The sequence below is a fragment of the Pseudomonas sp. WOUb67 genome (genome assembly GCF_050058005.1).
GTDB classification, from domain to species: domain Bacteria; phylum Pseudomonadota; class Gammaproteobacteria; order Pseudomonadales; family Pseudomonadaceae; genus Aquipseudomonas; species Aquipseudomonas putida_R.
The window spans coordinates 1,660,909-1,715,405 of record NZ_CP170112.1 but is presented as its reverse complement, the minus strand read 5'-3'; the positions used below and the strand labels follow the sequence as shown (position 1 = coordinate 1,715,405).

At 64.3% G+C, this 54,497-nt stretch carries 58 protein-coding genes (2 of these 58 only partly in view); 30 read left to right on the top strand and 28 right to left on the bottom strand.

What is annotated here, in order from left to right:
* The 4 genes in view from ABOC32_RS07695 to ABOC32_RS07680 are tightly spaced (at most 10 nt apart) and all read right to left on the bottom strand, a layout consistent with a single transcriptional unit that may run on beyond the window.
* On the bottom strand, positions 1-340 hold the 5' end (the start) of the coding sequence (locus ABOC32_RS07695; protein WP_234227734.1) for an efflux RND transporter periplasmic adaptor subunit. It extends 521 nt beyond the left edge of the window; the window shows 340 of its 861 coding nt (coding positions 1-340); its start codon is at positions 338-340; its stop codon lies off the left edge, out of view.
* Between the two features lie 10 nt (positions 341-350).
* Positions 351-551 (bottom strand): DUF1656 domain-containing protein, encoded by a 201-nt coding sequence (locus ABOC32_RS07690; protein WP_009685040.1) that lies wholly within the window; start codon positions 549-551, stop codon positions 351-353.
* Positions 541-2,718: an FUSC family protein gene (locus ABOC32_RS07685; RefSeq protein ID WP_426810625.1), complete on the bottom strand. Its 2,178-nt coding sequence runs from the start codon at positions 2,716-2,718 to the stop codon at positions 541-543. Before ABOC32_RS07685 ends, ABOC32_RS07690 begins: the two co-directional genes overlap by 11 nt.
* On the bottom strand, positions 2,715-4,244 hold the full coding sequence (locus ABOC32_RS07680) for an efflux transporter outer membrane subunit (RefSeq protein ID WP_426810624.1): 1,530 nt from the start codon (positions 4,242-4,244) through the stop codon (positions 2,715-2,717). Before ABOC32_RS07680 ends, ABOC32_RS07685 begins: the two co-directional genes overlap by 4 nt.
* Positions 4,245-4,435: 191 nt before the next feature.
* Between ABOC32_RS07680 and ABOC32_RS07675 the strand changes: the two genes are divergently transcribed.
* The gene (locus tag ABOC32_RS07675) at positions 4,436-5,383 is read left to right on the top strand and encodes a LysR family transcriptional regulator (RefSeq protein WP_043197939.1); all 948 of its coding nucleotides are present in this window, start codon (positions 4,436-4,438) and stop codon (positions 5,381-5,383) included.
* 79 nt (positions 5,384-5,462) lie between these two features.
* Positions 5,463-6,437 (top strand): 2-hydroxyacid dehydrogenase, encoded by a 975-nt coding sequence (locus tag ABOC32_RS07670; RefSeq protein ID WP_426810623.1) that lies wholly within the window; start codon positions 5,463-5,465, stop codon positions 6,435-6,437.
* A 134-nt stretch (positions 6,438-6,571) separates the two neighbouring features.
* Here ABOC32_RS07670 and ABOC32_RS07665 read toward each other — a convergent pair whose 3' ends face one another.
* The gene (locus ABOC32_RS07665) at positions 6,572-7,474 is read right to left on the bottom strand and encodes a DMT family transporter (protein ID WP_426810622.1); all 903 of its coding nucleotides are present in this window, start codon (positions 7,472-7,474) and stop codon (positions 6,572-6,574) included.
* Positions 7,475-7,659: 185 nt separating this feature from the next.
* Between ABOC32_RS07665 and ABOC32_RS07660 the strand changes: the two genes are divergently transcribed.
* Positions 7,660-8,535, top strand: coding sequence for a helix-turn-helix domain-containing protein (locus ABOC32_RS07660; RefSeq protein WP_426810621.1), 876 nt, complete (start codon positions 7,660-7,662; stop codon positions 8,533-8,535).
* Between the two features lie 195 nt (positions 8,536-8,730).
* Here ABOC32_RS07660 and ABOC32_RS07655 read toward each other — a convergent pair whose 3' ends face one another.
* The 6 genes from ABOC32_RS07655 to ABOC32_RS07630 form a co-directional block, all read right to left on the bottom strand.
* The gene (locus ABOC32_RS07655; protein WP_426810620.1) at positions 8,731-11,121 is read right to left on the bottom strand and encodes a TonB-dependent siderophore receptor; all 2,391 of its coding nucleotides are present in this window, start codon (positions 11,119-11,121) and stop codon (positions 8,731-8,733) included.
* Positions 11,122-11,322: 201 nt separating this feature from the next.
* A complete protein-coding gene (locus ABOC32_RS07650; protein ID WP_426810619.1) occupies positions 11,323-12,303 on the bottom strand; it encodes a FecR family protein in 981 nt (326 codons plus the stop codon).
* Positions 12,300-12,875, bottom strand: a complete 576-nt coding sequence (locus ABOC32_RS07645; protein ID WP_426810618.1) for an RNA polymerase sigma factor — start codon at positions 12,873-12,875, stop codon at positions 12,300-12,302. Before ABOC32_RS07645 ends, ABOC32_RS07650 begins: the two co-directional genes overlap by 4 nt.
* Positions 12,876-12,879: 4 nt before the next feature.
* Positions 12,880-13,206 carry a DUF3325 domain-containing protein gene (locus tag ABOC32_RS07640; RefSeq protein ID WP_019473287.1) on the bottom strand — a complete coding sequence of 109 codons (327 nt, stop codon included), beginning with the start codon at positions 13,204-13,206 and terminating at the stop codon, positions 12,880-12,882.
* Positions 13,206-14,780: a PepSY-associated TM helix domain-containing protein gene (locus ABOC32_RS07635; protein WP_426810617.1), complete on the bottom strand. Its 1,575-nt coding sequence runs from the start codon at positions 14,778-14,780 to the stop codon at positions 13,206-13,208. The genes ABOC32_RS07640 and ABOC32_RS07635 overlap by 1 nt, the downstream gene beginning before the upstream one ends.
* The gene (locus tag ABOC32_RS07630; protein ID WP_086975342.1) at positions 14,777-15,082 is read right to left on the bottom strand and encodes a DUF3649 domain-containing protein; all 306 of its coding nucleotides are present in this window, start codon (positions 15,080-15,082) and stop codon (positions 14,777-14,779) included. The genes ABOC32_RS07635 and ABOC32_RS07630 overlap by 4 nt, the downstream gene beginning before the upstream one ends.
* Positions 15,083-15,296: 214 nt before the next feature.
* Here ABOC32_RS07630 and ABOC32_RS07625 point away from each other — a divergent pair, with 214 nt between their 5' ends.
* The 4 genes from ABOC32_RS07625 to ABOC32_RS07610 all read left to right on the top strand — a co-directional run bounded on the left by ABOC32_RS07625 (position 15,297) and on the right by ABOC32_RS07610 (position 19,910).
* Positions 15,297-15,842 (top strand): sigma-70 family RNA polymerase sigma factor, encoded by a 546-nt coding sequence (locus ABOC32_RS07625; RefSeq protein ID WP_426810616.1) that lies wholly within the window; start codon positions 15,297-15,299, stop codon positions 15,840-15,842.
* Complete coding sequence (locus ABOC32_RS07620) at positions 15,839-16,765, top strand: FecR domain-containing protein (RefSeq protein ID WP_426810615.1); 927 nt, start codon at positions 15,839-15,841, stop codon at positions 16,763-16,765. Before ABOC32_RS07625 ends, ABOC32_RS07620 begins: the two co-directional genes overlap by 4 nt.
* 191 nt (positions 16,766-16,956) lie before the next feature.
* Positions 16,957-19,281, top strand: a complete 2,325-nt coding sequence (gene fecA, locus ABOC32_RS07615) for a TonB-dependent Fe(3+) dicitrate receptor FecA (protein ID WP_426810614.1) — start codon at positions 16,957-16,959, stop codon at positions 19,279-19,281.
* Between the two features lie 281 nt (positions 19,282-19,562).
* Entirely contained in the window at positions 19,563-19,910 is a 348-nt protein-coding gene (locus ABOC32_RS07610) for an HPF/RaiA family ribosome-associated protein (RefSeq protein WP_019473941.1), read from the top strand.
* 65 nt (positions 19,911-19,975) lie between these two features.
* Here ABOC32_RS07610 and ABOC32_RS07605 read toward each other — a convergent pair whose 3' ends face one another.
* Together ABOC32_RS07605 and ABOC32_RS07600 are read right to left on the bottom strand one after the other, a co-directional pair.
* On the bottom strand, positions 19,976-20,383 hold the full coding sequence (locus ABOC32_RS07605; protein ID WP_426810613.1) for a response regulator: 408 nt from the start codon (positions 20,381-20,383) through the stop codon (positions 19,976-19,978).
* A gap of 22 nt (positions 20,384-20,405) precedes the next feature.
* Positions 20,406-20,576 (bottom strand): Flp family type IVb pilin, encoded by a 171-nt coding sequence (locus tag ABOC32_RS07600; RefSeq protein ID WP_016497973.1) that lies wholly within the window; start codon positions 20,574-20,576, stop codon positions 20,406-20,408.
* Positions 20,577-20,868: 292 nt separating this feature from the next.
* Between ABOC32_RS07600 and cpaB the strand changes: the two genes are divergently transcribed.
* From cpaB to ABOC32_RS07560, 8 genes are read left to right on the top strand one after another with little or no spacing between them, the layout of a single operon-like run.
* The gene (gene cpaB / locus ABOC32_RS07595; RefSeq protein ID WP_426810612.1) at positions 20,869-21,819 is read left to right on the top strand and encodes a Flp pilus assembly protein CpaB; all 951 of its coding nucleotides are present in this window, start codon (positions 20,869-20,871) and stop codon (positions 21,817-21,819) included.
* A gap of 18 nt (positions 21,820-21,837) precedes the next feature.
* Entirely contained in the window at positions 21,838-23,076 is a 1,239-nt protein-coding gene (locus ABOC32_RS07590) for a type II and III secretion system protein family protein (protein ID WP_426810611.1), read from the top strand.
* Positions 23,073-24,263, top strand: a complete 1,191-nt coding sequence (locus tag ABOC32_RS07585; RefSeq protein WP_426810610.1) for a pilus assembly protein — start codon at positions 23,073-23,075, stop codon at positions 24,261-24,263. Before ABOC32_RS07590 ends, ABOC32_RS07585 begins: the two co-directional genes overlap by 4 nt.
* Positions 24,260-25,516 carry a CpaF family protein gene (locus ABOC32_RS07580; RefSeq protein ID WP_043197908.1) on the top strand — a complete coding sequence of 419 codons (1,257 nt, stop codon included), beginning with the start codon at positions 24,260-24,262 and terminating at the stop codon, positions 25,514-25,516. The genes ABOC32_RS07585 and ABOC32_RS07580 overlap by 4 nt, the downstream gene beginning before the upstream one ends.
* Entirely contained in the window at positions 25,513-26,394 is an 882-nt protein-coding gene (locus tag ABOC32_RS07575; RefSeq protein ID WP_043197906.1) for a type II secretion system F family protein, read from the top strand. Before ABOC32_RS07580 ends, ABOC32_RS07575 begins: the two co-directional genes overlap by 4 nt.
* Before the next feature lie 2 nt (positions 26,395-26,396).
* Positions 26,397-27,284 (top strand): type II secretion system F family protein, encoded by an 888-nt coding sequence (locus tag ABOC32_RS07570; RefSeq protein ID WP_426810609.1) that lies wholly within the window; start codon positions 26,397-26,399, stop codon positions 27,282-27,284.
* A 10-nt stretch (positions 27,285-27,294) separates the two neighbouring features.
* Entirely contained in the window at positions 27,295-27,996 is a 702-nt protein-coding gene (locus ABOC32_RS07565) for a tetratricopeptide repeat protein (protein WP_234227754.1), read from the top strand.
* 15 nt (positions 27,997-28,011) lie between these two features.
* Positions 28,012-28,275 carry a DUF3613 domain-containing protein gene (locus ABOC32_RS07560; RefSeq protein WP_426810608.1) on the top strand — a complete coding sequence of 88 codons (264 nt, stop codon included), beginning with the start codon at positions 28,012-28,014 and terminating at the stop codon, positions 28,273-28,275.
* 250 nt (positions 28,276-28,525) lie between these two features.
* On the opposite strand, the gene ABOC32_RS07555 is transcribed toward ABOC32_RS07560, so the two are convergent.
* Complete coding sequence (locus ABOC32_RS07555) at positions 28,526-28,963, bottom strand: prepilin peptidase (protein WP_426811578.1); 438 nt, start codon at positions 28,961-28,963, stop codon at positions 28,526-28,528.
* 75 nt (positions 28,964-29,038) lie between these two features.
* On the opposite strand from ABOC32_RS07555, the gene ABOC32_RS07550 reads away from it, so the two are divergent.
* Both ABOC32_RS07550 and ABOC32_RS07545 read left to right on the top strand, forming a co-directional pair.
* Positions 29,039-29,482 carry a TadE/TadG family type IV pilus assembly protein gene (locus tag ABOC32_RS07550; RefSeq protein WP_426810607.1) on the top strand — a complete coding sequence of 148 codons (444 nt, stop codon included), beginning with the start codon at positions 29,039-29,041 and terminating at the stop codon, positions 29,480-29,482.
* Positions 29,479-32,124, top strand: a complete 2,646-nt coding sequence (locus tag ABOC32_RS07545) for an ATP-binding protein (protein ID WP_426810606.1) — start codon at positions 29,479-29,481, stop codon at positions 32,122-32,124. The genes ABOC32_RS07550 and ABOC32_RS07545 overlap by 4 nt, the downstream gene beginning before the upstream one ends.
* Here the strand turns inward: ABOC32_RS07545 and ABOC32_RS07540 are convergent.
* Positions 32,109-34,067, bottom strand: coding sequence for a pilus assembly protein TadG-related protein (locus tag ABOC32_RS07540; protein WP_426810605.1), 1,959 nt, complete (start codon positions 34,065-34,067; stop codon positions 32,109-32,111). The two genes, ABOC32_RS07545 and ABOC32_RS07540, sit on opposite strands and share 16 nt — an antisense overlap.
* A gap of 142 nt (positions 34,068-34,209) precedes the next feature.
* Between ABOC32_RS07540 and ABOC32_RS07535 the strand changes: the two genes are divergently transcribed.
* The gene (locus ABOC32_RS07535; protein ID WP_016489056.1) at positions 34,210-34,500 is read left to right on the top strand and encodes a DUF3509 domain-containing protein; all 291 of its coding nucleotides are present in this window, start codon (positions 34,210-34,212) and stop codon (positions 34,498-34,500) included.
* A gap of 3 nt (positions 34,501-34,503) precedes the next feature.
* Here ABOC32_RS07535 and ABOC32_RS07530 read toward each other — a convergent pair whose 3' ends face one another.
* Positions 34,504-34,974, bottom strand: a complete 471-nt coding sequence (locus ABOC32_RS07530) for a phosphate-starvation-inducible protein PsiE (RefSeq protein ID WP_426810604.1) — start codon at positions 34,972-34,974, stop codon at positions 34,504-34,506.
* Between the two features lie 458 nt (positions 34,975-35,432).
* Here ABOC32_RS07530 and ABOC32_RS07525 point away from each other — a divergent pair, with 458 nt between their 5' ends.
* From ABOC32_RS07525 to ABOC32_RS07515, 3 genes are all read left to right on the top strand, one after another.
* Positions 35,433-35,675, top strand: a complete 243-nt coding sequence (locus tag ABOC32_RS07525) for a hypothetical protein (RefSeq protein ID WP_234227760.1) — start codon at positions 35,433-35,435, stop codon at positions 35,673-35,675.
* A gap of 155 nt (positions 35,676-35,830) precedes the next feature.
* Entirely contained in the window at positions 35,831-36,094 is a 264-nt protein-coding gene (locus tag ABOC32_RS07520; RefSeq protein WP_085617830.1) for a DUF3077 domain-containing protein, read from the top strand.
* 391 nt (positions 36,095-36,485) lie between these two features.
* Entirely contained in the window at positions 36,486-36,749 is a 264-nt protein-coding gene (locus ABOC32_RS07515) for a YebG family protein (protein ID WP_016489064.1), read from the top strand.
* A gap of 124 nt (positions 36,750-36,873) precedes the next feature.
* Here the strand turns inward: ABOC32_RS07515 and ABOC32_RS07510 are convergent, their stop codons facing one another.
* Positions 36,874-37,893 carry a Leu/Phe/Val dehydrogenase gene (locus tag ABOC32_RS07510; RefSeq protein WP_426810603.1) on the bottom strand — a complete coding sequence of 340 codons (1,020 nt, stop codon included), beginning with the start codon at positions 37,891-37,893 and terminating at the stop codon, positions 36,874-36,876.
* A 123-nt stretch (positions 37,894-38,016) separates the two neighbouring features.
* Between ABOC32_RS07510 and ABOC32_RS07505 the strand changes: the two genes are divergently transcribed.
* Positions 38,017-38,823, top strand: a complete 807-nt coding sequence (locus ABOC32_RS07505; protein WP_426810602.1) for a SirB1 family protein — start codon at positions 38,017-38,019, stop codon at positions 38,821-38,823.
* On the opposite strand, the gene maiA is transcribed toward ABOC32_RS07505, so the two are convergent.
* From maiA to hmgA, 3 genes are read right to left on the bottom strand one after another with little or no spacing between them, the layout of a single operon-like run.
* Positions 38,817-39,449 (bottom strand): maleylacetoacetate isomerase, encoded by a 633-nt coding sequence (maiA, locus tag ABOC32_RS07500; RefSeq protein WP_426810601.1) that lies wholly within the window; start codon positions 39,447-39,449, stop codon positions 38,817-38,819. The two genes, ABOC32_RS07505 and maiA, sit on opposite strands and share 7 nt — an antisense overlap.
* 12 nt (positions 39,450-39,461) lie before the next feature.
* Positions 39,462-40,754 carry a fumarylacetoacetase gene (gene fahA / locus ABOC32_RS07495; RefSeq protein ID WP_426810600.1) on the bottom strand — a complete coding sequence of 431 codons (1,293 nt, stop codon included), beginning with the start codon at positions 40,752-40,754 and terminating at the stop codon, positions 39,462-39,464.
* 3 nt (positions 40,755-40,757) lie between these two features.
* Entirely contained in the window at positions 40,758-42,059 is a 1,302-nt protein-coding gene (gene hmgA / locus ABOC32_RS07490; RefSeq protein ID WP_426810599.1) for a homogentisate 1,2-dioxygenase, read from the bottom strand.
* Between the two features lie 174 nt (positions 42,060-42,233).
* Here hmgA and ABOC32_RS07485 point away from each other — a divergent pair, with 174 nt between their 5' ends.
* Positions 42,234-43,016: an IclR family transcriptional regulator gene (locus ABOC32_RS07485; RefSeq protein ID WP_426810598.1), complete on the top strand. Its 783-nt coding sequence runs from the start codon at positions 42,234-42,236 to the stop codon at positions 43,014-43,016.
* Positions 43,017-43,461: 445 nt separating this feature from the next.
* On the opposite strand, the gene ABOC32_RS07480 is transcribed toward ABOC32_RS07485, so the two are convergent.
* From ABOC32_RS07480 to ABOC32_RS07465, 4 genes are all read right to left on the bottom strand, one after another.
* The gene (locus ABOC32_RS07480) at positions 43,462-44,373 is read right to left on the bottom strand and encodes an SDR family oxidoreductase (RefSeq protein WP_426810597.1); all 912 of its coding nucleotides are present in this window, start codon (positions 44,371-44,373) and stop codon (positions 43,462-43,464) included.
* Between the two features lie 114 nt (positions 44,374-44,487).
* Positions 44,488-45,393: an alpha/beta fold hydrolase gene (locus ABOC32_RS07475; RefSeq protein WP_426810596.1), complete on the bottom strand. Its 906-nt coding sequence runs from the start codon at positions 45,391-45,393 to the stop codon at positions 44,488-44,490.
* Between the two features lie 176 nt (positions 45,394-45,569).
* Positions 45,570-46,256 (bottom strand): LrgB family protein, encoded by a 687-nt coding sequence (locus tag ABOC32_RS07470; RefSeq protein ID WP_426810595.1) that lies wholly within the window; start codon positions 46,254-46,256, stop codon positions 45,570-45,572.
* Positions 46,246-46,632, bottom strand: a complete 387-nt coding sequence (locus ABOC32_RS07465; protein ID WP_043197873.1) for a CidA/LrgA family protein — start codon at positions 46,630-46,632, stop codon at positions 46,246-46,248. Before ABOC32_RS07465 ends, ABOC32_RS07470 begins: the two co-directional genes overlap by 11 nt.
* Positions 46,633-46,731: 99 nt before the next feature.
* Here ABOC32_RS07465 and ABOC32_RS07460 point away from each other — a divergent pair, with 99 nt between their 5' ends.
* The gene (locus ABOC32_RS07460) at positions 46,732-47,628 is read left to right on the top strand and encodes a LysR family transcriptional regulator (protein ID WP_426810594.1); all 897 of its coding nucleotides are present in this window, start codon (positions 46,732-46,734) and stop codon (positions 47,626-47,628) included.
* 276 nt (positions 47,629-47,904) lie between these two features.
* Here ABOC32_RS07460 and ABOC32_RS07455 read toward each other — a convergent pair whose 3' ends face one another.
* On the bottom strand, positions 47,905-48,360 hold the full coding sequence (locus tag ABOC32_RS07455) for a flavodoxin (protein ID WP_043197869.1): 456 nt from the start codon (positions 48,358-48,360) through the stop codon (positions 47,905-47,907).
* A gap of 116 nt (positions 48,361-48,476) precedes the next feature.
* Between ABOC32_RS07455 and ABOC32_RS07450 the strand changes: the two genes are divergently transcribed.
* Positions 48,477-48,905, top strand: coding sequence for a PAS domain S-box protein (locus ABOC32_RS07450; RefSeq protein WP_426810593.1), 429 nt, complete (start codon positions 48,477-48,479; stop codon positions 48,903-48,905).
* A gap of 59 nt (positions 48,906-48,964) precedes the next feature.
* On the top strand, positions 48,965-49,582 hold the full coding sequence (locus tag ABOC32_RS07445) for a hypothetical protein (RefSeq protein ID WP_426810592.1): 618 nt from the start codon (positions 48,965-48,967) through the stop codon (positions 49,580-49,582).
* Here ABOC32_RS07445 and ABOC32_RS07440 read toward each other — a convergent pair.
* Complete coding sequence (locus ABOC32_RS07440) at positions 49,567-50,502, bottom strand: MerR family transcriptional regulator (protein ID WP_426810591.1); 936 nt, start codon at positions 50,500-50,502, stop codon at positions 49,567-49,569. The genes ABOC32_RS07445 and ABOC32_RS07440 overlap by 16 nt on opposite strands.
* 218 nt (positions 50,503-50,720) lie before the next feature.
* On the opposite strand from ABOC32_RS07440, the gene ABOC32_RS07435 reads away from it, so the two are divergent.
* From ABOC32_RS07435 to ABOC32_RS07420, 4 genes are read left to right on the top strand one after another with little or no spacing between them, the layout of a single operon-like run.
* Entirely contained in the window at positions 50,721-51,281 is a 561-nt protein-coding gene (locus ABOC32_RS07435; RefSeq protein WP_426810590.1) for an antibiotic biosynthesis monooxygenase, read from the top strand.
* Positions 51,282-51,314: 33 nt separating this feature from the next.
* Positions 51,315-52,052 carry a dihydromonapterin reductase gene (gene folM / locus ABOC32_RS07430; protein WP_050491849.1) on the top strand — a complete coding sequence of 246 codons (738 nt, stop codon included), beginning with the start codon at positions 51,315-51,317 and terminating at the stop codon, positions 52,050-52,052.
* 9 nt (positions 52,053-52,061) lie between these two features.
* Positions 52,062-52,358 (top strand): DUF1244 domain-containing protein, encoded by a 297-nt coding sequence (locus ABOC32_RS07425; protein ID WP_012274156.1) that lies wholly within the window; start codon positions 52,062-52,064, stop codon positions 52,356-52,358.
* Entirely contained in the window at positions 52,351-52,692 is a 342-nt protein-coding gene (locus ABOC32_RS07420) for a HopJ type III effector protein (RefSeq protein WP_016497941.1), read from the top strand. The genes ABOC32_RS07425 and ABOC32_RS07420 overlap by 8 nt, the downstream gene beginning before the upstream one ends.
* A gap of 126 nt (positions 52,693-52,818) precedes the next feature.
* On the opposite strand, the gene ABOC32_RS07415 is transcribed toward ABOC32_RS07420, so the two are convergent.
* Both ABOC32_RS07415 and fabV read right to left on the bottom strand, forming a co-directional pair.
* Entirely contained in the window at positions 52,819-53,721 is a 903-nt protein-coding gene (locus ABOC32_RS07415) for an alpha/beta fold hydrolase (protein WP_426810589.1), read from the bottom strand.
* 182 nt (positions 53,722-53,903) lie between these two features.
* Positions 53,904-54,497 carry the 3' portion of an enoyl-ACP reductase FabV gene (gene fabV / locus ABOC32_RS07410; protein ID WP_426810588.1) on the bottom strand. Its footprint extends 618 nt past the window's final position, so 594 of the gene's 1,212 nt are visible here — the last part of the coding sequence; the start codon falls outside the window, past its right edge — the gene reads right to left on this strand; it ends in the stop codon at positions 53,904-53,906.

Here is a 54,497-nt window from a genome sequence, read left to right as displayed (position 1 = left end):
CCAGGTTGTCCATGTCGGCACGGCGCTTGGCGTTGACCTTGCGCATTTCCCAGGTGGCCTTGCGCGAGGCGACCATGGCCTTGGCCTGGTCGACCGCCAGTTGGTAGTGCTCGGGGTCGATCTGGATCAGCAGGTCGCCTTTCTTCACCCGCTGGTTGTCCTTGACCGGCACGTCCACCACGTAGCCGGGCACGTCGGCGGCGACGTTGATGATGTCGGCACGCACGCGGCCGTCGCGGGTCCATGGCGTGGTCATATAGTGCAGCCACAGCTGGCGACCGATGGCCACGGCAGCGACCAACACCAGCAGGGTGGCGATCAGGCTGAAGAACTTTTTCATCGAAGGTTTCTCACCAGTAGACAGTAAGCGCCATGGCGCCGAACAGGCAGACGAACAGGCTCAGGCGCAACAGCGCCGGGTGCCAGAAGAAGCGGTAGCCATCATGGCTGGCGATGAACCGGTCCAGGCCCCAGGCCAGGCCCAGGGCGAACAGGAACATCAAGGTCATGGTGGGCATGTACACGCCATGGAAGGCGATTTCACGGGGCATGGTGCAATCCTTTCGCCGGTGCCAGTGGCGACTGTGGGTCCAGCAAGGAGGAACGGATGAAGTGCAGGTAGCTTTGCGCACGCCGCAGCACCGAGGTGTCGAAATGGCGGGCAAAGGGTTCGTCGGTGGCCTGCACGCGGGCAATCGCATGGTCGACGGCGACCAGGGCGCGTTCGTGGTTACTGGCACTGGGCTGCAGGAACAGGCGTGTCAGGGCACGGCCCATGACGCGGATTGCCTGGCGCCACGGCTGCGACTCTGCGTAGGCCGGGTGCACCGGGGCGCGGGCTTGTTCCTTGCGCAGCTCGATCACGGCGTGGCCGATTTCCAGCACGGTGAACATCCAGCCCATCAGTTGGCTCTGCACCTGCGGCTTGCCGGCCGCCAGGCCATAGGCCTGGTGCAGCAGGTCGCGGGTGCGGCTTTCGAAGGCCGTGCCGATGCCGCGCAGGCGCCCGCTGATGGCGAACAGCACCTGCTCGCGCAGCTCCTGCTCCAGGCGGTTCCACAACCAGCGGCTGTTCGGCGGCAGGATGATCGCCCCGGCGGCGGCGCAGACAAACATGCCGATGACCATGCCGATGTAGTCGTTGATGAAGGTGTACGGGTCATACACGGTGAGGTTGTTCGGCACCGAGCCAATCGCAAAGAACACCAGCAGGCCGATGCCGTAACCGGCGTAGGCCGGGCGCGACGAGAGGAACGCACCCAGCACGAACACCGGCGCCAGCACCATGCACAGCAGCGGGAAACCGTCGATCCAGGGGAACACGAAGAAGGTTTCGAAGAAGCCGATGAAGGCGCCGATGGCCGTGCCGCAGGCCATCTGGAACGACATGCGCTTGGGGTTCGGCGAGGCCGCCGAGAGGCCGACGGTGACGGTGGCGATCAAGGTCATCATGGCGCCGCTGGGCCAGTCGCTGAGCAGCCAGTAGCTGCCCAGCAGCAACAGCACCGCCGAGGCACGCACACCGGCGGCCAGCGACACCAGCCAACTGGTCTGCGCCACGTAGGGCTCGTCCCACTGCTCACGTTCGTGCTTGTGCGCGGCCAGCGAGGCGTGGGTTTCGGCGTAGCTGTACATCTCGTCGACGAAGCGGTACAGCAGTTCGAATGCGGTGTGGAAGTCGAGCAGGTCGGCCTCGCTGGGCTCGGTCGCCAGGTACTCGGCGCGCAGCCCGCGCACCTGGGCTTGCAGGCCCTCCTTGTAGGCCGCCAGCTCCAGGGTCAGGCGCAGGGCATCAGCATCGGTCAGCGCCCGGCCCACATAGGGCTGCAGCAGCTCCACCAGGGTATTCAGGCCCGGCTCGATGGCGCTGACGATCTGCAGCGGGCCACGGGCGCGCAGGCGCTCCAGCAAACGGTGCAGGGCATTGAAGCGCGTGGTAATGGCCATGAACTCGCTGTTCATCCGCACCAGTCGGCCACTGCGGCGGCGCATGTGCGGGTCTTCGAAGGCGGTGACATTGCGCAGGCTTTCAAGGCCCACAGCTTCGGCAACGAAACGCACGTTGCTGCTCTCGAAACGGTCCTTCTGGCTATCGCCACGCAGGGCCTCGACCACCACCCCGGCGAACACGCCAAAGCGCTGGTACAGGGCGTTGCGCATGGCAGCACTGGCCGACTGTGGCAGGATCGCGGCGCTGACGAAGGTCGACACCAGAATGCCCAGGGCAATTTCCAGCACCCGCCATACCGCCGCCATGAACGCCTGGTCGGGGTGCTGAAGCACCGGCAAGCCGATCATCGCAGCGGTGTAGCCGGCCAGCACAAAGCCATAGGCGCGGAAGGTGCGGTAGCGCATGGCGCCGGCCGAACACAGGCCCACCCACAGGGCCAGGCTGGGCAGGAACAGCTCGGTGTTCTGCGGGAAGATGGCGATCAGCGCCACCATCATCGCCGAGCCAGCCAGTGTGCCGAGCACCCGGTAGAAGCTCTTGGCGAACACATGCCCGCTTTGCGGCTGCATGACGATGAACACGGTGATCATCGCCGTGCGCGGTTGCGGCAGCTCCAGGCGCATGGCCAGCCACAGGGTGATGAACGCGGCGGCCAGCACCTTGAAGATGTACACCCAGGTCACGCCGTCGGTGCGGGCCCAGGCAAAGAAGCCCCGGCGCCATTCCAGGCTTTGCAGCCAGCGCACGGGCAAACTGGAAGTGCTCATTCGGCGTTATCCGGCTTCTTGTCGAAAATGGCCAGGGTGGCCGGGGTGGCCGGCGCGGCCTGGCGTTCCTCCTTCGGCGCATCCTGACCGGCCTGCAGGCCACCACCCAGGGCGGTGACCAGCTCGGCATGGGCGATCAGGCGGGCGGCCTGCACCTGCTGCTGCACCTGCTGCTGGCGGAACAGCAAGGTCTGCGCGTTGAGCACGTTGAGGTAGTCGGTAAGGCCGCGCTGGAAAGCGACCATGGCGATGTCATAGGTTTTCTGCGCAGCGGCGACGGATTCGGCAGCGAAGTGCGACTGCTCTTTCATCGACTCGCGGCGGATCAACTGGTCAGAGATGTTCTTCAGTGCGCCAACCACGGTCTGGTTGTAGCGCGCCACGGCCACGTCATACCCCGCCGAGGCAACGCCCAGTTCCGAGCGTAGGCGGCCACCGTCGAAGATCGGCAAGCTGATGGCCGGGCCGACGTTGTAGTTGAACTTGCGCCCGGTCAAAAACTCCAGCGGGCCACCGCCGGTGGCCATGAAGCCCAGGCTGCCAACCAGGTCGACGTTGGGGAAGAAGCCGGCGTGGGCGACGTCGATGCCACGCGCCTGGGCGGCCACCTGCCAGCGGCTGGCGACCACGTCGGGACGCTGGCCGACCAGTTCGGCAGGCAGGTTCGAGGGCAGTTTCAACGGCGCGGCCAAGGCCAGGGCCGGGCGCTGCAATTGCGCGCCTTCCCCCGGGCCCTTGCCGGCCAGTGCGGCCAGCTGGTTGCGGGTCAGGGCAATTTCTTCGTTCAGGCTGTCCAGCTGGCGGTGGGTTTCCGGTAGCGGTGCTTCGGCCTGGCTGACTTCGAAATGGGTGCCGATACCGGCATCCAGGCGGCGCTTGGCCAGGGCCAGGATCTGTTCCTGCTGCTCCAGTTCGGCCTTGACGATATCGCGCTGGGCAAAATGCAGGCTCAGCTGGATATAGGCGCGCACCACGTTGTTCTGCAGCTCCAGCTGCGCCTGGCGGGCTTCGGCCACGCTCATGTGCGCCTGGTCCACGGCCTGCTCGCTGGCATTGCGTTCGCGGCCCCAGAGGTCGAGGGCGTAGCTGAAGCCGATGGCGGCGTTGTTGTCCCAGGTGTTGGCGCCCGACAGCGCGCCCGGGCCGTAGAACTGGTCTTCAGGCCAGTTGTGGCGCTTGAGCGTGGCCTGGCCGTTGGCCTGGAGCTTTTCCGCCGACTCGACCACGCCGGCCATGGCCTTGGCTTCGCGCACCCGCGCTGCGGCCATGGCCAGGCTCGGGCTGCCAGCCACGGCCAGGTTGATCCAGCGGTCCAGCTGCGGGTCGCCATAGGCGTGCCACCACTGCTGGTCGGGCCAATGGGCGTCGGTCGCGGCTTCGCGTATGGCCGCGTCGGTGGTCAAGGTATTGGCTTGCAGCGTCTTGCTTTGCGGGGCGATGCCCCAGGTTCCGATACAGCCACTCAAGGTGAGGGCAAGGGCACAGGCACTGAACGCATTGAGCGTTCTGATGATGCGACGCGGCACAGCTGCGATTTCCCGAGGAAGAGGTGAAGGGGCCGGGCAATTCTAGGGGGCGGCAGCACTGGCGATAAGCGCAGATTCCTGCGAATCTTTGTTACCAAAACAGCGATAATCCGCCTTTGGTCGAAGGCAACTTTTCAGCTTTTCTGCGTTACTTCGTGACACAATTTTGTCCTCTACATCGAGAGTGACCCATGGACACCCTGCAAAACATGCGTGCTTTCAGTTGCGTAGCCCAGCTAGGCAGCTTCACCGCTGCTGCGGCGCAACTGGATACGACCACCGCGAACGTGTCGCGGGCGGTCTCCAACCTGGAAGCCCATCTGCAAACAAGGCTGCTCAACCGTACCACCCGCCGCATTGCGCTGACCGAGGCCGGCAAGCGCTACCTGATGCGTTGCGAACAGATTCTTACCTATGTGGAAGAAGCGGAAGCCGAAGCCAGCGATGCCCACGCCCGCCCGGCCGGGCAGTTGAAGGTGCACTCGATGACCGGGGTGGGCCAGCACTTCGTGGTCGATGCCATTGCCCGCTACCGCGAATCGCACCCGGACGTCACCTTCGACCTGACCATGGCCAACCGCGTGCCCGACCTGCTCGACGAGGGCTATGACGTGTCCATCGTGCTGGCCACCGAACTGCCCGACTCGGGGTTCGTGTCGCAGCGCCTGGGCATCACCTACAGCATCGTCTGCGCCTCGCCCGCCTACATCGCCCGCCACGGCAGTGCGCAAAAGCCCGCCGACCTGCTCAAGCACGCCTGCCTGCGCATGGTCAGCCCGGTGATCCCGCTGGAAAAGTGGCTGTTCGACGGCCCGGAAGGCCAGGAGATGGTCAACATCACCAGCTCGCCGTTCATGGTCAACACGGCCGATGCCATGAAGACCGCGATCCGCAGCGGCATGGGCGTAGGCGTGCTGCCGATCTATTCGGCCATCGATGGCCTGCGCGATGGCAGCCTGGTGCGGGTGCTGCCCGAGTACCGCCTGCAGGAGCTGAACCTGTACGCCATCTACCCGTCGCGGCAGTACCTGGATGCCAAGATCAAGACGTGGGTCGAGTACCTGCGCAACTCGCTGCCAGAGATTCTCGCGGCCCATGAGGCCGACCTGAAAACCCATCAGGTGCTGATCGCCAACTAAAAAGCTGCTGCATTGCGGGGGTGGACAATGGTAGGTTGCTAACCATTGTCCACCACCCGCCTTGCAGAGAAGTTGCCCGATGAAAAAGACCGTCCTGGCCTTCAGCCGTATCACCCCGGCCATGGCCGAGCGCCTGCAGCAAGACTTCAACGTGATTGTGCCCAACCCCAAGCTGGGCGACATCAATGCCCAGTTCAACGAAGCCCTGCCCGAGGCCCACGGCCTGATCGGTGTAGGCCGCAAGCTGGGCCGTGCGCAGCTTGAAGGCGCGGCCAGGCTGGAGGTGGTGTCCAGCGTGTCCGTCGGTTACGACAACTATGACCTGGACTACTTCAACGAGCGCGGCATCGCCCTGACCAATACCCCCGACGTGCTTACCGAAAGCACCGCCGACCTGGGCTTCTCGCTGGTCATGGGCTGCGCCCGCCGCACCGCCGAACTGGATGCCTGGACCAAGGCCGGCAACTGGCAGGCCACCGTGGGCCCGGCCCTGTTCGGCAGCGATGTGCATGGCAAGACGCTGGGTATCGTCGGCATGGGCAACATCGGGGCCGCCATTGCCCGTCGTGGCCACTTCGGCTTCAACATGCCGGTGATCTACGCGGGCAACAGCCGCAAGACCGCGCTGGAGCAAGAGCTGGGCGCACAGTTCCGCAGCCTGGAGCAGTTGCTGGCCGAAGCGGACTTCGTGGTCATTGTGGTGCCATTGTCCGACGCCACCCGCAAGCTGATCAGCGCCCGTGAACTGAAGCTGATGAAGCCGAGTGCGTTCCTGATCAACATCGCCCGCGGGCCGGTGGTGGACGAAGCTGCGCTGATCGAAGCGCTGCAGAACGGCACCATTCGTGGGGCTGGCCTGGATGTGTACGAGAAAGAGCCACTGAGCGATTCGCCGCTGTTCAAGCTGCCCAACGCGCTGACCTTGCCGCACATCGGTTCGGCCACTGCCGAAACCCGTGAGGCCATGGCCAACCGCGCGATGGACAACCTGCGTGCGGCGCTGCTGGGTGAGCGGCCGCGGGACCTGGTGAACCCACAGGTGTGGAAGGGCTGATAATTATTCGCTGCCTGGACCGGCCTCTTCGCGGGTAAACCCGCTCCCACCGGTAATGCACAGTTCCTGAGGGCTGTGGGGTACCTGTGGGAGCGGGTTCACCCGCGAAAGGGCCGGTACAAGCAGCACATTACCTACTTGGCCAGCACAACTTCCTCAGCCACCCGAGCCTCGGGCTTGCGAAACACCAGCACATTCCCCGCCATCACCGCCACCAGCCCCAGCAAGGCCGGCGCCGTCCACTGATACCCCTCGGCCACCGCCGACACATTCAACGCCACCAACGGGAACAGCACCGTGCAATAGGCGGCCCGCTCCGGCCCCATGCGCCCGACCAGGGTCAGGTAGGCAGTGAAGCCGATCACCGAACCCGGAATCACCAGGTACATCAGCGAGCCGATGTAGCGGGTGTTCCACTCCATGGTGAAAGGAATACCGCTGAACAGGCAATAAACCATCAGCATGGCGGCCCCGTAGACCATGCCCCAGGCGTTGGTGGTCATGGGTTTGAGCCCGGCCTTCTGCTGCATGCTCGACAGCATGTTGCCCGCCGAGAAGCACAGCGTGCCGAGCAAGGCCAGGCCAAGGCCGAACAGGGTCTCGCGGCTGGCGGCATGGTGGGACAGCTCTGGCCAGAACAGCAGCCCCAGGCCGAGCAGGCCCAAGGCACCCCCGCCCAGCACATTGGCGGCGATCTTCTGGCCGAAGAAGACCCGCGCGTTAAGTGCGTTCCACAGGGTTGCCGTGGAGAACACCACGGCGATCAGGCCACTGGCAATCCACTGGCTGGCCGTGAGGAAGCACATGAAATTGACGCAGAACAGGCACAAGCCCTGAGCCAGGCAGATGAGGTGGCCGCGGCGGTTCATGGGTTGCAGGCGGCGGGTGAGCAGCAGGATGGCGAACAGGATCAGGCCGGCCAGGGCGAAGCGATAGACGATCGAGACCGGGATGGCGACCACACCCAGCTGGAGCTTCAGGGCGATCCAGGTGGTGCCCCAGATCAGGACGGTGAGCAGGTAGAGTGACATGTTCATGGCGGCAGTTCCTTGGGCCTTTCAAGATCGGTGCCCGGCGCTTCGCGGGTAAACCCGCTCCCACAGGGATTGCCAGTGTTCTTCCGATCAGCGTTCGCCCGCTTGCACAAACTTGCGCTTTTGTCCCACAGGTAGCTGTAAGCCCGCCCAAGTGGCAGTAGGATGGCTGGCAAGAGGAATCGCCCATGACGCCACTCACCCAACTGCAAGTGTTCAACGCCATGCATGCCTCGCCCCACGCCAGGCTGGAGCTGAGCGCGCACCTGGGCGATGGGCTGGCGGCGGCGTTGTGGAGCAACCGCGACGATGCCCGCGACTATCAGGCCCCGACCCATCACACCCTGTCGTGCTACATTGCCGACGGCACCGGCACCTTCCGCCGCCAGCGCCCGGCCGACAAGGGCGCGCCCGGCAAGCTGTGCGTGATGCCGGCCGGGCAGGAATCGAACTGGGTGGTCAATGGGGCAATCCGCCTGGCGCACCTGTATGTCAGCGAGGCGCAGTTCGCCCTGGGTTGCGTGCGCCTGCTCGACCGCGAACCACGTGAACTGCAGTTGCAGGAAGCGACCTTTCTCGACGACCCGCAACAGGCCGTGCGCTTTCGCCAACTGATCACCCTGGACTGGGACGAACCCGGCGAGCGCTTGCTGGCCAGCAGCCTGGCGCACGAGATCGTTGACCATGCGCTGCTCAACCAGGTCGGCCTGCGCCAGGGCCTGCGGCTGAAAGGCGGGCTGGCGCCGAACTTGCGCCGGCAACTGGTCGATTACATCGAGGCGCACCTGGACCAGCCGATTAGCCTGGGTGAACTGGCCTTGCGCTGCAACCTGTCCGAATACCACTTTGCGCGCATGTTCCGCACCAGTTTCGGCCTACCGCCGCACCAGTACCTGCTGGCCCGGCGACTGCACCGGGCCTGCCAGTTGCTGCAACTGGGGGTGATGCCGCTGGGGGAGATTGCCCTGCTGTGCGGGTTTGCCAGTGCCAGCCATTTCAGCAACCGGTTCCGGCAGGCGCTGGGTGCAACACCGGGCGAGTACCGTTCGGCCATTCGCGGCTAAAGCCGCTCATGAGCGGTGTCTATTTCAAGGCAGACGCAAGCCCTGTAGGAGCAGCCTTGTGCTGCGAAGGGGCCATTGCAGCCGAAGATAATCTTTAGCCTTACCGGCCTCTTCGCAGCACAAGGCTGCTCCTACAGGGTAATGGGGTAGCCTGTGGGAGCGGCTTTAGCCGCGAAGAGGCCGGTACAGGCTGGCTCAAAACTCGAAGGTACTGGACAGGCTCACCTGCCGCGCATCCCCGATTGCCACAAAGTACTGGTTCACCGCCGAGCTGTAGTAAACCTTGTCGAACAGGTTCTTCACGTTCAACTGCAAGCGTACCTTGTGCTCATCAAGCTTGGTCTCGTAACTGGCGAACGCATCGGCCACGGTGTACGACGGCAGGTCGAAAGTGTTGGTCGAGTTGCCCGCCCGTTCACCCACATAACGCGCGCCGGCCCCTAAACGCAGCTTGTCGCCACCGAACAGGCTGCCGAAATCGTACACCGCCGACAGCGAACCGCTGTGCTTGGCCACGTTCTGCAGGCGGTTGCCCTCAAGGTCCGGGTCTTTCGTAACCTTGGCATCGGTAAAGGCATAGCTGCCGATCAAGCTCCAGCGGTCGCTGAGTTGGCCGGTCAGGTCGAGCTCCACACCTCTTGAATTGACCTCACCGGCATTGCTGTAGACCGTCTCGCCCGTCCCGCTATCGAAATTGGCGACCAGCACATTACGCTTGGTGATGTCGAACAGCGCCAGCGTACCAGTCAGGCGACCGGGCATGTCCAGCTTGGCCCCCAACTCCCACGACTTGCCCTCCTCGGGTGCAACGGAGGAGTCCAGCACCACACCGCCAGTCAGCGGCGCAATGCTGGAGTTGGGCTTGAACGACTCGGTGTAACTGCCATAGAACGACAGCTGGTCGTCGACCTTGTAGACGATGCCAGCATGCGGCACCCAGGCCTGGCCGCTGTTATCGGTATTGGCCGTGAACGGGCGGCCGCGGCCGGCGTACTGGTCGAACTGCTGGAAGCGCGCGCCGGCCACCAGGATCCAGTGGTCATCCAGGTGCAGTGCATCCTGGACGAACAGGGCATCGGTGCGCAGCTTGTCAGTCTGGTCGCTGTCACTGGCACGTACGTTGGTGCCTTCCACCTCCTGACCGTAAACGGGGTTGAGGTAGCTGAAGGTAGAGCGGGCAGTCTGGCGAATCAGGTCGCCGCGGTACACCTTGCGGTCTTCATGGTCGACGCCGAACAACAGGTCATTTTGCATGCCGGCCACTTGCACATTACCGGCCAGGCTCAGGGTAGCGAACTGGTCCCGACTCATGGCGTTGTGGGTGCCGTCGATGCTGCGGGTCAGCGTGCCTTTGGCTTCGTTGACGCCAGTCACCCGAACCTGGCTGGCATCGTAGGTCTCGCGATTGAAGCTGTAGCCAAAATGCAGCTTCCAGTCATCGGCCAGCTGATGGTCGACCTCCAGGCGATACAGGTCGGAGCGCCCTTCCATGTCGTTGAACGGCTCGTCCAGGCGGCGCGTGGCGGGGATGTTCAGCGGGTGGCCATTGCTGCCGAACGCGGTGCCCCGGTCGAAGGGGTAAAGAAATTCGCGGTGCTCGTAAGCCAGCACCACCTGGGTGTCTTCGCCCAGCCAGGCCAGCGACGGCGCCACCAGCGATTCGCGGTGCACGCCGTAGTTGCGCCAGTAGTCTTCGTCTTCGTGGTCGACGATCAAGCGGTAGGCGAAGTTGCTGTCGCCCAGCGCACCGGTACTGTCGAGCCCGCCGCCACTGCCGTTCTTGCCGCTGCCGTAGGTCGAGCCGCGCACGGTCAGGGCGTTGTACTGCTGCAGTTGCGGGCGCTTGCTGACCACGTTGATCACCCCGCCCGGGTCCTGGATGCCGTACAGCAGCGAGGCCGGGCCCTTGAGCACTTCGACCCGCTCGGTGCTGGCGTTTAGGCTACGCCCCTGCACGATGGGCATGCCATCGCGCATGATCGAGCCGTCGCGGTTGTCGCCAAAGCCGCGCTTCATCACCGTGTCGGACGTGCCGCCAAAGTTGTTGCCCTGGGTAATGCCGCTGACATTGGCCAGGGCATCGTCGAGGTTGCGCGGGGCCTGGTCGCGGATGACCTGGGCCGGTACCACGTTGATGGCCTGGGGGATGTCCTGGTTCGGCCCCTGCCCGCGCATGATCGAAGCGCTGGCCGGGGGCTGGTAGCTGTAGTCGTCCAACTGCGAGGTTACGTTGGTGGCCTGCAGGTTGAGGGCGCCTGAGGTGTCGGCGGGCTCCAGGGTCAGGGTGCGTGCGTCGACGCGGCGCCAGGCCAGCCCGGCGTTGCCCAGCAGCTGTTGCAGCGCCTGCTCGGCGCTGAACCGGCCATTCAACGCGGGCGCTTGCACGCCCGGCAGTTCGAGGGTGTAGACCACGCTCTGGCCGGTGGTGCGGCTGAAAGCGTTGAGGGCCTGGGCCAAGGGTTGGGCCGGCTGGGCGAAGGCATAGGCCTGCAGCTGCTCGGCGGCGCTTGCCAGGGGGGCGACAGCGAAGGCCGGGAGCGCAGCAAGGCCGAGCCAGAGAGGGACGCAACGCGAGGAGAACTTCATGGACGCTGACCTGTGAGAGGGTGACGATTGCGAATGAATCGCACTTTCACTCATTACACGGATGCCACGTCCTGTTACCTCACCCGTTGATTGAAATTATTTTTCCTGTGCCGGCCTCTTCGCAGCACAAGGCTGCTCCTACAGGTACTGCATAGCCCCTGTAGGAGCAGCCTTGTGCTGCGAAGAGGCCAGCACAGGCGGCTACCGAACCAGGGTCAAACGCCCCAAAACGGTCTGCCGCGAAAAGCCCATCACCTTCCCCAGCGAATCCAGCGCCAGCAGTGGCTCGGCCACCGGGAAGCTGCCGCTGACCTTGCGCTGCCCCAGTTCGCCATCCAGCAACAGGATGCGCCCCGGGTAATAGCGCCCAAGGTCTTCGACCACCTGCGCCAGCGGCACCTGGTAATAATTCAGCCACCCCTGGCGCCAGGCCAGGCGGTTTTCACTGTCCACCGCCAGGGTGTCGCCTACCCTGCCTGCGCTGTAGGCCACCTGCTGGTTGGCCGTCAGCTCACGCGCCAGGGTGCCTTGTGCAGGGCTCACCCCCACACGCCCGCTGCGCACCGTCACCTGGGTGCCGTCGCCTTGTTCACGCACCTCGAACTGGGTGCCGAGCACCCGCACTTCGCCACCGCCAGCTCCGACCAGGAACGGCTCGCCGGTATGCGTGACCTCGAAGAACGCCGCGCCATACAGCAACCGCACACGGCGCTCACCCTGGGCAAAATCGACTGCAATGGCGCTACCGGCATCAAGCGTCACCTGCGACTGGTCGGCCAAGGTCACCTGGCGAATCTGCCCGGTACTGCTGTAGTCGGCCTGCAGGTCCTGCAACCAGTACGCCGGGTGCCAGCCACCGGCAACGCCCACCGCCAGCACCAGGCAGGCCGCCACCGCCAGTGCTGCCAGCTGCCGCCAAGGGCTGCGGGTCGGCGGCTGGGCCATGGCATCCAGGTAGTGCTGCAGGGCGTCCTGTTCTTCGTCCGCCAGCCGCGCCGCCGGGGCGGCGCTTTTCTGCCACAGCGTCTGGGCCTGTTGGTAGGCGTCACGGTGCCCGGGGTCGGCCAGCAACCAGCGCTTGAACGCAGCACCTTCGGCTTGCGCGGGCTGCTCATTGATGCGGATGAGCCATTGCAGCGCGGCCTGGGACTGCGCCTCGGTGATGGGGGGCATACGGCTCATCGACGGGCACTCCCTGGCCGGCGTGGGGTGGACGCGGGCTCGGCAACACTCGCCTTGCACGCTTCAAGGGCGCGCATCATATGCTTTTCCACGGCGCTCTGGGACAGCTGCATGGCCTTGGCAATTTCGCCGTACTTGCAGCCGTGGATGCGGTTGAGCAGAAAAATCTGCCGGGTGCGCTCGGGCAAGGCGCGCAAGGCGGCTTCGATGCGCTGCAGGTCGTGGTCGACCTCCAGCGCCTGCTCTGGCGCCTGCGCCATGGCCGCCTCGTCCATGGGCAAAGCCGCTTCTGCCACGCGTTCGCGGCTGCCTTCACTGCGCAGGTGGTCGATGGCCAGGTTGCCGGCACAACGCAACAGGTAGGTGTCCAGCGCCTCGACCTTGACCTCGGGGCGGCGCCAGAAACGCAGGAACAGTTCCTGCACCAGGTCTGACGCCGTGGCGCGGCAGCCAACGCGCCGGCTGACCAGCGCCTCCATGCGCGCCCGTTGGGCCAAAAACACCTGGACGAAACGTGCACGCCCGCCAGTGCTGTCGGCGTCGGGCTCGATGATATCCCCCTGCTCGCTCACGGGGTCACACGGCAAACACGGCCAGCAACGGGCCCAGCACCACGCTGGCGGCAGCCAGGCCCAGCAGCAGCCGCGGCTGGTAAGGCAGGCCAAACACCCACACGGTTACCCCGGCCATCATCACTGCCGTCCACTCCACCAAGCCATGGGCCCAGCCACGCAGGTGCACGCTGAGCACCAGCGACAGCATCAGCAGCAGCCAGCCGGCAACCCGCAACAGCCGCAACTGCCCGGGGCGCGGCTTGCGCCCGAGCAAATCGCTGAAGTGCTTTTCCATGGCCAGGCACAGGGCGACAAAACCTGCGAATGCGATCAGTGCGTTACCCAGCATCAGCTCACCTGCGCCGTTTCAGTGCCCGTTTTTTTTACCGCGCGTGGTCGCTTGGCTACCGGTTTGGGGCTGCGCAGCATCTTGCCGGCCAGCCAGGCCAGGAACAGGCCGGTGCCCAGGGCCGTCAGGTCGAAGCCGGCCATGGCCCAGTCGCCTGCCGGCAACGAATGGCTCAAGCCCCGGTCAGTGGTCAAGCCATTGAGCAGCGGCAGCAGGGCAAAGGCCAGCGCACCCAGCGCCAGTTGTTCGCCCCACGCCCGGCGCCCGCTGCGCAGCACGGCATGCGCCAGTGACAAGCCCCAGGCGATGAAAAAGGCATCGACCTCCCAGTCGGCGCGGCCCTCGATGCCCACCGGGATCAGGCGGTTGGCCCAGAAGAAGCCGGCCACCGCCAGCAGCAGGCCGCTCATGCTGGCGATATTGAGCACCTCGACCAGGCGCAACTCACCCGGCATGTGCGAGCTCTTGGCATGCTTGAGCTGGCGCTTGCCCAGCCACATCACCAGCCCGGTGCCGATCACCGCAGTCCCGGCCACGCCAAAGAAGAAGTACAGCCAGCGCAGCCACGGCCCGGCAAAATTACCCATGTGCAGCCCGGCAAAGCTGAAGGCGGTCATCATCGCCCCGCTCTCTGGCTTGCCCTGGCTCAGCAGCGCGCCACTGGCGCCGTCGAACGTCCAGTTGGCACTGCGCCGATAGGCCACGTGGTCGGCAGCCGACTGGGTGAAAGTGACGCGGGCATTGCTGTCGCCCGGGTTCTGCACCTGGATGAAACCGATACGCGCGCCCGGTTGCAGCTCCTGAACCTTGGCGTAAAGGGTTGGCAGCGCTACCAGCGGCGTGGCCACCTGGGCCGCTTTGGGCGCATCGTCGCGGCCGAACAGGTCGTTGAAATACTTGCCCGTGTCATTGCCATAGCTGGCCATGATGCCCGCCGGCATCACCATGTACATGAACAGCACCAGGCTGCTGTAACTGATCATCAGGTGAAACGGCAGCACCAGCACGCCGATTGCGTTGTGCCCGTCCAGCCAGGAACGCTGGCCCTTGCCGGGGCGGAAGGTGAAGAACTCCTTGAAGATCTTCTTATGGGTGATGATGCCGGTGACCAGCCCCAGCAGCATGATGAAGGCGCAGAAGGTCGACAGCCAGCGGCCAAACGGGTGCGGCATCTGCAGCTGGAAGTGGAACCGGTAGAAGAACTCGCCCCCACGGCTGTCGCGTGCTTCCACCGGCTGGCCGGTCTGCGTGTCGAGGGTTTTGTTGACAAAGCCACGCGGCCCGCCGTTGGGGTCGCGGTAGCCCACGCTCAGGGCCGCCTCACGCTCGCTGGGCATGTCGATGAACCAGGAGGCGGAATGCCCGGCATTGTCTTGCAGGTACTGCTGGGCCTTGTCCAGGCTGCGGGCCGGGTCCAGGGCATGGCTGCGCACCTCGGGCTGCGCCCAGTGGGTGATTTCATCCTTGAAGTACGACAGCGTGCCGGTGAGGAAGATGGCAAACAGAAGCCAGCCGAAGAGCAGGCCGGTCCAGGTGTGCAGCCAGGCCATCGCCTGGCGGAAGCCTTCTTTCATGGGTTTTTCATCCAGTAGGCAACGCCGCTGACCATGCCCAACAGCAGGCTCGGCGCCAATACGCCCAGCCAGGCACGCCAGGCGCTGCGGCAGGCGAAGCACCAGATGAAGGCCAGCAGGTAGAAGACGAACGACAACAGCAGGCCGGTCAGCGTGGCATCGACCTTCGGCAGTGGCGCCACCAATGCAATGCAGACGCTGGCCATGGACGCCAGCAGGTAGCCGCCCAACAGCGCGGCCAGGCTGCGTGAGGCAACGGCCAGGCGATAGCTGAGCGGAAGGCCGGCGGTTTTGCGCGTCATGGCGAAGGTCCGGGCGTTTTTTGGGGTTGCAATAATAATGATTTCAATTCTCACAAGCAAAGAGTTAGCGATGTGTTGCCTGTTCTGGTCCTATCGCCGGCAAGCCAGCTCCCACAGGTATTGCACAGGGCTTGAAGACAGCGGGGTCCTGTGGGAGCTGGCTTGCCGGCGATAGGGCCGGTGGAGATTGCCGAGCATTCTGCCCTGCAATACAATGCGAACAATTCTTACTACCAGTTGCGCTGCACAGCGCCGGAGTATCACGGTGCCCAGCGCGCTCACATCCACGGTCGAAGGCCTCTACCACGCCCATCACAACTGGCTCACGGGCTGGTTGCGCCGCCGCCTGGGCTGCCCGCAGAGCGCCGCCGACCTGGCCCAGGACACCTACCTGCGCCTGCTGCAGGCCCGCGAGGCGCCACAGTTGATCGAGCCGCGTGCGTTCCTGGCAACGGTAGCCAAGCGCGTGCTGTGCAACCACTTTCGCCGCCAGGAACTGGAGCGTGCCTACCTGCAAGCACTGGCGCAGGTGCCGGAAGACGTCGCACCGTGCGAGGAGCAGAAGGCGATCATCTTCGAGACCCTGCTGGAACTCGACCGCCTGCTGGACGGTTTGCCGCCACTGGTCAAACGCGCCTTCCTGCTGGCCCAGGTCGATGGCCTTGGCCAGGGTGAAATCGCTCGCGAACTGGGCATATCGCTGGCCACGGTCAAGCGCTACCTGACCAAGGCGGCCATGCGCTGCTACTTCGCCCAATGAACGCTACGTTTTCCCCACAAGTGGCGGAGCAAGCCGTGCACTGGTTGATCGAGTCCCAAGGCGATGATTTTGGCCAGGCGCAGCGGTTGGCGCTGGAACACTGGCTGCGGGCCGACCAGGAGCACCAGCGTGCCTGGGCCCATATCCAGCAGGTAAACCAGCGCCTGCGCGGGGTGGCCTCGCCGGTGGTGCACGCGACGCTGCAAGCCCCCCACTCGCCCGCCCGGCGGCGCGCGCTCAAGGCATTGCTGCTGGTGGGCGTGGCCAGTGCCACCGGCCTGGGGCTGCAACAGCACAACCCGATGCCCGGCCTGATGGCCGACTACCGCAGCCCGGTGGGGCAGCGCCGGCGCATGGGCCTGGAAGATGGCAGCGTGCTGCAACTTAACACCCGCAGTGCCGCCGACGTGCGCTTCGACGGGCAACAGCGCCGGGTGCGGCTGTTCGAGGGTGAACTGGCGCTGCAGGTGGCCAGCGATGCCCGGCCGTTGCTGCTGCGTACCGGCGAAGGGGCGTTGCGCCTGGACAGCGGGCGCTTCAACGTACGCCAGTTCGATGGCTACAGCCTGGTGTCGGTATTCGAGGGTGTGGCCAGTGCTGCGGGGCAACCGTTACTGGCCGGGCAGCAGGCACGCTTCACGGGTGCCTGGCGGTCGGTTTCGGCGCTCGACCGCAATGTGGGCGCCTGGGTCGACGGCATGCTGGTGGCCTCGCAGATGCGCCTGGCGGATTTCCTTACCGAGCTTGGGCGCTATCGCCACGGGCAGCTGGGGTGCAGCGAGCGGGTCGCCGACTTGCGTATTTCCGGGTCGTATCCGCTGGATGACAGCGAGCGCATCTTGCAGATGCTGGAGGTGGCACTGCCGGTTCGGGTGCGCCGCTTCACTCGATATTGGGTGACGGTGGAGCCAACAATGAGTTAAGGCAGGTCGGGCCTCATCGCCGGCAAGCCAGCTCCCACAGGAAATCATTGCCCTCAAGGCCTGTGATATCCCTGTGGGAGCTGGCTTGCCGGCGATGAGGCCGGTACAGGCAAATTATTTTCAATCCAGTGAGCCATTTTCCCAACCTCGCGTGACAGACATGGCAGAACCCCTCTCTCAGGACCCGACCCATGCCGTTGCGCCCCAGCCCCCTCCTCCACGCCCTGCTGCTCACCACAACGCTCGGCCTGGCCATGCCCGCCGCCCATGCCGAAACCCGCAGCTACCACATCGCCGCCGGCTCGCTTGAAGACGCGCTCAACCAGTTCGGCCGCGAAAGCGGTGCGCTGATTTCGTTCGGCTCGCAACTGACCCAAGGCATCAGCACCCAGGGGCTGGACGGCCAGTACGATGTGCGCCAAGGCCTCGACGCGTTGCTGCGCGGCAGCGGCCTGCAGGTGCGGCAGGAAACCGACAATGCCTTCAGCCTGCAGCCAGTCGGAAGCCCTGCCGCTGGCGCCCCGGTCGAGCTCGGCGCTTCCACCGTGGTCGGCGACTGGCTGGCAGAAGCGCAGCAGGACAATGTGTTCGAGCACCCCGGCGCCCGCGATGTGGTACGCCGTGAAGAGTTCGAGCGCAGCGGCGCGACCACCGCCCGCGAAGTGCTCAACCGCATCCCCGGGGTCAACGCCCCCGACAACAACGGCACCGGCAGCCATGACCTGGCGCTCAACTTCGGCATCCGCGGCCTCAACCCGCGCCTGGCATCGCGCTCGACCGTGCTGATGGATGGCATCCCGGTGCCGTTCGCCCCGTATGGCCAGCCGCAGCTGTCGCTGGCACCACTGAGCATGGGCAACATGGACGCCGTGGATGTGGTGCGCGGTGGTGGCGCGGTACGTTACGGCCCGCAGAACGTCGGCGGCATCGTCAACTTCGTCACCCGGGCGATCCCCGAGCAGGCCACGTTCAAGGCCGCCATGCAAAACCAGATCAGCCCCTCCTCCAGCCACGATGGCTTCAAGAACAGCGCCAACCTGCTGGTCGGCGGCACCAATGACAACGGCCTGGGCGGCGCGCTGCTGTACTCCGGCACCCGTGGTGGCGACTGGCGCGAACACAGCGACACGCAGATCGACGACCTGATCCTCAAGGGCAAGCTGCAACTGGACGAAGCCAACAGCCTGCACGCCATGGCCCAGTACTACGAGGGCGAAGCCGACATGCCCGGTGGCCTGAGCACCGCCGACTTCGCTGCCGACCCGTACCAGTCGACGCGCCTGAAGGACAAGTTCTGGGGCCGCCGCACGCTGTTCAACTTCGGCTACGACTACAAGCAGGACGACCGCCAGTTCAGCGTCAACAGTTTCTTCACCAAGACCCTGCGCAGCGGCTACCTGGACCAGGGCAGCTTCGTTTCGCTGTCGCCACGCGAGTACTGGGTACGCGGCATCGAAACCCGCTTCTCGCAGGGCCTGGCGTTGGGCGATAGCTGGCACGAGCTGGGCATCGGCTATCGCTACGTCAACGAAGCCGGCCATGAACTGCGCTTCCGCGAGCCGGTGAACGGCAACCTGCCGACCACCGCCAGCCGCAACGACCGCGACACCCGTGGCAGCACCGAAGCCCACGCCATCTACCTGGATGACCGCATCGACATCGGCCGCTGGACCATCACCCCGGGCGTGCGCTACGAGATGATCGACTCCGAGCAGAGCAACAAGCTCAACGGTCAGCGCTACCAGGGCAGCTACAACACCGCGCTGCCGGCGCTGAACGTGATGTACCACCTGACCGACAGCTGGAACCTGTACGCCAACACCGAAGGCTCGTTCGGCAGCGTGCAGTACAGCCAGATGCCCAACCGCGTGAGCAGCGGCGAGGTAAAACCGGAGAAAGCACGCACCTGGGAAGTCGGCACCCGCTACGACAACGGCGACCTGCAGGCCGAGCTCGGCGCGTTCCTGATCAACTTCGACAACCAGTACGAAAGCAACCAGACCAACGACTCGGTGATCGCCCGCGGCGAAACCCGTCACCAGGGTATCGAAACCAGCATCCGCTATGCACTGGACGGCCTGAGCCCGGCCCTGGCCGGCTTCGATGTGCACGCCAGCTATGCGTTCGTCGACGCCACCATCCGCGAGGACGGGCCGAACAAAGGTAACCAGGTGCCGTTCTCGTCGCGGCACAAGGGCAACCTGGGCGTGGGCTACACCGATGGCCCCTGGCAGCTGAACCTGGACGGCAGCTTCCAGAGCAGCCAGTACGCCGACAACGCCAACACCGGCACCGAAAGCGCCGATGGCAGCACCGGGCGCATTCCGGGCTACATGCTGGTCAGCACCCGCGCCGGGTACGATTTTGGCGCGCAGCTGTCGAACCTGAAGGTGGCGGTGGGCGTGAAGAACCTGTTCAACCGCGAGTACTACACGCGGTCCTACGATGACAACAACAAGGGCAAGTACGTGGGTGAGCCGCGAACGCTGTATGTGCAGACCTCGGTAGAGTTCTGACTGCCATGCAGCCCTGCCCTCTGTAGGAGCAGCCTTGCGCTGCGAAGAGGCCGGCACAGACAAAACATCTGTTGAAGTCATGCCGGCCCTTTCGCAGCACAAGGCTGCTCCTACAGAACTCCGCCATGCATCAATGGATTTGCAACAAGAAATTTATTTTCAAAAAGGGCTTGAATTCGGTCCGCGGTTGCCTGACCTTAGAGTCAAGAGGCGCAGAAATTCCAAGGGTCTCAAGGGCCTAGGCGCGTCTCCATGCGAGCAAGCTGAATAAGGATTGAATCATGCAAATCCAGGTCAACAGCAGCAACCATTTCGAAAGCAACGCCCGTCTCGATCAGTGGGTCCGCAGTACTCTGCAGAGCTCCCTGGAACGTTACGAAGAAGACCTCACCCGCATCGAGGTTCACCTGCGCGACGAGAACGGCGCCAAGCCCGGACCGCATGACAAACGCTGCCAGATGGAGGCTCGCCCCAAAGGCCACCAACCGATTTCCGTGACCCACACTGCCACTTCGGTAGACCAGGCAGTCGACGGTGCCGCCACCAAGCTCAACCACGCGCTGGAACACTTCTACGGCAAGCTGCGCAGCAAGCGCGGCGCCCTTGAACTGAGCGACCCGGAAGCCTGACCCCAGCAATGAAAACGCCCGGCCGAGTGCCGGGCGTTTTTGTTAAAGGCCATTCAGGGCCTCCCTCAGTTCACTGCCCTCAGCCTGGGCACGGGGAACAGGTTCTCCAGGGTTGTCAGCAAACGCTTGTGGTAAAGCGGCTTGCGGAAAAAGTCCACCACCTGCAGGTGCAGCAGTTCGCTGACATCCTCCAGGTCGGCTTGCCCGGACATGACAATCACCGGCAGGTGCAGGCGGGCCGTATGCTCGCGCATGCGCCTGATCAAACCGATACCGCTTTCCTCCGGCATACGCAGGTCGGTGATCACCAAGGCAACGTCCGGGTGACGGGTAAGCTGTTGCAAGGCAGCCTGTACCGATGTCGCGGTCAGGCAGGCGAAGCCTTCGTTCTCGAGAAGTTCGGCCAGCTCCAGCAGAACGTCCTGCTCGTCATCCACCAAAAGGATTTGCTGGCGCGAGAGAGCGTTCTGCATGGTGTTGGCTCCTGTTCACCGGTCAAAGGGCATTTTTGATCGTGGTGAAGGTGGCGTTGACCGCCGTGGAGATGTCCCCGACGAAAGCGGCCAGCACCACCGCGACCATCGTCGCGATGACCGCGTATTCAATACCGGATGCTCCGTCCTTGCGATGCAGGAAGTTCATGCAGTGCAGAATGAACAGTTTCATGGCTCAGCTCCTTGCGGCATGCATGCCGGCGATGGCGGTATCAAAGTGACACCTATTTGCCATCAGCATCGTCAAGCTGAGGAGGACTGCAAATGTATTAAAGGATTAATTACAAAGTATTAATTCAAGAGAATTAATGCCCGCAAAACCGCTAACCCTCTGTATTGCCTCGACTTAATCACAACCCCGAAAAAAACCGCTCTGGCTCATGGCAAATGGCGATGGCTAAGCTACCGTCCTATAGCGAAATAGTGACTTTTTGCCATCAGTCGACGCGTGCAGGGAGGCCGAGATGAGCAGTCGCTTGACCTTGATACTGGCGGCATTCTTCCTGCTGGCAGCATTGCTGGCAGGCTACTGGGGCATTGTGCTCAGCCGCCCGGCGGCTGCGCCTGTACCGGTTACCCCTACGGCCGAGCAACCGCTTGCAGCCGTCGCCCCACCACCCGCCGCGCCACCAGAGCCACCCCGCACCGCGGTCGTCGTGCTGCGCAAGGCACTGCCCGCCCATACGCCGGTCACTGAAGACGACGTGCTGATCGAGCGCCTGCAGGTTGCCCCCACCGGGGCCTACAACCAAGCCGCCCAGGTGATCGGGCGCACCAGCGCCAGGCCACTGGCCGCGGGCACCTGGCTGGATGACTCCAGCTTCCAGGCCGGCGGGCCACTGGCGCGGATGATCCGCGCCAACGAACGCGCCGTGGCAGTCGGGGTGGACGAAGTGGTCGGCGCTGCCGGCCAAGTGCGCCCGGGTGACTACGTGGACGTGTTGCTGTTCCTGCGTGAAGAACCCAACAACCCGCAATCCTCCGCCCAGGTGGTGCTGCCGGCCTTGCGCGTGCTCAGCGTCGGCGAGCAGACGGGCCTGGCCAACGATGGCCGCCCGGCACAAACCGCCGAAGAGCAAAAGGCCCGGCGCGAACAGGCCAGCATGAGCGGCAACGGCACCCGCACCGTGGCGCTGGCAGTGCCCGAGGCCTTGGCCAGCCGTTTGATGCTGGCTGCCCAGGCCGGCACGTTGCGCCTGGCCGTGCGCAGCGCCGATGAACAACGCCTGGCCCGGTACTGGAACGAAGCCGATGCCAAACCGCAGGTGGAGGCCGCCAACCGCGAACTCTACCGCTTCAGCCAGCTGTCCCAGTCGCCAGTGGCCAACGCTGCCAGCCTGGCGACCAGTAAACCCATACCCGCCATGCACATCATCCGTGGCGCACAGGCTGACGATACGAATAAAACCCCCTGACCCGGCAAGGATGCAGCGATGCGTAGTTCCTTTTTGAGACAAGCATGTTGTACCGGGCTGCTGGCCGCGCTGTTGCCCCAGGCGCAGGCGGCGGGCAAAGGCTGCGAGGCGATCAGTCAGCTGCCCTCGGTCATCGAGATAGACCAGGGCCTGCAGCAGGAACTGCGCCTGCCGCTGGCGATCAGCCGGGTGGCCGTGGGTGAGCCGAAGGTGGCCGATGTCCAGGCCAGCGGCGAGCGCGGCGTGGTGATTACCGCGGTGGGCCAGGGCAATACCACCCTGATGCTTTGGACAGCGTGCGCGCCGTCACCGCACAGGGCCATGGTGTTCGTCAAAGGCCGGGCCAGTGCCGACATGGCCGAAGACAGCTTTTTGCCGTCGCAGGATGCGCAACTGATCAGCCAGGTGCAGGCCGACATCCGTTTCGTGGAAGTACGCCGCACCAAATTCAAGGAGGCCGGTGCACGGTTGTTCTTCAAGGGCTCGAACAACAGCCTGATCGGCTCGCCGGGGACCGTGCCCGGCACGTCCGTCAGCCCTGGCTCGGTCCCGAACGTGACCCCGTCGATCCCCCTCGACGACACTGTCTTCAACATCGTCTGGGGCGGCGGCAGCAGCCGCTTCCTGGCCATGATCAACGCCCTGGAAAACAGCGGGTTCGCCTACACCCTGGCCCGCCCCAGCCTGACCGTGCTCAGTGGCCAGACTGCAAGCTTTCTGGCAGGCGGCGAAATCCCGATCCCGGTGCCCAGCGCGGGCAGCGACAACGTGTCGATCGAATACAAGGAATTTGGCGTCCGCCTGGCGCTGACACCAACCGTCATCAGCCACGGCAGGATTACCCTCAAGGTGGCGCCGGAGGTCAGCGAGCTGGACTACACCAACGTGGTGACCATCGCCGGCACGCAGGTGCCGGGTTTGACGGTAAGGCGCACCGACACCAGCATTGCCCTGGCCGACGGCGAAAGCTTCATCATCAGCGGCCTGGTCAGCAACAACACCCGCTCCGCCGTAGACCGCCTGCCCGGCCTGGGTAGCCTGCCGGTACTGGGCGCGTTCTTCCGCAACTCGGCCATGCGCCGCGAAGAAACCGAACTGCTGATGATCGTCACCCCGCACCTGGTCCAGCCGCTGGCCGCCAACGCCCGGCTGCCGCAACTGCCGGGCGAGAACCTGCGCACCTACGACCCCAGCTGGGGGCGCCTGTTCTTCCTGGAGAACGGCAACTTCGATGGCCAAGGCGGGTTATCCCAATGAACGAGAGCCTGAACCCCACCTTCCTCGCCATCACCCGCAACGAGGAAGACCTGCACTGGCTGCAGGGCGCACTGGCGCCGCAAGGCCAGGTGATCGGTGCCAGCGGCGGCAGCCTCGACGAGCTGCTGGCGCTGGTCAATGCCACCTTCAGCACCCTGATGTTCATCGGCCTGGACCGCGAACAACTGGTCAGCCAGTGCGCCTTGATCGAGGGGGTGCTGGAGGCCAAGCCGATGCTGGCGATCGTCGCCCTCGGCGATGGCATGGACAACCAACTGGTGCTGCATGCCATGCGCGCGGGTGCCCGCGACTTCGTCGCCTATGGCTCGCGCGCCAGCGAAGTGGCCGGGCTGGTGCGCCGCCTGGGCAAGCGCATGCCGGCGGTGGCCAGCAACCCCGCCCTCGGCGGGCTGACCGTACTGTTCGGCGTGCAAACCAGTGCCGACGGGGCATTGCTCACCACCCACCTGGCCCGGGTGGTGCAGGAGAGCGGCCAGCAAACCCTGTTGCTGGACCTGGGCCTGCCGCGTGGCGACAGCCTGGCGCTGCTCGGCCTGGAAGCGTCGTTCTTCTTCGGCGACGCCCTGCGCCACTTGCGCCGCCTCGATACCACACTGATCGACAGCGCATTCACCCGCGACAAGAAAGGCTTGCGCCTGCTGACCTACGCCGAGGCCGACGACCCGCTGCAACAAACCAGCGCCGCCGAGCTGTACATGCTGCTAAGCGCCCTGCGCCAGCACTTCCAGCACATCGTCGTGAACCTGACCGGGCACGCCGACAGCGAAGCCCTGCGCACACTGGTGAGCCATTGCGACAAACTGATCGTCTACACCGACCAGAACATCCTCGACTGCCGGCGCAACCTTGAAGTACTCGACCTGTGGCGTGACCACGGCATGAAGCTGGAGCACGCCAGCCTGTTGGTGGACCGTTATCTGAACAACGTTGCACCCGACGCCGATACCCTGGCCAAACGCTACGGGCTGCCCTTGCTCAAGGCCATCCCCTACAGCCCGGAAGTGCGCCTGAACGTGAAAAACCAGGGCCTGAGCCTGTTCGAACTGGCCCCGCGTGAAAACCTCACGCAAGCCCTGCGCAGCCTGGGCGAACGCCTGGCACGGCGCTCGGAAAACCTCGCACCACCGGCCTTTACCTGGCTGCGTCGGCTTTGGGGGAGCAAATGAGCAATGACCAACCCTTTGGAGGCCAGCAACACGCCTCCGGCGACCCCTACGCGCTAAAGCGTGCACTGCACCGCTTTGCCATCGACGCCATCGAGGACAGCGGCCGCAACCTGCTCGAAGGCGCACGGCCGGCGCTGACCCAGTTCGTGCTGGAGCAGGTGGGCGATTACGTCGCGCGGCTGCGCCTGGCCATGTCGCGCTACGAAATGGAGCGTCTGGCCGAAGAGCTGGTGGATGAGCTGACCGGTTTCGGCCCGCTGGAAGTGTTGCTGCGTGACCCCACCGTCACGGAAATCCTGGTCAACGGGCCGCACCGGGTGTTCGTCGAGCGGGCGGGCCTGTTGCAACAGACCGACCTGCGCTTCATCGACGCCCACCATGTGGAGCGGGTGATGCAACGCATCCTCGCCCCGCTCGGCCGGCGCCTGGATGAGTCCTCGCCCATGGTCGACGCGCGCATGCCCGATGGCAGCCGGGTGAATGCGATCATTCCGCCTGTGGCACTGGACGGCCCGTGCCTGTCGATCCGCAAGTTCCGCCAGGACATGCTCAAGAGTGCCGACCTGCTGGCCACCCGCGCCATCGACCAGCACATCTTCGACTTCTTCGAGCGCGCCGTGGGCAAACGTTGCAACATCCTGGTCAGCGGCGGTACCGGCACCGGCAAGACCACCCTCCTGAACATCCTCAGCCAGATGATCGCGCCCCGCGAACGTCTGGTGACCATCGAAGACGTCGCCGAACTGAATTTGCACCACCCCCACGTGGTGCGCCTGGAAACCCGCCCGCCAAATGCCGAAGGGCATGGCGAGGTCAAAGCCAGCGAACTGATCCGCAACGCCCTGCGCATGCGGCCCGACCGCATCATCCTGGGTGAGATCCGCGGCAGCGAAGTGCTCGACGTGCTCACCGCGATGAACACCGGCCACGATGGCTCGATGAGCACCGTGCACGCCAACACCGCGCAGGATGCGCTGCTGCGCCTGGAAACCCTGGTCGGCCTGAGCGGCCGGCAAATTGCCGAAAAGACCATGCGGCAAATGGTTTGCGCGGCGCTGGATGTGGTGATCCAGCTGACCCGCCTGCCCGATGGCCGACGCTGCGTCAGCGAGGTGCTGGAAGTGGTCGGCGTGCGCGATGAGGTGTACGTGACCAACACCCTGTTCCGCCTCGATCGCCGTGGCGGCGATACCTTTCTGCGCGAAGCCCCCAACCCGGCGGGCAGCAAGCTGCACGCAGAGGGCCTGCTGTGACCGGCCCCGTGCTGCTGGCATTGTCCCCGCTGTTGCTGGGCGTGGCCTTGCTGCTACTGCGCCGTGGCCTGTACAAGCGGCACGAAGAGCGCATCCTGCAACGCCTGGGGCGGGCGTTCAGCATCGTGCGCAATGGCACCGCCCGGCGCGAATGGCTGGATTCCCTGCTGCAGCGCGCCGGCTTGGGGGCTATCGACTTCGAGCCACAACGCTGGTTGCTGGCGTGGCTGGGCGTGGTGCTGCTGGCGCTGATCGTTGCCGGCTGGGTGGCCGCCTTGATGCTGCTGATCGGCCTGCCAACCCTGGCGTACCTGATTCTGAGCTGGCAAAGCCGCCGGCAGATGCGGCAAATCGTCGAGCAGTTGCCTAGCCTGCTGGACTACAGCGTTCGCAGCCTCAAGGCCGGCCGCACCCTCAATGACGCGGTGCTGGGCGGTATCGACAGCAGCCGCGACCCGCTGCGCTCAGCCATGGCGCGGGTGCGGCGCAACGTACAGTTGGGCGTGGCGCTGGAGGATGCCGTGAGCGAGCTGGCCGAACTGCACAAGCAGGACGAACTGCGGCTGTTTGCCCTCGGCTTGCGCATCAACCAGCGCTACGGTGGCAATGCCAGCGAGCTGATGGAAAACCTGATCAAGCTGATCCGCGAGCGGGAACAAGGGGTGCGTCAGCTCAAGGCAATGACCGGCGAAACCCGCATCACCGCGATCATTCTCGGCTCGTTGCCGCTGGCGATGGTCGGCTACTTCATGATGGCCAACCCGCATTACCTGTTGGCCATGTGGCGCGACAGCAGCGGGCAGATGATGCTGTTGCTGGCCTTCGCCTTGCAGGCGCTCGGTTGCCTGGTGCTGTGGCGCATGATGAGGAGCCTGTGACCATGGCCTTGCTGATCTGCGCCCTGTGCCTGTTCATCGCCGCCGGCCTGTTTGGCTTGCAGGTTGTTCGCCAGTGGCGTGCGCGGGTACTGGTGAGCCGACGGCTGCAAGGGCGGCTGACCCGCGACGAGCGCCTGGGCGACTGGCTGCACTGGCTGGGCAGCAGCCAATGGGGGCAGCGGCTACAGAAATTCGACAGCGAAAGCCAGGCCCTGCTCGAGCGTATCGGCTGGCGCCGCAGCCGCCAGCGCGCCCTGTTTGCCGCACTTCAGCTGGGCTTGCCGCTGCTGGCCGTGGCGCTGACGCTGCTGTTGCAACAGGGCTTCAAGGGCAGCGCCGCGGCCGGCTGGATGGTTTGGCCATTGTGCGCGCTGGGCGTCGGTTACCTGCTGCCCAAGCGCCTGTTGGCCGTGGCTGCGGCCCGTCGCCAGCGGCGCATCGCAGAAGAGGTCAGCCTGCTGATCCCCTTGCTGCGGATTCTCTTCGAGACCGGCCTGGCCGTTGAACAGGCCCTGCGCGTGCTCAGCCACGAAGGCCGGACGCTGATCCCGCACATCAGCGCAGAGCTGCGCCAGGTGCTGCAACGGGTGGATTCGGGCATGGCGCTCGGCCCGGAGCTGGAAAAGGTCGCCCAGTTACTGGCTGTGGATGAATTCACCGACACCTGCGTGATCCTGCGCCAGTTGCTGACACAGGGCAGCGGCGCGATGAAGTCGTTGCAGGCACTGAAGGCGCTGCTCGACGACCGTCGCCTGACCCGCCTGCAAGAACGGGTATCGATGATGTCGGCAAAGATGTCGGCAGTGATGATGGTGTTCCTGTTTCCGGCCTTGCTCATTGTCCTTGCCGGGCCAGGCTTTTCTGCATTGGCGCGGGCGTTGAGCCCATGAGGACTGATTGATGAAGACAATCCTGTTGTGCGCAAGCCTGGTGTTGCTCACCGGATGCGCCGGGCAACAGCCCGAAGGCCTGCGCCAGTTGTTTGCCACCGCCAGTTGCAGCAAGCCGGACGCCGACCAGCAACTGGCACTGAACCTGGCGGACGAAATGCTCAACGACGGTCGCCCGCACGCCAGCCTTGCCCACCTGCAGCAACTGCCGGACACCTTCGACCAGGTGCGCCTGCGCAAGGCCAAGGTGTCACGGCTGCTTGGCCTCGGCGAGGCCGAGCCCTTGTACCGCAGCCTGCTCGGCGGTTGCCTGGCCGCCGAAGGCGAGCACGGCCTGGGCCAACTGGCCTCGGCCCGCGGTGACGACGTACAGGCCCTGCAAAACCTGCAGCGGGCCGTACGGCTTGCGCCTACCGACGAACGGGTGCGCAACGACCTTGGCGTGGTGCTGATGAACCTGGGGCGCTATGACCAGGCGCGCTTCGAGTTGCTGACGGCAATCGAACTGAAGGACGACAACACGCTGTCTGCGGTCAACCTGGTGACCTTGGCGCTGGTGCAGGACAACTGGCAGCAGGCCACCGACCTGGTCGGCCGGCTGCAGCTCAAAGCCGGGCAATTTGCCGAAGCCCAGGCGCGGGCCGGCAAGATCAAGGCCGGCGGCCGAGGCCCGATTGCATCGGCCAGGGCCCCGGACATGATGGTCAATTGATACGCGGAGGTGATCATGATCAGGTACGTGATGCTGCTGGCCTGCTGCGTAGGCAGCGCGACGTTGATGGCCGCGGAATACCCGCGCCATGCCCCTCCGGACGAGACGGCCACCGAACGGCTGTTGCGCGTGCAGTCCAGCGGTGAGCAGGCCTCCACGCGCCTGCAGGTGCAAACCGCGCGGGAGCGGGACCAGTCCATGCAGCGCTGGCTGGACACCTACAAATACGAAATCCCTGAGTTCTACCGCTGGACCAAGATGGCAGAGCGTAATAATTAGTTCGCGGGTATTTTTTCGTCGCCTGGCAGATCGAGCGCCGCCCGCGCGGCGCATCGCGAGCTGCGCTCGCTCCTACGTTTGTTTCGGGCCAATTTTTCCTGTGAGATTTGTACGCGAACGCCTTGGCGCATGGCGGGATATCGTGTCGTACGAACAAGGCGGTCGCGCACGCCTGTCACAGGCTTGACTGGCCCGAAACAAACGTAGGAGCGAGCGCAGCTCGCGATGCGCCGCGCGGGCGGCGCTCGATCTACCAGCCGCCGCGACACTCAAGCCAGGCAAGCGAAAGGGCAAAGCCGGCCAGCAAAAAAGGCGCAAACGGCTTTTTCTCCCCGGGCTGGCGTACTTTGCGCCGCAACAGCTGCCATGCAACCAGTACCACACCGGCACCGATGAAGGTGCCGAGTACGTGGTCCAGGCTGGTGGCCAGGGCCAGTGCGCCGAGTAGTTTGACGTCGCCAGCCCCAAACTGCCCGAGCATGTAGCCAGGCAGCGTAAGTAACAGGACGATGACGAAAGCCAGCGCGGCGTCGCTGCCCCGGGCGCCCAGCCAACTGTGCCCGGTGGCCAGCAACCAGGCCAGCGCACAGGCGGCAACACCGAGCGTCAGGACATTGGAAATCTGCCGCTCCCGGGCATCCTGACCGGCGCACAACGCAAGCCAGACAAGCACTGCAAGGCTGTGTATAGGCAATTGGCCATCCCTGTTCGTCGATCGGTTCTATGCTGTTACTCAGGATTCATGGTCAGGGTAGACGCAATCATGAAAGCAGGCCCGGCAAAACGGCAGAAAGGCGCGGCAGCCATTGAGTTCGCGGCCGTATTCATGATTTTTTTTGCGGTGTTCTACGGCCTGGTCAGCTACACCCTGCCCATGCTGATGCTGCAGTCATTCAACCAGGCCAGCGCCGAGGCCGTGCGGCGCTGCGTGGCCCTGGACCCGAATAGCGCCAGCTACACCACCGATGTGCAGAACCTGGCCCACCAGGTCATCGGCCAACAGTTGCAGTGGATGCCCACCGCGTTCAACTTCCAGCCCGCCAGTGACGCGCAGGTAACCCTGGGCGCCAACAAATTGCTGACCGTGACCATCAATTACCCCAAAACGAAACTGACCAACGTGCTGCCGATGCTGGTCCTGCCGCTGATCGGTGAGGTGCCGCGCCTGCCCGATCGCCTGCGGGCCGAAGCGAGCTTGCAGCTATGAGCGGCCTGTTCGATCGCTGGCTGGGCGGCCCGGCCACCGCGCACGAAGAGCCGGCCCCGCAAGCGGTGGGGCTGCAACTCTGGCTGGATGACCTGGGGCACGTGCTGCGCCTGGCCGGGCCCTTGCGCACAGTGCTGCCTGCAAATTCACACAGCGCCCCGCGTGTGCATGACTACCTGCAACGGCAAAGCTGGCTGGTACTTGAAGGCACCCCCGCCGACTGGCAGGGGCAACCGCTGGACCTTGATTTTGCCACCGTGCACGGCCCTGCCCTGCACACCCGTGGCTGGCTTCAGCGGCAGGCCGATGGCTGGCTGCTGCAGGTGTTCGATATCGGTGACCTGCTGGGCGAACGCGAGCAGCACGGCCATCGCCTGACCCAGCAAAAGCTGGCAACGGAGCTTGGCCGCAGCCTGCGTGACTGCGACGAAGAACGCCTGCTGCTGACAGCTACCGAACAACTGCAGCAGCTGGCCGAGCACTGGCATGCCGGCTCTGTGCGCCTGATGCTGCCGGGTGATAGCGGCTGGTACACCTACACCTGCAGCGACAACGACTGGCCCTGGGCCGAGGACGAGCGCTTGCGCCCCTGGCTGCAAACCCTACCGCCACGGGGCCGCGAAGTAGCTGCTGCAAACCCGCTGTTGCAGCCATCGTGCGCCGGCTTGCCATTGTTGGCCGTGCCCTACCTGCACGGCCATACCGTGCAGGCCTGGTTGCTGTGCGCGGGCGCGCCACGGCCGCCGACCAGCGAAACGGTCGCTGCCCTGCTGCAAGCGCTGATCGAACCCCTGCTCACTCGCTTGCGCCAGCAGCAGTTGCGGCAACGTTCACGCCACCTGGATGAACTGCAACAGCAACTGGGCGCTGGCTGGTGGTCATGGCCCCTGCAGGGGCCGCTGCAGTTTGACCCGGCCCTGGCCTTGCGCCTGGGCGTACCGCCTGAAGCCACGGCCGAGCAATGGCTGGGCCGGGTGCACCCGGCCGACCGCGAAGCCGCACGCATGGCGCTGGAGCAACTGCGCGAAGGCATCGCCTTGAACCTGAGCCTGCGCCTTCTGCCCGCCAACAGCCTGGCCAGCCCGCGCTGGCTACAGTGGGTAGGCCAGGTGCAAGGCCGCCAGGTACAAGGATTTCTGCTCGATATCAGCGCATTGAAGGCCCAGGAGCTACAGGCCGGGGCCGCGCGCGCCCGCCTGGAAAACCTGATCGCCAGCTCGCCGGCAGTGATTTACGTCCAGCGCTATGCCGAAGGCGCACTGCACAGTGAATTCTTCAGCGCCAGCCTGACGCCACTGCTGGGTTGGGAGGTGGACAGCGAACAGGCCCGCCAGCCAGGCCAGACGCTGCACCCCGACGACCGCTGGTTGTGGCTGGAACGCACCCGCACGCTGTTGCGCGACGGCCAGGCCCGCAGCCGCTACCGCCTGCGCGACCACCTTGGCCGCTACCACTGGATACTGGACGAAGCCCGCCTGCTGCGTGACGACCTGGGCCAGCCTGTCGAGGTAGTCGGCCTGTGGCTGGACGTCAGCGAAGCGACCGAGGCGGCCGAACAGGTGCGCCAGAGCGAGGAACGCTACCGGGTGCTGGTAGAAGACTCGCCGGCCATGATCTGCCGCTACCGCCCAGACCTTGAACTGCTGTTTGGCAACCACCCGCTTGCCGAACAGCTGGAGTGCGCGCCGCAACAATTGACGGGCATGAACCTTGGCCAGTGGCTATCCGACAGCCAACGGGCGGCCTTTCTCCAGCGCCTGGCGCGGTTGACGCCGGAGCAACCCTTGGCCAGTGCCGAAATCTGCCTGCAACTGCCCGGGCGCAGAACAGCCTGGTGGGTGTGGGCCGAGCGCGGCCTGTTCGATGAGCACGGCCAGTTGCAGGAAGTGCAGGCGGTAGGGCGCGACAACACTGAAGTACGCCACAGCCAGCAGCAACTGCTGCAAGGGGCCAAGATGGCCACCTTGGGCGAACTGGCAACGGGTCTGGTGCATGAAATCAACCAGCCGTTGAGCACCATGCGCCTGGCACTGGTCAATACCCTCAAGCGCCTGGAAAGCGGTGAGGTGGATGCCGAGTATGTGACGGGCAAGCTGCAACGCATCGACGCCCAGGTCGAGCGCGTGGCGCACCTGGTGGAGCACCTGCGCACCTATGGGCGCCGCTCCGAAGTCGAACAGCATGTGTTCGCTGCCTGGGTAGCGGTGCACGGTGCGCTGGGGTTGCTGGCGGAAGGGTTGAGCGGCAAAGGCGTGGCATTGCACATCGAAGAACCCGACCTGTGCCCGGAAGTGCTGGGCCATGAAGACCAGCTCGAACAGGTACTGATCAACCTGCTGGTCAACGCCCGCGATGCGCTGCTCGAACGGCGGGTTGCCAAGCCGCGGATCAGCGTGAGCCAGCGCGTCGAGGAAGGGCAACTGTGCCTGCAGGTGGAGGACAACGGCGGCGGCATCGACCCGCGCCTGCTCGAACGCATCTTCGAACCGTTCTTCACCACCAAGCCCGCCGGCATGGGCACCGGCCTTGGCTTGTCGGTCAGCCACAGCATCGTCGAGGCAATGGGCGGCCGGCTGGAAGCGCACAACAGCAACGAGGGTGCGTGCTTGCGGGTGTGGTTGCCGCTCTACAGCGCCAGCTGAGCGCGGCCGCCGGAGCAACTGAGGTTGGCGCCGACTTCGGCGTTGACCAGGTCGATGCCCAATACCTTCAGCAGCACGTTGATTATTGGATCGAGCAACGGGCTGAGCAGGTTCTTGATCAGGGGTTCGACAATGGCCTTGACGCCGCTAAGTACGCTGCCAACGATCACCAGCACGTCGCCGAGGCCGCTATTGGCGGTGGGTTTGTAAGCTTCCAGTTGTATGCCTAGTAACGTGTCGGAGAGGCTGCCGACCACGTTGCTGTTGGCGGTTTGCATGCTTTGGTAAGCGGGGGCAAGGCCAATGTTTGGTGGGGTGCTGTTGGGCGCCTGGAAGATCAGCGGGCGTTCGACGGCACCGCTGCCCAGCAGCTTGCTGTTGACCCGCAGGCCGAGGCCGCCGCCGACGAAGGGGATACGGGCCTCACAGGTTGCAGGCAGGATCAAAAGCCGGGTGCATCGCTTGGTACCAATGTCTACCAACGGCAAAGCTTTGACAGCCGTGGTGCCATTAGTGAAGAACGCATTGGGGGACTCAAAACGCCCGACTGCGACCTTGGCCGCTGAGCTCTGGGTCTGCGTCGTCAGACGCTTGGGTGAGCAACTGAACGTATCGGGCGACTGGGGGTTGAGACGCGTGGTGGCCTCGGCGACCTCCAGCCCTATATCCAGCGACAGTTTATCCGGCACCAGAACGATGTCACTGACCGTGCAGGGTATGCCCACCAGGCAGAGTACCGATTGCAACGTGCTGGCCAGGTTCAGGCTCAGGAGGTTATTGATCACATTGGTCAGCGGCGACACCAGGTCAAGCACTGCGTTAGCGAGCCCGAACACCGAATCCAGCAACGGCAACTCCAGCGAAATCATCGCCCGTACCTGTGCGGTATGCACCCGCAACTCATCCTTGCGCGGGTCGCCCACCGCCGAAATCTGCTGAGGCTCGATCACCTTCAGACGCACCCGGCCATTGACCAGCCCCAGCACGGTTATCGGCAAATCCACCGTTGCCGCACTTTCGCTGACCGCCAGCTGAATGACCCCCTGCACCAATTGCAGCAACTGAATATTGGCATCCAGCCCGGCCTGCGCCGTACCGTTCTGAATGTCGAGCAAGTCCCCCAGTTGCAGCAACGTACTGTTGCTGGCACCCAGGGCCAGCTTGCCAAGGTTGGTCACCACATTTGCCGCTGCACCGCTCTGCTGCAGCACCTTTACCGCCGCTTGCAGCAATTGCGTAGCGGTGGCGTTGGCGGTGAGCAATTGCTGGTAGTCGCCTGCCTTGAGCTTGAGGTCGATGGCCAGCTGGTCGAGGTAGCGAAGCAAATTGAGTTGGGTGCTGGCGATGCCTTGCCAGCCGGCTACATCAAGCTGAACGGAACCGCCCAAGGCGCCGAGCAGTGCATTGAGCAAAACCGACTGCCGCGAATCGACGGTCGCCAACGTGGTCCGAATACTCAACATCGCCTGCGGCGGCAGAGGCGACGATGCCACCGCATGCGCCTGCAAGGTCGTGGTCAACGGCACTCCACTGCCCTGCGCCAGGCTATACACCCCCGCCGCAACACTGGTGGGCACCGTGTTGCTCACATCCACCCGGATGGCTTCATTACGATTGTTGTCACTGGTGAAGGTACGCAAGCTGTTGGCGCCGGTCTGCAGGTACCCGCAACTGGCCGTCAGCGGGTTGCTGGCCGCGTGGCCGTTGCGTGTGGCGGCGGTGCGGGCAATCGCGTTGGCCTGGGGCCCGCTGCCGGTACACACGGCAAACTGCCCTGCCGCTTCCAGCGCCGACATGTCGGCAATGCGCTGCAGCTTGCGTTGCTCGAGGTACAGGCGGCCACTGTCGATCACCACCAGCATGAACAACAGGGCAAGGCCCAGGGTAATCACCGCCATGAGGCCAATTGCGCCACGTTGACGGGCAGCAGATGAGGGAACCACGGGCACTCCTTTGCCGGCCATTGGCCATGCGTCGCGGCTGCGATTCAAGGAGTGTAGTTGCGATAATGGCTAATTGCCTGACAGGAACCAACCTGGCGGTGGCCGGTCAACTTCTGCAGACATTCTTAGCAGGGCCCCAGGCATGAATAACCCTTTCGACCGAATCAGTGCTGCATTCGCCCCCGAATACCGGGTCAACCTGAGCATCGCCAACCTCGACGGCAGCATCATGCTGACCCTGTCGGACGACGCCGGCGTGGTCGCCAAGCGCCTCATCACCCAGGCCCAGCGCAACGACCCGGTGCGCCTGCAACGGGTGATCGACAGCATCCGCCTGGGCCTTGCGATCGAACTCAGCCAGAACCCCATGCAGGTGCTGGCTGCGCTGACCCGTGACGCCCGCCACGAGCCCCGCCATTTCGTTGCCAACTGAGGGCTACTTGCCCTCGTCCACTTGCTTGCCGTTGGCATCCAGCACCTTGGTCGAGGGGTAGCGGTACGAGGCGTAGCGCACCACCAGAATCGAGAACGCCAGCAGCAGGATGCCCCCGCACAGGTACAGCAGCCCTTCGTCCGGCGCCTTGTGGTGCGAAACGTCGCCGATCAGCAGGCGGGTCAGCGCGGTGATGGCCACGTACAGCAGGAAGCGGATCGGCATGTGGTTGGTCTTGAAGTAGATACCGACCATCGCCCCCAGCTCCAGGTAGATGAACAGCAGCAAGATGTCATCGACACTGATCCCGCCCTTGCCGAGCATGTCCAGGAACGTGATCACCGCCGCATAGGCGGTGATCGCGCCAATGCCGAACAACGCCAGGTAATGAAACCCCTCGACGCACAGGTTGCCCAGCGAATCGGCCGAGCCGTGCAGGCCCTTGCGCAGTTTTTCTGCCCATTTGATGTTCACGATGTTCCATTCCCCGATACGACTTTAAGGATGATGCGCCACCCGTGTGACGCTTGTGCCATGCAGTTAAAGGGCCAGGCCCCTGTCTTGAGAAGACGACCGATTGCCGCAAGGCACCTTGAGGTGTGGCGCGTTGCAAAAATGCACGGCCGTGCTTCGGGAAAAATCAGATTTAAGCCCTTCCTTGTAGGGCATTTCCCAAAGATACTCTCGCCACCTGTTTTCCGTTGCGGCCGTATTGGCAGCGCTCTAGTCTCGGCGGGTCGCTGCATATCAGCGATCGGCTTTGACAGGCCGCGACGAGATACTTTGCATGGCTTTGTCCTTTATGGCGGCTGTGCATGGGGCACGTTCGCGTGCGCCGGTTCTGGTATCCGCCGGTCTGTCAACCTGTGCACAGCTGCCTCCTACCTGTTTGACAGCATGTGGGGAGCGGCCCTAAAAATGGATACCAAACCATGCTGAAAGTAGTCCCCGATCCTCCCTACAACCCCCATTCCCTCGAAGACACCCTGATCCAGGCCACCGACTACGCGTTATGCGCAGCCACCGTGGTGCATCAGGCGTTGCTACTTCAGCCCAGATCACCGGCTTCGATCCTGATGATGACCTCGATGCATGAACTGGAGGCGCTGCGGGCTTTGCTTGAGTCGGCATTGGTTCAGGTGCAGATGCCCACAGAGCCCAGGACTTCGCACTAAGGCTTGATTGATGTGTTGTCTTGGCGGGCCTTTCGCGGGTAAACCCGCTCCCACAGGTACGGTGCAGGTCTTGAGGCCTGTGATAACCCTGTGGGAGCGGGTTTACCCGCGAAAGGGCCGGGCCAGACAGCCGAGAAACTTCAGGGGATTGAACAATGACAACAGAAGACACCCAGTTCACCGTCGGCAAGACCACTTTCTACCAAGGCGAACACGGCACCCATCCACTGTTCCGAATTGAGCCAGGCATTCCTTGTCGAGATGCCCGCGAGCAGTCATCGGAACTGATGGGGTATGTACGCGAACTGACCATCACCGGGCTGATGGACGAGAAGCCGATGATGATATGGGCTGCGCATTACCTGAGTGCGATGGCCAAGGCACTGATGGATGATGCCGAGTTGGGTATGAAACAGTGAGTGGCCGCCTTCGGATCGCATGAAGGCTGACAGGTGTTCGCCACAACAATTTCTGCGTCTATGAGACCGAGCGCCGCCCGCGCGGCGCATCGCGAGCTACGCTCGCTCCTACGTTTGTTTCGGGCCAGTAACGCCTGCGCCAACGCGCGCGACCGCCTTGTTTGTACGACGCGATATCGAGGCATGCGCCAAGGCGTACGCGCACAAATCCCACAGGAATAACTGGCCCGAAACAAACGTAGGAGCGAGCGTAGCTCGCGATGCGCCGCGCGGGCGGCGCTCGATTTAGGCCACGCTACAATTTCTGCTTGCGAACCAACCAACATTGCCATTACTGTACACCCATACAGTAAATCGCAACACAACCAGCAAAAAGGCATAGAGGTGATGAATGGCCGTCGAAGTGGTGTACCGCAGCAGCCGCGACCCGGAGCGCTTGTTTATGGATAAGGCCGAAGCAGACCGTCACGACAAGATGCTCGAACTGGCCGAGCGCCTGGCTGAAGTGCTGCACAAGGCGGTGCCGTCGCTGACCGAACAGCAGGTTGAAGAAGCCGGTATCTACATGGCCAAGAACCGCGATGTGTTCGCCCGGGCATTCAAGAGCCAGCCGGATGCGTTGGCCGAGTTGCTGGAAGGTGGCGCAGCCGAGTGACATCGGCGGCGCCTGCTTCGCGGGTAAACCCGCTCCCACAGGATTTACACCGCCCTCACGATGAGCGCCGTACCTGTGGGAGCGGGTTTACCCGCGAAGAGGCCAGCAAAGCCAGTATCAACCTTCAGCCATACAGCAACCGCTCAGCCAACATCTGCGCCACCCGCGCCGGCGAACGCTTTTCCGCCTGCGCATGGCCAAACACTTCGGTCAGCCGTGAAGGAATGCGCGCAAGGTGCGCGGTGATGGTGCCCAAATCCTCGCCACGGTGGGTCAGCGCCACGTAGATAAGCCCGCCGGCATTGATCACGTAGTCAGGCGCATACAGTATGCCCCGTGATTCCAGCTGGTCTGCCACCTGCAAGGTAGTCAGCTGGTTGTTCGCCGCCCCCGCCACTGCCGCACAGCGCAGCTGCATTACGCTCTGCCCGTTCAGCACCGGCCCCACGCCGCAGGGTGCGAAGATGTCGCAAGGGGTGCTGATCAACGCATCGTTAGTCACAGGTTTTGCATCGAACTGCTCCATCGCCAAGCGCACGCGCCCTGGGTCAAGGTCGCTGACCAGCAGCTCCGCGCCCACCGCATGCAGTTGCTCCGCCAGCGCATAACCGACATTCCCCAACCCCTGTATCGCTACCCGCAGGCCTCTGAGGTCATCGCTGCCCAGCCGGAACGAGGTGGTGGCGCGGATGCCGGCGAACACCCCCATCGCGGCATGTGGCGAAGGGTCACCCGAGGCCGTGGTGCTGGTCACATGTGGGGTGCTCTGGGCGATGCAGTCCATGTCCAGGGTCGAGGTGCCGCTGTCCACGGCAATGATGAAGCGCCCATGGAAGGTATCGATGAAGCGGCCAAACGCCTCGAACAGCGCAGCGCGGTTTTCCACATGCGGGTTGCGCATGATCACCGCCTTGCCACCACCCAGCGGCAAGCCCGCCAATGCCGCCTTGTAGCTCATGCCCTGGGCCAGGCGAATGGCATCGGTCATGGCGCTTTCATCATCGGCGTAAGGCAGGTAGCGGCAACCGCCCATGGCTGGGCCCAGCTGTTCGCTGTGGATCGCCACAACCGCTTTCAGGCCCGTAGACGGGTCGTTGAACAGGTGCAGTGACTGGGTACGGGTGCTTTGCATGAGTGCGAACATCGACAGGCTCCCCACGAGGTGCTCCTTCCAGTATAGGCACGGCCCCGAAGCGGGCATGGTCGCCGGACCACTGGACGAAACCGCCCGCCCCGGCTAATACTCAAACGTGTGTGGAGATACCCCATGAAGCCACGTCAAGCCTGCCTGGCCTGCCTGGAACGCGAGCCTGTCGCCCTGCTGGAAGCCGCATTGTGGATGGCCGCCGAGCACGACCGCAACGTCGAGCCCGCGGCCAGCCTTGCCATGCTGCATGACCTGCAGCGTGAGATCAGCGCCAACCTGCCGATGCTGCCACTGTGCGAACTGGCCCAGCCACTGCTGCGCCAACTCAATGCCTTGGGCTTTCAGCAGGATGAATACCATCCCCTGCGCCCGCAGGCGGCGATGATGGACAAGGTGCTGCAACGCCGCCGTGGCCAACCGCTGACCCTGGCCATACTTGCTCTGGAACTGGCCGGGCGGCTGTCCATTCCGCTGGAGGGCGTGGGCTTCCCAGGCCATTTTCTGCTGCGCGTACCGGGTGCCGACCACCTGCTCGACCCCTGTGGTGGCCGGCGCCTGTACCCCAGCGATTGCCGTGAGCTGCTGGCTCGCCAGTTCGGCCCGCACGTTGCGCTGACGGCCGAGCACATGCGCAGTGCCAGCCCGTTGCAGATGCTGCAACGCCTGTCCCGCAACCTGCGCCAGTTGCACATCAGCAACGACAACCACCTGGCGGCCTTGATCGATGCCGAGCGGATCATGCAGCTGGGCCCGGTACAAGTCAGCGACTACGTGACCCGCGCCTCGCTGTACCAGCACCTGGACTGCCCACAGGCCGAGCGCTTCGACCTGGAGCATGCGTTACTGCTGACCGAAGACCCGGTCCAGCGCCTGAAGCTGTCCGAGCGGATCGGCAAGCTTCCGACGGCGAACCGTTCGCTTCACTGAGCCGGGCTGTCCGGCTGCTGGGCTGGGTGGGCCTTGGCGAATGCCGGGTGCCCGGCCGCCAGGGCGGCAACCCGGAGGATACGCGGGAAGCTGGCGAGGTCGATGTTGAAGCGCTCGGCGGCATACAGCTGCGGGATAAGGTATACATCCGCCAGCCCCGGTTGCTCACCGAAGCAAAAGCCATGGTCACCGATCAGTTGCTCCACCGCCGCCAACCCCTGGCTGATCCAGTGGCCGATCCACTGGTTGACCTGGCCTTCGTCCTGCCCGGCCTGGCGCAACCGGTTGAGCACGCTGACGTTGTGCAGCGGATGAACGTCGCAGCCGATGATTGCGGCCACGCCACGTACCTTGGCACGCGCTTCGGCCGTGGCCGGCAGCAGTGCAGGCTGTGGATAAACCTCTTCCAGGTACTCGATGATCGCGGGCGACTGCACCAGCAATTCGCCGCCGTCGGTGCGCAAGGCCGGCACGCGGCCCTGCGGGTTGACGGCGACATAGCCCGCACCGCGCTGCTCACCCTGTAACAGGTTGACCGGCAGGGACTGGTAAGCCAGCCCCTTCAGTGCCAGGGCAATGCGCACCCGGTAGGACGAGGTGGAACGGTAATAGGTGTACAGCTCCATGCCCCTGCCTCCTCAGTTGGCCGCGATGACCGTGCCACGGCACTCGCCGAAGCCGATGCTGGCCACGCCGTCACGGCTGCAGCGGGCACGCAGGATGATCTCGTCGCCGTCTTCGAGGAACTTGCGCACCTCGCCGCTGGCCAGTTCAACCGGCAGCTTGCCGCCTTCGGTGATCTCCAGCAGGCTGCCATGCGAACCCGGTGTGGCGCCCGACAATGTGCCCGAACCGAACAGGTCGCCCGGCTGCAGCTGGCAGCCGTTGACGCTGTGGTGCGCCACCAGCTGCGCCACGGTCCAGTACATGCTGCGGGTGTTGCTCAGGGTCAGGCGGTGCGGGGCAGCGCCCTGCTCACGCATGCGCTCGGTCAGCAGCAGCACTTCAAGCTCGATATCGAATGCACCGGCGGCCTGGTCGCGCTTGTCCAGCAGGTACGACAGTGGCTGCGGGTCGCCATCCGGGCGTGCCGGCTGGGCGCAGCGGAACGGTTCCAGCGCTTCAGCCGTGACCACCCAAGGCGAGATGGTAGTAATGAAGCTCTTGGACAGGAACGGTCCCAATGGCTGGTATTCCCAGGCCTGGATATCACGCGCCGACCAGTCGTTGAGCAGGCACAGGCCGGCTACGTGCTCGGCAGCATCGCCAATCGGGATCGCCTGGCCCATGTCATTGCCCTGGCCAATCCAGATGCCCAGTTCCAGTTCGTAGTCCAGCCGCACGCAAGGGCCGAAGCTCGGCTCGGTGTGCCCGGCCGGCAAGGTCTGGCCCTTGGGCCGGCGTACATCGGTGCCGGACGGGCGGATGGTCGAGGCGCGGCCGTGATAACCGATCGGCACGTACTTGTAGTTGGGCAGCAGCGGGTTGTCGGGGCGGAACAGCTTACCCACGTTCTTGGCGTGCTCGATGCCCACATAGAAGTCGGTGTAGTCACCGATCTGCGCAGGGACATGCAACTGGCAGGCGCTGGCCGGGTACAGCGCGGCTTGCAGCGCCGCCTGGTGTTCGCTGTGTTCGCCAAGCAGCACCTGCAAGCGCTCGCGCAGGGCGACACGGGCGCTGCGGCCCAGCGCGAAGAATGCGTTCAGTGCACCACCGCGGGTGGCTTCGACGGCGGCCTTGGCGGCGCTGTCGAACAGGCCGGCGGCCAGTACCGCCTCCAGGTCCAGGATCGCGTCGCCGATGGCCACGCCACAGCGCCTGGCTTCACCCGGCCGGCTGAAGATACCCAATGGCAGGTTCTGCAGCGGGAAGTCGCTGTGCCCGTTGGCGTGCTCGACCCAGCTACGGGCATTGGCAGTGTGGTTCATCGGTTATCTCCGGTTCGGGTTGAAGGTGCTCGGCAAGGTGGCCCAGCAACTATCGTAGTCGGCCTGCAATTGCGGGCATTCAAGGGCTTGGTGGCTCGGGCGCAGCACTTGGCTGGTCTCGAACATGAAGGCCATGGTGTTGTCGATCTTGTGCGGCGCCAGGTCGGCGGCAATGGCTTTTTCGCAGGTTTCGGCGTCGGGGCCGTGGGCGCTCATCACCCCGTGCAGCGAGGCGCCACCGGGCAGGAAGCCCTCGGCCTTGGCATCGTAGGCACCGCTGATCAGGCCCATGAACTCGTTCATCAGGTTGCGGTGGAACCATGGTGGACGGAAGGTGTTCTCGGCCACCATCCAGCGCGGCGGGAAGATCACGAAGTCCATGTTGGCCAGGCCATGCACGCTGGTCGGCGACGTCAGCACGGTGAAGATCGACGGGTCCGGGTGGTCGAAACTGACGGTGCCGATGGTGTTGAAGCGGCGCAGGTCGTATTTGTACGGCACGTTGCTGCCGTGCCAGGCCACCACATCCAGCGGCGAGTGCTGCAGTTGGCAGGCCCAGTGCTCGCCAAGGAACTTCTGCACCAGTTGCACCGGCCCTTCGGCCTCTTCGTAGTGCGCCACCGGGGTAAGGAAGTCGCGCGGGTTGGCCAGGCCGTTGCTGCCGATCGGGCCCAGCTCGGGAATACGCAGCGGTGCACCGTGGTTTTCGGCGATGTAGCCACGGGCCTGGCCGTCGAGCAGTTCGACACGGAACTTCATGCCGCGTGGAATCACCGCAATTTCCAGGGGCTCGACGTCCATTACACCCAGCTCGGTGGCAATGCGCAGGCGGCCTTGTTCCGGCACCAGCAGCAGTTCACCGTCGGCGTTGAAGAACACCCGCTCCATGGATCGGTTGGCGCGGTAGATGTAGATGCTCACGCCGGCCGGCTTCTGCGCCGGGGCGTTGGCCACCATGGGCAGCCAGCCTTCGATGAAATCGGTCGGCTCGGCAGGCATCGGCTGGGGGCTCCAGCGCAGGCGGTTGGGGTTGATGGCGCCCAGCGGGCCGGTCAGCGGCTGGCGCGCCAGGCGCTCGAAACGCGGGTGCAATGCAGACGGGCGAATGCGATACAGCCAGGTACGGCGCAGTTCGCTGCGGGCCATGGTGAACGCCGTGCCCGAGAGCAATTCGGCGTACAGCCCATAAGGCGCCTTCTGCGGCGAGTTCTGCCCGACCGGCAAGGCACCTGGCAGCGCTTCGCTGGCAAACTCGTTGCCGAAGCCGCTGAGGTAGTGAAGGTCGGGTGATGTGTCGCGAGTCATCGATGCCTCCGGGCTCTGACCGAGCCGTTGCTGGCAGCTGGCTGCTGGCCCGATGCGGGGTGACAGCGCGTCTGCATTGTTTTTATCGTAATCAGATTACGAATAACGTAATTTGCTACGAGCATGGCGTCAAGCTATAAAGGCGCGACTCGAAGAATCCGGAAGCAGATGTCCATGACCAAAGCCAGCCCCTCCGCCGACAACGGCAAGCAGAAAGTCCGCTCGGCGGAGGTTGGCACAGACATCCTCAAAGCCCTTGCCGAACTCTCCCCCTCCACATCGCTGTCACGCCTGTCGGAACATGTGCAGATGCCGGCGAGCAAGGTGCACCGCTACCTGCAGGCGTTGATCGCCAGCGGCTTTGCCGAGCAGGATGCGGCCACCAACCATTACGGCCTGGGCCGTGAGGCGTTGCGGGTGGGGCTGGCGGCGCTGGGCAGCATCGATGTGCTGAAGATTGCCGCACTGCCGCTGTCGCAGCTGCGCGACGAACTGAACGAGAGCTGCTTCATTGCGGTGTGGGGCAACCAGGGCGCAACCGTGGTCAGCATTGAACCGGCGGTGCGTGCAGTGACCGTGGTCACGCAGATGGGCTCGGTGCTGCCACTGCTTACCTCGTCCACCGGCCTGGTGTTCGCCGCCTACCTGCCGGAGCGCGAGACCGTGGAGCTGCGTGACCGCGAGCTGGCCGTGCTGCAGCACAATGCTGATGACTACCAGGCGGTACTGGCCGGCATTCGCGAACGCGGCCTGCACCATGTGCACGGGCTGCTGATGCCGGGCGTGGATGCGCTGTCGGCGCCCGTGTTCAATGCCATGGGGCAGGTTGCGGCGGTGATGACCGTAGTCGGGCCGACGTCCATTTTCCACGCCGACGAACATGGCCCGGCGGCGCAACGGTTGCTGGCGGCTGCGCGGGAAACCAGCTGGCGCATGGGCTATTCACCCGCCGCCTGAGTGGCTCCTGCACTATTGCCCGATACGTAAAGGTGAATGTCATAAGCCGCTATTTTTCCTACGGGATCAAGCGCTTATTCTTAACTCACTGGCCGGCATGAAGGGCTCTCCCCCCGCTTTTCATGCCTGCGAGGTTCACCGACGTAGATTTTGAAGCTCCTTGATCTGACGTCTCGATTGGCCGCTGCGGCTTGCAGCGGCCTTTTTTTTGCCCTGAAAAAATGCGCTCTCGACTGGCTGACGCGTTCCCACCTGACTTGCATTGATTTCAAGGCAAACACAAGCCCTGTAGGAGCAGCCTTGTGCTGCGAAGAGGCCATTGCAGCCGAAGATAATCTCTAGCCATACCGGCCTCTTCGCAGCACAAGGCTGCTCCTACACAGTGATGCGGCAGTCTGAGTGATGGTGCAAGACAGTGACTCCCACAAAGTACCCTGCAAGCTCTCTACAGCGGGTACTTCTGCAGGTTGGCCATCATCTGCTGCAATGCCTGCAAACTGTCCTGCGGATGCACCGCCCCCTCAAAGTCACCGATCCGTGCCCAGCTCTCGGCCACCTGCTCAGGGGTAAAGCCTTCGCGCGGGTCGAAGCCCACCCCCAGGCTGCGCTCCCAACGCACCTTGCCCACCCAGCCACCGCCTACCTCGAACAGTTCCCCCGTGCCCTGGCACTGCTCGCTGCCCAGGTACACCACCAGCGGGCTGACCAGCTCGGGCTTGAGCCGCTCGAAGACCTGGGGCGGGATCAGCCCTTCTGTCATGCGGGTGCCGCCGGTGGGGGCGATGGCGTTGACCAGGATGCCGTGCTTGCGCCCTTCGATCGCCAGGGTGCGGGTCAGCCCGTACAGGCCCAGCTTGGCCATGCCGTAGTTGGCCTGGCCGAAGTTGCCGTAGATGCCGGAGGTAGAGGCGGTGAAGATCACCCGCCCCCAGTTTTGCTCGCGCAGGTGTGGCCAGGCCGCGCGGGTGACTTTGAAGGCCCCTTCGACATGCACCTGGTAAACCTGCTCCCAGTCGCTGTCGTCCATCTTGTGGAAGGTCTTGTCACGCAGGATCCCTGCATTGTTCACCAGCACATCGACCCGGCCGAAGCTGTCCAGGGCCTGCTCGACGATGCGTGCGCCCTGGCTGACCGAATCGTGGTTGGCGATGGCAATGCCACCGGCGGCGCGGATCTCCTCCACCACCCGGTCGGCGGCCGAGGCGTTGGCACCTTCACCGTGGGTAGAGCCGCCGAGGTCGTTGACCACGACCCTGGCGCCACGTGCGGCAAACAGCAGCGCATGGGCACGGCCCAGGCCGCCGCCGGCTCCGGTGACGATCACCACGCGATCTTGCAGACGGACAGGCTCGCTCATGCTCATGGCTCCAGGCAGGTTCAGGTCAGCCGAGTGTCCGCCGCAAGCCAGCGGCGGACAATCAAGCTCACGCAGGCTGAATGCCTGGCAATAACGCAGCGCGATGAGGCCCCGTCAGGACCACGCCACTTTCTGTGGGTAGAAGCTCACAAGCTGTTCACGAAAGGCCAGGTAGTGACGCAGCACCTGCACCGGCGCTTCGGTGTGCGGGTAGTGGCCGATGCCCAGTAACTGCACGGTGTCCGGCTCCGGCACCAGTTGCCGGTAGCGCTCGAGCATCTGCGCGCCGGAAAGCGGGTCGACCACGCCATTGATGAAACGCAGTGGCACGCCTTTGCGCTGCATCGCCCCGACCCAGCGTTCACGGTGCACGCTGCGCTCGGGCATGTAGCTCACCAGCTTGTGCAGGATGCGCGTGCCCCGGTTGGCGGCGATCAGGCTCCAGGAATCATCCAGGGCACTTTCGCTGGGGTGGGTGCAAGGGCCGTAGACCTGGGTCACGTTGCGCACCAGGTCGTCACGCCCGAACGAGCGCCCGACCAGCCAGCCGAAGCGGCTCAGCAGCAGCTTCTGGATCAGCAGCATGCGGCAGCTTTCGGGGAACAGCCCGCTGTTGAGGAATACGCAGCTGGCAACCTCGGCACGCTGTTCATGGTGCCGCGCCAGCAACTCCTGGGCGACGCTGCCGCCGTAGTCGTGAGCCAGCAGGTGCACCGGCTGGTCCACCTGCAGGTGGGTGAGCAGGGCCTGCTGCAAGTCTGCCTGCTCCATCAGGCTGTAGGCGTGATCGACCGGTTTGGCCGAATCGCCAAAACCCAGCATGTCGCACGCGATCACCCGGAAGCGCTGGGTCAAGGGCCCCCACAGGTAGTGCCAGTCCCAGCTGGCAGTGGGGAAGCCGTGTAACAGAAGCAGGGGCTCTCCTTGCCCTGCGGTCCAGTAGCGGATGCTCTGGCCCCGGAAAGTGAAACTCTGTCCCCGGGTACGCCAGACGCACAATGGAATTTCGGCCATAGGCATCAGAAGTAACCCGGTGAAGTGATAGGGACGGGATAGGGCAAGGCTGCGGTCATTGCATGTCACCTCGGCACATACATGTGCTCTCTATGTCGAGGCAGAGTCTAGCCAGCAGCCCATGGGCTGAAACTTGCGTTGCCAGCCAGCTTGATGACTGTGCGAGTCAGTGGCACGAACGGTCAGAGCAGCATGGCCAGCAGCGGTGCCGCGAACAGGTTCAACAGCCCGGTCAGGACCATGACCAGGCCGGCCACCGAACCTTCCTCGCGGCCCACCTCCTGTGCCCGGCTGACCCCGGCACCATGCGCGCCAACGCCGAACAGCGCACCGCGTGCCAGCGGCGTGCGCAGCGGCAGCCAGCGCAGCAGCACGCCGCCGAACATGGCGCCGAGCACGCCGGTGAACATCACGAACACCGCCGTCAGCTCCGGCACGCCACCCAGGTCATGGGCCAGGGGCATGGCAAACGGCGTGGTGATCGAACGCGGCACCAGCGACAGGCTGGTGGCGCTGTCCAGCGCCAGCAGGTGCGCCAGCCCCCAGGAGCTGGCAATCGAGGCACTGCTGCCGGCGACCATGCCCACCATCAGTGCCGGCCAGTGCCGCGCCAGCATCGCCCGCTGCTGCCAGATCGGCACCGCAAAGGCCACGGTCACCGGGCCGAGCACGCCCATCAGCCAGTGGGTGTTGCGCGCATACTCGGCATAGGCCGTGTGCAGCGGCACCGCCACCGCCAGCAACAACACCGGTACCAGAATCAAAGGGGACAGCAGGTAGCGCCCGCTGCGCCGGTACAGCCAGCGGCTGGCCAGGTAGGCCAGCAAGGTCAGCGCCAGCCAGAACACTGGCATGGGTTCAAGGCTCATGGCGCAGGCTCCAGCGGCACACCAGTTCCACGGTGAGCGCGGTCACGACCATCACCATCAGCGTGCTCACGGCGATCACCAGCAGGATGCGCCAGCCTTCTTCACGGATCAGCGAGCCGTAATCGAGCAGGCTCATCAGCGCCGGAATGAAAAACAGCAGCATCTCGGCCATCAACCAGCCGGCGCCCAGTTGCAGCATGGCCGGCTTGAGCACACCCGAGGCAAACAGTACCAACAGCAATGCCAGGCCCATCACACCACCGGGGATCGGCCAGCCCAGCCAGGTGGCAAGCTGGCCGCCAAGCAGGAACAGGGCACAAAGAATGGCCAGCTCGACAAGCAGGCGAAGGGCTTTTTTCAATAACGCGGGTTTCATGGCAGGGGGTTCCTCGACAGGCCCTCATTTTAAGATTCGGCTGCCTAGGCCAGAAGCGAATTGTTAGACTGATAGCCATTCCAGAATGGAATTCAGAACATGGAATTCAAACAGCTGCGCAGCTTTATCGAAGTGGTCCACCGCGGTGGTTTTACCCAGGCGGCGCAGACCCTGCACATCAGCCAGTCGGCCGTGAGCAAGCAGGTGGCCCAGCTGGAGCAAGATGTGGGCCAGCCACTGCTGGAGCGCCAGGCCTCGCAGCTGCACCTGACAGCTGCCGGGCGCATTGTGCTGGAGCGTGGCGAGGCCCTGCTGCGCCAGCGCCAGGCACTGCTCAACGAGCTGGACGACCTCAGCCAGATGGAGCGTGGCGAGTTGCGCCTGGGCTTGCCGATGCTGGGCAGTGACGCCTTGTTCGCCGGCTTGTTCGCCGAGTACCGGCGGCGCCACCCGAACATTGCGATCCAGTTGCTCGAAGGCGGCAGCCGCAGCGTCGAGCAGGCGGTCAGGAGTGGCGAGCTGGAACTGGGTGGCAGCCTGACGCCCAGCGACGACGCGTTCGACTACCAGCCGTTCTGCAACGAACCGCTGGATGCCCTGCTGCCAGCGGGCCATGCCTTGGCGGGCCTGGATGGTGTGGGCCTGGGGCAACTGGCCGATACGCCGTTTCTGCTGTATCAGCGCAGCTTCGTGCTCAATGACCGGCTGCTGAAGGCATGCCAGCAGCAAGGGTTTACCCCGAAAGAAGGCGGACGCAGTGGCCAGGCGGATTTTTTGGCCGCGTTGGTGGCGGCGGGCCAGGGTGTGGTGCTGCTGCCCCAGGTGGTGGCAAAAGCGCTGGAGCGCCCCGGGGTGGTGCGGTTGCCGCTGCTTTCGCCGCAGGACCTGCGTTGGGATATCGCCTTTATCTGGCGGCGCGGGGCCTACCTGTCACGGGCGGCGCAGGCGTGGTTGGCCCTACTGCGCGAATGGCCGGTGCCTGACAGCAAGGAATGAATTGGCCTTGCTGGCCTCTTCGCGGGCTTGCCCGCTCCCACAGGGATATCACTACCCTCAGGTTTGGTGATTTTCCTGTGGGAGCGGGCGTGCCCGCGAAGAGGCCGGATCAGGCTGCGGACATGGATCAGCCTGACAGCAAGGAATGAACTGGCTTTGCTGGCCTCTTCGCGGGCTTGCCCGCTCCCACAGGGATATCACTGCCCTCGGGTTTGGTGATTTTCCTGTGGGAGCGGGCGTGCCCGCGAAGAGGCCGGGTCAGGCTGCGGACATGGATCAGGCTTTCAATACTGCTGCCAACTCAGCCAACCAAGGCTCTGCATCGGCCTCCGGGGTCACCGTTTCGCTGGCATCCAGGCGCAGCATCGGCAGCACTTCGCGCACGCCCAGCTCGGCAAACAGCTCGCGCATCTGCTCGCCACCACCACAGTAGGTGTCGCCATAACTGGCGTCACCCAGCGCAATCACCGCGCCCGGCAGGCCACGCCAGGCTGCAGGCAGGGTGTCACGAATGGTGCTGTACAACGGCATCAAGTTGTCCGGCAATTCGCCCATGCCGGTGGTCGAGGTCACGGCCAGCAAGGCATCTGGGGCAAAACCTTCAAGATCCTGCAAGGTGGCACGCGCCGCATGCCAGGCCTCCAGGCCCGCAGCCTTGAGCAGCGATTCAGCGTGACGGGCGACTTCTTCGGCGGTGCCATAGACCGATCCGGAAATAATGGCGACTTTCATCGGGTAGAGGATTCCGAAACTGAGTGAAAACGTAGGATACTAGCATCCAGCGCTGGCAAAAGGCCGCCTCTACCAAAGTCGCCGCCTTCAGCCTTTCTTTGCTCAATGGCCCAGACATGATCAACGCGCAATTGCTGCAATCGATGGTCGATGCGTCCAATGACGGGATCGTGGTTGCCGAACAGGAAGGCGACGACACCATCCTGATCTACGTTAACGCCGCCTTCGAACGCCTGACCGGCTACAGCCGCGACGAAATCCTCTATCAGGATTGCCGCTTCCTGCAGGCCGACGACCGTGACCAGCTTGGCCGTGTCCGCATCCGCAAGGCACTGGCAGAAGGCCGCCCGTGTCGCGAAGTGCTGCGCAACTACCGCAAGGATGGCAGTGCGTTCTGGAACGAGCTGTCGATCACCCCGGTAAGGCTCGACGCTGAACAGCGGACCTATTTCATCGGTATTCAGAAGGATGTCAGCCGCCAGGTCGAACTTGAGCGGGAGCTTGCCGAACTGCGCGTTTGTCCGAAACCCGACGAACGCGCCTGAACCAAGTACGCCACGCACGGTCAATTCCGTTGAAGAAATCGCCACCACCGAGTTCGATCATGCAAGCAGACGCGCTCCTGACCCAGGACGAGCTGGATTTCATCCAGAGCATGCAGCATTCGCCGCAATTGAACCTGGCCGACTCCATGTCGAGCCTACTGGTCAATGGCGACCGCCGCATCCAGAGCTTGCTGACCCGCCTGGTGGCCAACGAACAGGTGACCTTGCAGGCCCAGTTCAACAACCAGCAGATCAGCTTCCCGCTGCAACTGGTGGAAGACGAGTTCCACGCCCTGCACTTGCAGCTGGGTTCACCGGAAATCTACGAAGACGGCCCCATGCTGCGCGCCTGGCGCCTGTCGATGGAAACACCCAGCCCGCTGCTCGATAGCCATGGGCAGGAAAGCGGCCTGTGGGTTCGCGACATTTCGTTCAAAGGTGTGCTGCTGGAGGTCCGCGGGTTGCCAGCAGCGCCTGACCGCTTCGATCTGCGCTTCGCGCCGGGCGACATCAGCCCGATCGAACTGCATGGCGTGCTGGGCCGGCGCATCGGCCCGGACCTCGCGGCCTACGACCTCGGCCAGACCCCGGCCGAAGAGATCGACCGCCTGCGCGACTACATCCTCCAGGCCCATCGCCGGGCCCACCCCGAGCTGCACACTCAGGTATCGAGCTGACCGGCCAGAAACTGCCGCAAGCGCTGGCGCATCACACTGCCCTGCGCACCCAGGCACGCGATCAGGCTGCCAGCCAGGTGGTCCTGTGCCACTTCTGCCGCTTCGCCGGCCAGTAACAATGGGCATTCCAGCACAGCCGCCATGCGCACCAGTCGTCGGGTGAGTTCCGCCGTGGGTGGGTGGTGGGAAAACAGCACCAGGGCATCCGGTTTCAGGCGTTCGCAGACCAGCGCCATCTCCTGCAGCGGCTGCCCGCTGGCCAAGGGCGTCACGCCAATCTCGTCGCTGCCCAGGGTCAGGCCGGTCACCAGCAATTCCAGTTCGTGGCATTGCCCCGGCAACGCCGCCAGCAGCACGGTGCGAGCACGCGGCACGTGGGCGAGCTGCAAACGGGCAAATACCCGGCCACGCAAGAACTGGTCGAGGAACAGCCATTCGCTGGCCTGCCCATAGCCGCCCTGCCCGGCCGCCAGGTCGTGCCACACCGGCATGAACACCTCGGCGAACACCTGGTCCAGGGTGTTGGCGGCAAACACCTCATCGAACAGGCGGTCCAGACCCGCCATGTCAAAACCCTGCACGGCCTGACGCGCCTGGTGCTGCCAGCGCTCCCAGGCGTCCGTCGCGCCGCTGGCCTGCACGGCAAGGGCATGGCCGCGCGCAAGGATGCTGCCCACCTTGCTTACCGCCACGCCGCGCTCCAGCCAGCCGAGGATACGGCGGATGTCATCGATGTCGGCCTGGGAATAAAGACGGTGACCACTGTCGGTGCGGGTTGGCTGAATCAGCCCGTAACGGCGTTCCCAGGCACGCAGGGTCACGGCGTTGACGCCCGTCAGGCGGGAAACTTCGCGGATCGGAAACAGCTCCTGCTGCTCAAGACCCACTTCGATCAGCGGATTACGTCCCTGTTCGTTCATCTGCACGGGGTACCCTGAGTGCGGAAGTTGAACGCGCATTCTACTACGCCAACACCGATCGCAGGGTGCAACCGTTTGCCGGCTGACATTTGCCGAAGATCACACATGCGCGATAATCCGCGCCCGATTCTTGCATGCACACCTGCGTTGCCCACCACCCCGGGCCACGCAGCCAAAGGGGCCAGCTACCCGCCAGCCCCGTTGCCAGGAGATACACGATGTCTACCCCACCCGTCACCTTGATGGTGTCGCGCCGCGCCGCCCATGGCCGCTACCAGGACCTGCTGGCCTGGCTGCATGAAGGCGAGCAGCTGGCCACCGACTTCCCCGGCTATCTCGGGTCCGGCATCCTCGCCCCACCCCAGGATGGCGACGAATTCCAGATCATCTTCCGCTTCAGCGACGAACCCACCCTGCATGCCTGGGAGCATTCCGCCTCGCGCCGGGCCTGGCTGCAACGCGGCAATGGCCTGTTCGAACGCCCCAAAGAGGCGCGCGTCAGTGGCATCGACGACTGGTTTGGCACCAATACGGTGCAGAAACCACCCCGCTGGAAGCAGGCCGTGGCCATCTGGCTGGCGTTCTTCCCGGTCTCGCTGGCATTCAACCTGCTGTTTGGCCACTGGCTGGCAACGCTGGACCTGCTGCCCCGGGTAATGCTCAGCACCCTGGCCCTGACGCCGCTGATGGTGTACCTGTTCATCCCCCTGTCCACCCGCCTGCTGGCCAGTTGGCTGCATGCCTCCCCGGCCACCACTGGCGCCTTGCGCAGCCGCTGAGGCCAGGCCATACAACAGGGAAACAGTTCGGGTATGCTGGGCGGCAACCAAAGGACAGACAAGTTGACCGCCCCGAACATGAACAGCCCCATTCTCGTTACCGGAGCCAGCCAGCGCGTCGGGCTGGCCCTGGCCCTTGAACTGGCACAGGCCGGCCATACGGTGGTCAGTGCCAGCCGCAGCGTCCAACCACAGACGGCCCACCCGAACATCGTGCAGTTCCAGGCCGACCTGTGCCTGGCGGCCGACCGCCAGGCCCTGATCGACCACCTGCATACGCACTACGACGGGCTGCGCGCCATCATCCACAACGCCTCGCTGTGGCTGGATGACGGGCTCGACAACCTCGAGACCATGTTCCGCCTGCACGTCGAAGCGCCCTACCACCTCAACCTGGCCCTGGGCGACCTGCTGGCCAAGGTGGAAAAGGCCGACATCATCCACATCTGCGACGAAACCTCTTCGCGCGGCAGCAAAAGCCACATTGGCTACGCCGCCACCAAGGCTGCGCTGCAGAACATGGTGCTGTCGTTCGCCGAAAAATATGCGCCCACGGTGCACGTGAACGGTATCCTGCCCGGGCTGCTGATCCTCAAGGAAGGGGGCGACGAAGCCTACCGCCAGCAAACCCTGAAAAAGGCCCTGCTGGAGTTCGAACCCGGCGCCGGCCCGCTGATCGAGACAGTCAAGTACCTGCTCGCCAGCCAGTACAGCACCGGCAGCCAGGTGGTCATCAACGGTGGCCGCCACTTGAAGAACCGCATGACCTGAGAGAAGACCATGACCCCACAGCAACAGCTCGAACTCGAAGCCGCCGCGTTCCGGCGCCTGGTCGAACACCTGCAAAAGCGCACCGATGTACAGAACATCGACCTGATGAACCTGTCCGGTTTCTGCCGCAACTGCCTGTCCAAGTGGTACAAGGCCGCGGCTGACGAGCGCCAGCTCGACCTGAGCCTGGACGACGCCCGCGAAGCGGTGTACGGCATGCCCTACGCCGAGTGGAAAGCCCAACACCAGAAAGAAGCCAGCGCCGAACAACAAGCGGCGTTCGAAAAAGGAAAACCTCGTGACTGATCTGAACACCCTGCGTGCCAGCCTGGCCAGCGGCCAACATGTATTTGCCGATACCTTGGCGTTCATTGCCGACAACTACAGCTACCAGCCGCAGGCCTTCAACAACGGCGGCGTAGAGAATGCGGCCGGGCAGAACGAAGGGTCGTGCAAGACCTTGGGCCTGGCCTTGCTGGAAGGGCTGAGCGACCAGGAAGCGCTGCTGGCCTTTGGTGAGCACTACCGTGATGTGGTGGCCACGCCTGAGGGCAGCGACCATGGCAATATTCGTGCGCTGATCGAGCATGGTTTGGCCGGTGTGAAATTTGCCGGGCAGCCGCTTTCGCGCAAGGCTTGAGATAGTTGGGGCCGCTTTGCGGCCCATCGCCGGCAAGCCAGCTCCCACAGGTACTGCACAAGTCTTGGAAGGTGCGCAGTACTTGTGGGAGCTGGCTTGCCGGCGATGAGGCCGGTGCAACCAACCTCACTCCATGATCCTTCCTGGCCCCCCCCTTTCCAGCCTCCCTTCTTGCAACCACTGCAAGGCCACCGGCCACAGGCTTTCGCGAAACCGGTCATGGAAAAAAGCAAAATGGCCAATCTCCTCGACCGAGATATCCACAGGCGCGATACGCAGGTGCCGGGCACCCTGTAGATAACCCAACAACCGCTCGGTCGCCGCCACAGTGCCAAACGGGTCATCGGTCAAGCTGATGGCCAGCGTCGCTGCCTGCACGTGTGCAAACGGCACCCTCTCCAGCCGGCGCCCACTTGGCCGGTGCTCATAGCGTGGCGTACGGGTGGTCCAGTCATCCACCACCCCTGCCGGGGTGTCTTCCATCCAGCCCAGGCGCTTGCCGGGGAAGTAGCCCAAAGCGCGGGTCAGCAAAGGCATCACCACATGCCATTTGCCGAACAGCCGCCAGCGTTGATCAGCCGCGTAATCGCGCCAGTAGGCGAACTGTGCGCCCACCATCACGACCCGGCGTACCTGCCCGGCAGACGGTGCCAGCCCAACTGCACAACCGCCGAAACTGTGCCCCACCACGTCTATTGGCTGGCCGGGGAAATGCTCGGCCGCATGCGCCAACATCGCTTCGAAATCCAGCCGGCCCCAGTCGCTCCACGAGGCCTGAAAGCCGCGCAACGAAGCCGGGCGGGATTCGCCGATGCCTCGGTAATCGTAAGTGAGCACGTCGCAGCCCTGGGAGAACAGGTAGTCGGCAAAGCGGGAGTAATAGCGGCAGCGTACCGACGTGGCAGCGTTGATGATCACCAGCGGGCGCTGGGGGTCAGGTTGGGCGTGGCGCCAGATGAAGCCGCCGAGGCTGTAGCCATCGGCTGTGGCCTGGCGAAAAGGGGTGGCGGGTTGGGTGTGGCTACTCATGGCGCATTCCCTGTTGTTGTGCGCCAAAGCTAGCAAAGATTTTGTAGCCTGTACCGGCGTCTTCGCGGGTAAACCCGCTCCCACAGGGATCCCACTTGGCCTGAGGGCAGTGAAATACCTGTGGGAGCGGCGGTGCGGCGATCCGATTTACCCGCGAAGAGGCCGGTACAGGCCGGCAGCGATTACAGCTCGATGCAGTCGAACTTCACATCGGTAGCCACGTCTTCGTCGTAGTTGACGTCAGCGCGCTCGAAGCCGAACAGGTTGAGGAACTGCTTCTTGTAACCGGCATAGTCGGTCAGCTCGAACAGGTTCTCGGTGGTCACTTGCGGCCACAGGGCCTTGCAGGCGTACTGCACGTCGTCGCGCAGTTCCCAGTCGTCCAGGCGCAGGCGGCCTTTCTCGTCGACTTCGGCCGGCGCACCGTCGGCGCGATACAGACGGTCGCGGTACATGCGGTCCAGTTGGTTCTGGGTGCCTTCGTGAACGCCTTTCTCTTCCATGATCTTGAAGACCATCGACAGGTACAGCGGCATCACCGGAATGGCCGAGCTGGCCTGGGTGACCACCGACTTCAGCACGGCCACGTTGGCGCCGCCTTTCACTTCACCGGCCAATTTCTCGTTCAGGCGCAGAGCGGTATCGTCCAGGTCCTGCTTGGCCTGGCCCAGCGCACCGTGCCAGTAGATCGGCCAGGTGATGTCGCTGCCGATGTAGCTGAAGGCCACGGTACGGGCGCCTTCGGCCAGTACGTCGGCGCCAGCCAGGGCATCGAT

Coding starts and splice junctions, on each gene's coding strand:
- ABOC32_RS07690 (WP_009685040.1), bottom strand. CDS start 551: ATGCCCCGTGAAATCGCCTTCCATGGCGTGTACATGCCCACCATGACC.
- ABOC32_RS07685 (WP_426810625.1), bottom strand. CDS start 2,718: ATGAGCACTTCCAGTTTGCCCGTGCGCTGGCTGCAAAGCCTGGAATGG.
- ABOC32_RS07675 (WP_043197939.1), top strand. CDS start 4,436: ATGGACACCCTGCAAAACATGCGTGCTTTCAGTTGCGTAGCCCAGCTA.
- ABOC32_RS07670 (WP_426810623.1), top strand. CDS start 5,463: ATGAAAAAGACCGTCCTGGCCTTCAGCCGTATCACCCCGGCCATGGCC.
- ABOC32_RS07665 (WP_426810622.1), bottom strand. CDS start 7,474: ATGAACATGTCACTCTACCTGCTCACCGTCCTGATCTGGGGCACCACC.
- ABOC32_RS07660 (WP_426810621.1), top strand. CDS start 7,660: ATGACGCCACTCACCCAACTGCAAGTGTTCAACGCCATGCATGCCTCG.
- ABOC32_RS07655 (WP_426810620.1), bottom strand. CDS start 11,121: ATGAAGTTCTCCTCGCGTTGCGTCCCTCTCTGGCTCGGCCTTGCTGCG.
- ABOC32_RS07650 (WP_426810619.1), bottom strand. CDS start 12,303: ATGAGCCGTATGCCCCCCATCACCGAGGCGCAGTCCCAGGCCGCGCTG.
- ABOC32_RS07640 (WP_019473287.1), bottom strand. CDS start 13,206: ATGCTGGGTAACGCACTGATCGCATTCGCAGGTTTTGTCGCCCTGTGC.
- ABOC32_RS07635 (WP_426810617.1), bottom strand. CDS start 14,780: ATGAAAGAAGGCTTCCGCCAGGCGATGGCCTGGCTGCACACCTGGACC.
- ABOC32_RS07630 (WP_086975342.1), bottom strand. CDS start 15,082: ATGACGCGCAAAACCGCCGGCCTTCCGCTCAGCTATCGCCTGGCCGTT.
- ABOC32_RS07625 (WP_426810616.1), top strand. CDS start 15,297: ATGCGAACAATTCTTACTACCAGTTGCGCTGCACAGCGCCGGAGTATC.
- ABOC32_RS07620 (WP_426810615.1), top strand. CDS start 15,839: ATGAACGCTACGTTTTCCCCACAAGTGGCGGAGCAAGCCGTGCACTGG.
- fecA (WP_426810614.1), top strand. CDS start 16,957: ATGCCGTTGCGCCCCAGCCCCCTCCTCCACGCCCTGCTGCTCACCACA.
- ABOC32_RS07610 (WP_019473941.1), top strand. CDS start 19,563: ATGCAAATCCAGGTCAACAGCAGCAACCATTTCGAAAGCAACGCCCGT.
- ABOC32_RS07605 (WP_426810613.1), bottom strand. CDS start 20,383: ATGCAGAACGCTCTCTCGCGCCAGCAAATCCTTTTGGTGGATGACGAG.
- ABOC32_RS07600 (WP_016497973.1), bottom strand. CDS start 20,576: ATGAAACTGTTCATTCTGCACTGCATGAACTTCCTGCATCGCAAGGAC.
- cpaB (WP_426810612.1), top strand. CDS start 20,869: ATGAGCAGTCGCTTGACCTTGATACTGGCGGCATTCTTCCTGCTGGCA.
- ABOC32_RS07590 (WP_426810611.1), top strand. CDS start 21,838: ATGCGTAGTTCCTTTTTGAGACAAGCATGTTGTACCGGGCTGCTGGCC.
- ABOC32_RS07585 (WP_426810610.1), top strand. CDS start 23,073: ATGAACGAGAGCCTGAACCCCACCTTCCTCGCCATCACCCGCAACGAG.
- ABOC32_RS07580 (WP_043197908.1), top strand. CDS start 24,260: ATGAGCAATGACCAACCCTTTGGAGGCCAGCAACACGCCTCCGGCGAC.
- ABOC32_RS07570 (WP_426810609.1), top strand. CDS start 26,397: ATGGCCTTGCTGATCTGCGCCCTGTGCCTGTTCATCGCCGCCGGCCTG.
- ABOC32_RS07565 (WP_234227754.1), top strand. CDS start 27,295: ATGAAGACAATCCTGTTGTGCGCAAGCCTGGTGTTGCTCACCGGATGC.
- ABOC32_RS07560 (WP_426810608.1), top strand. CDS start 28,012: ATGATCAGGTACGTGATGCTGCTGGCCTGCTGCGTAGGCAGCGCGACG.
- ABOC32_RS07550 (WP_426810607.1), top strand. CDS start 29,039: ATGAAAGCAGGCCCGGCAAAACGGCAGAAAGGCGCGGCAGCCATTGAG.
- ABOC32_RS07545 (WP_426810606.1), top strand. CDS start 29,479: ATGAGCGGCCTGTTCGATCGCTGGCTGGGCGGCCCGGCCACCGCGCAC.
- ABOC32_RS07535 (WP_016489056.1), top strand. CDS start 34,210: ATGAATAACCCTTTCGACCGAATCAGTGCTGCATTCGCCCCCGAATAC.
- ABOC32_RS07525 (WP_234227760.1), top strand. CDS start 35,433: ATGCTGAAAGTAGTCCCCGATCCTCCCTACAACCCCCATTCCCTCGAA.
- ABOC32_RS07520 (WP_085617830.1), top strand. CDS start 35,831: ATGACAACAGAAGACACCCAGTTCACCGTCGGCAAGACCACTTTCTAC.
- ABOC32_RS07515 (WP_016489064.1), top strand. CDS start 36,486: ATGGCCGTCGAAGTGGTGTACCGCAGCAGCCGCGACCCGGAGCGCTTG.
- ABOC32_RS07510 (WP_426810603.1), bottom strand. CDS start 37,893: ATGTTCGCACTCATGCAAAGCACCCGTACCCAGTCACTGCACCTGTTC.
- ABOC32_RS07505 (WP_426810602.1), top strand. CDS start 38,017: ATGAAGCCACGTCAAGCCTGCCTGGCCTGCCTGGAACGCGAGCCTGTC.
- maiA (WP_426810601.1), bottom strand. CDS start 39,449: ATGGAGCTGTACACCTATTACCGTTCCACCTCGTCCTACCGGGTGCGC.
- fahA (WP_426810600.1), bottom strand. CDS start 40,754: ATGAACCACACTGCCAATGCCCGTAGCTGGGTCGAGCACGCCAACGGG.
- hmgA (WP_426810599.1), bottom strand. CDS start 42,059: ATGACTCGCGACACATCACCCGACCTTCACTACCTCAGCGGCTTCGGC.
- ABOC32_RS07485 (WP_426810598.1), top strand. CDS start 42,234: ATGACCAAAGCCAGCCCCTCCGCCGACAACGGCAAGCAGAAAGTCCGC.
- ABOC32_RS07480 (WP_426810597.1), bottom strand. CDS start 44,373: ATGAGCGAGCCTGTCCGTCTGCAAGATCGCGTGGTGATCGTCACCGGA.
- ABOC32_RS07475 (WP_426810596.1), bottom strand. CDS start 45,393: ATGCCTATGGCCGAAATTCCATTGTGCGTCTGGCGTACCCGGGGACAG.
- ABOC32_RS07470 (WP_426810595.1), bottom strand. CDS start 46,256: ATGAGCCTTGAACCCATGCCAGTGTTCTGGCTGGCGCTGACCTTGCTG.
- ABOC32_RS07465 (WP_043197873.1), bottom strand. CDS start 46,632: ATGAAACCCGCGTTATTGAAAAAAGCCCTTCGCCTGCTTGTCGAGCTG.
- ABOC32_RS07460 (WP_426810594.1), top strand. CDS start 46,732: ATGGAATTCAAACAGCTGCGCAGCTTTATCGAAGTGGTCCACCGCGGT.
- ABOC32_RS07455 (WP_043197869.1), bottom strand. CDS start 48,360: ATGAAAGTCGCCATTATTTCCGGATCGGTCTATGGCACCGCCGAAGAA.
- ABOC32_RS07450 (WP_426810593.1), top strand. CDS start 48,477: ATGATCAACGCGCAATTGCTGCAATCGATGGTCGATGCGTCCAATGAC.
- ABOC32_RS07445 (WP_426810592.1), top strand. CDS start 48,965: ATGCAAGCAGACGCGCTCCTGACCCAGGACGAGCTGGATTTCATCCAG.
- ABOC32_RS07440 (WP_426810591.1), bottom strand. CDS start 50,502: ATGAACGAACAGGGACGTAATCCGCTGATCGAAGTGGGTCTTGAGCAG.
- ABOC32_RS07435 (WP_426810590.1), top strand. CDS start 50,721: ATGTCTACCCCACCCGTCACCTTGATGGTGTCGCGCCGCGCCGCCCAT.
- folM (WP_050491849.1), top strand. CDS start 51,315: ATGCTGGGCGGCAACCAAAGGACAGACAAGTTGACCGCCCCGAACATG.
- ABOC32_RS07425 (WP_012274156.1), top strand. CDS start 52,062: ATGACCCCACAGCAACAGCTCGAACTCGAAGCCGCCGCGTTCCGGCGC.
- ABOC32_RS07415 (WP_426810589.1), bottom strand. CDS start 53,721: ATGAGTAGCCACACCCAACCCGCCACCCCTTTTCGCCAGGCCACAGCC.